This is a genomic window from Leucothrix arctica (assembly GCF_003172895.1).
GTDB lineage: Bacteria > Pseudomonadota > Gammaproteobacteria > Thiotrichales > Thiotrichaceae > Leucothrix > Leucothrix arctica.
The window spans coordinates 1-51,989 of the sequence record NZ_QGKL01000015.1; the positions used below are offsets into that span (position 1 = coordinate 1).

General features: G+C 45.2%; 29 protein-coding genes, 2 rRNA genes, 1 other RNA gene and 1 riboswitch. Of the genes, 18 read left to right on the forward strand and 14 right to left on the reverse strand.

The window, feature by feature from the left end:
* Nucleotides 1–322: ribosomal RNA gene (locus DKT75_RS05075) — 23S ribosomal RNA — on the forward strand; the annotation flags it as partial.
* Between the two features lie 144 nt (nucleotides 323–466).
* Nucleotides 467–582: ribosomal RNA gene (rrf, locus tag DKT75_RS05080) — 5S ribosomal RNA — on the forward strand.
* Nucleotides 583–1,022: 440 nt separating this feature from the next.
* Here rrf and DKT75_RS22475 read toward each other — a convergent pair.
* Nucleotides 1,023–1,223, reverse strand: a complete 201-nt coding sequence (locus DKT75_RS22475) for a YgaP-like transmembrane domain (RefSeq protein ID WP_211665181.1) — start codon at nucleotides 1,221–1,223, stop codon at nucleotides 1,023–1,025.
* A gap of 14 nt (nucleotides 1,224–1,237) precedes the next feature.
* Nucleotides 1,238–2,545 (reverse strand): citrate synthase, encoded by a 1,308-nt coding sequence (locus DKT75_RS05090; RefSeq protein WP_109822354.1) that lies wholly within the window; start codon nucleotides 2,543–2,545, stop codon nucleotides 1,238–1,240.
* Nucleotides 2,546–2,714: 169 nt separating this feature from the next.
* Here DKT75_RS05090 and DKT75_RS05095 point away from each other — a divergent pair, with 169 nt between their 5' ends.
* The 4 genes from DKT75_RS05095 (at nucleotide 2,715) to DKT75_RS05110 (ending at nucleotide 5,577) form a co-directional block, all read left to right on the forward strand.
* Nucleotides 2,715–3,392, forward strand: a complete 678-nt coding sequence (locus DKT75_RS05095) for a hypothetical protein (protein WP_109822355.1) — start codon at nucleotides 2,715–2,717, stop codon at nucleotides 3,390–3,392.
* Between the two features lie 2 nt (nucleotides 3,393–3,394).
* On the forward strand, nucleotides 3,395–3,850 hold the full coding sequence (locus tag DKT75_RS05100; RefSeq protein ID WP_109822356.1) for a YcgN family cysteine cluster protein: 456 nt from the start codon (nucleotides 3,395–3,397) through the stop codon (nucleotides 3,848–3,850).
* Complete coding sequence (locus DKT75_RS05105) at nucleotides 3,826–4,230, forward strand: RNA-binding S4 domain-containing protein (protein WP_109822357.1); 405 nt, start codon at nucleotides 3,826–3,828, stop codon at nucleotides 4,228–4,230. The genes DKT75_RS05100 and DKT75_RS05105 overlap by 25 nt, the downstream gene beginning before the upstream one ends.
* A 51-nt stretch (nucleotides 4,231–4,281) precedes the next feature.
* Nucleotides 4,282–4,357: riboswitch (SAM riboswitch) on the forward strand.
* Nucleotides 4,358–4,404: 47 nt separating this feature from the next.
* Nucleotides 4,405–5,577 (forward strand): O-succinylhomoserine sulfhydrylase, encoded by a 1,173-nt coding sequence (locus DKT75_RS05110; RefSeq protein ID WP_109822358.1) that lies wholly within the window; start codon nucleotides 4,405–4,407, stop codon nucleotides 5,575–5,577.
* On the opposite strand, the gene mnmC1 is transcribed toward DKT75_RS05110, so the two are convergent.
* Genes mnmC1 through DKT75_RS05125 form a run of 3 tightly spaced genes read right to left on the reverse strand, consistent with a single transcriptional unit; the run spans nucleotide 5,574 to nucleotide 8,526 of the window.
* Nucleotides 5,574–6,809: an FAD-dependent 5-carboxymethylaminomethyl-2-thiouridine(34) oxidoreductase MnmC1 gene (gene mnmC1, locus DKT75_RS05115; protein ID WP_109822359.1), complete on the reverse strand. Its 1,236-nt coding sequence runs from the start codon at nucleotides 6,807–6,809 to the stop codon at nucleotides 5,574–5,576. The two genes, DKT75_RS05110 and mnmC1, sit on opposite strands and share 4 nt — an antisense overlap.
* Complete coding sequence (locus tag DKT75_RS05120; RefSeq protein ID WP_109822360.1) at nucleotides 6,806–7,585, reverse strand: ABC transporter permease; 780 nt, start codon at nucleotides 7,583–7,585, stop codon at nucleotides 6,806–6,808. Before DKT75_RS05120 ends, mnmC1 begins: the two co-directional genes overlap by 4 nt.
* Nucleotides 7,582–8,526 (reverse strand): ABC transporter ATP-binding protein, encoded by a 945-nt coding sequence (locus DKT75_RS05125; RefSeq protein ID WP_109822361.1) that lies wholly within the window; start codon nucleotides 8,524–8,526, stop codon nucleotides 7,582–7,584. Before DKT75_RS05125 ends, DKT75_RS05120 begins: the two co-directional genes overlap by 4 nt.
* A gap of 72 nt (nucleotides 8,527–8,598) precedes the next feature.
* Here DKT75_RS05125 and DKT75_RS05130 point away from each other — a divergent pair, with 72 nt between their 5' ends.
* Complete coding sequence (locus tag DKT75_RS05130) at nucleotides 8,599–8,853, forward strand: GIY-YIG nuclease family protein (protein WP_109822362.1); 255 nt, start codon at nucleotides 8,599–8,601, stop codon at nucleotides 8,851–8,853.
* Between the two features lie 10 nt (nucleotides 8,854–8,863).
* Here DKT75_RS05130 and DKT75_RS05135 read toward each other — a convergent pair whose 3' ends face one another.
* The 4 genes from DKT75_RS05135 to DKT75_RS05150 form a co-directional block, all read right to left on the reverse strand.
* Nucleotides 8,864–9,742, reverse strand: a complete 879-nt coding sequence (locus DKT75_RS05135) for an AEC family transporter (protein WP_109822363.1) — start codon at nucleotides 9,740–9,742, stop codon at nucleotides 8,864–8,866.
* Between the two features lie 157 nt (nucleotides 9,743–9,899).
* Nucleotides 9,900–10,274 (reverse strand): LysM peptidoglycan-binding domain-containing protein, encoded by a 375-nt coding sequence (locus DKT75_RS05140; RefSeq protein ID WP_109822364.1) that lies wholly within the window; start codon nucleotides 10,272–10,274, stop codon nucleotides 9,900–9,902.
* A gap of 342 nt (nucleotides 10,275–10,616) precedes the next feature.
* Nucleotides 10,617–11,207, reverse strand: a complete 591-nt coding sequence (locus tag DKT75_RS05145) for a DUF938 domain-containing protein (protein ID WP_109822365.1) — start codon at nucleotides 11,205–11,207, stop codon at nucleotides 10,617–10,619.
* The gene (locus DKT75_RS05150) at nucleotides 11,204–12,418 is read right to left on the reverse strand and encodes a GNAT family N-acetyltransferase (protein WP_245923086.1); all 1,215 of its coding nucleotides are present in this window, start codon (nucleotides 12,416–12,418) and stop codon (nucleotides 11,204–11,206) included. Before DKT75_RS05150 ends, DKT75_RS05145 begins: the two co-directional genes overlap by 4 nt.
* A 9-nt stretch (nucleotides 12,419–12,427) precedes the next feature.
* Between DKT75_RS05150 and mtgA the strand changes: the two genes are divergently transcribed.
* A complete protein-coding gene (gene mtgA / locus DKT75_RS05155; protein WP_109822366.1) occupies nucleotides 12,428–13,138 on the forward strand; it encodes a monofunctional biosynthetic peptidoglycan transglycosylase in 711 nt (236 codons plus the stop codon).
* 153 nt (nucleotides 13,139–13,291) lie between these two features.
* Here the strand turns inward: mtgA and DKT75_RS05160 are convergent, their stop codons facing one another.
* On the reverse strand, nucleotides 13,292–13,957 hold the full coding sequence (locus DKT75_RS05160) for an HAD-IA family hydrolase (protein WP_109822367.1): 666 nt from the start codon (nucleotides 13,955–13,957) through the stop codon (nucleotides 13,292–13,294).
* Between the two features lie 119 nt (nucleotides 13,958–14,076).
* A complete protein-coding gene (locus DKT75_RS05165) occupies nucleotides 14,077–14,562 on the reverse strand; it encodes a TlpA family protein disulfide reductase (protein WP_158278796.1) in 486 nt (161 codons plus the stop codon).
* Nucleotides 14,563–14,623: 61 nt separating this feature from the next.
* On the opposite strand from DKT75_RS05165, the gene DKT75_RS05170 reads away from it, so the two are divergent.
* The 6 genes from DKT75_RS05170 to cmoB are packed head-to-tail and all read left to right on the forward strand — an operon-like array spanning nucleotide 14,624 to nucleotide 20,153.
* A complete protein-coding gene (locus tag DKT75_RS05170; RefSeq protein ID WP_109822369.1) occupies nucleotides 14,624–15,334 on the forward strand; it encodes an HAD family hydrolase in 711 nt (236 codons plus the stop codon).
* A 12-nt stretch (nucleotides 15,335–15,346) separates the two neighbouring features.
* Nucleotides 15,347–16,333, forward strand: coding sequence for a MotA/TolQ/ExbB proton channel family protein (locus DKT75_RS05175; protein WP_109822370.1), 987 nt, complete (start codon nucleotides 15,347–15,349; stop codon nucleotides 16,331–16,333).
* On the forward strand, nucleotides 16,330–17,619 hold the full coding sequence (locus tag DKT75_RS05180) for a coiled-coil domain-containing protein (RefSeq protein ID WP_109822371.1): 1,290 nt from the start codon (nucleotides 16,330–16,332) through the stop codon (nucleotides 17,617–17,619). Before DKT75_RS05175 ends, DKT75_RS05180 begins: the two co-directional genes overlap by 4 nt.
* A 17-nt stretch (nucleotides 17,620–17,636) precedes the next feature.
* Nucleotides 17,637–18,431 (forward strand): SDR family NAD(P)-dependent oxidoreductase, encoded by a 795-nt coding sequence (locus DKT75_RS05185; protein WP_109822372.1) that lies wholly within the window; start codon nucleotides 17,637–17,639, stop codon nucleotides 18,429–18,431.
* A complete protein-coding gene (gene cmoA, locus DKT75_RS05190; protein ID WP_109822373.1) occupies nucleotides 18,428–19,156 on the forward strand; it encodes a carboxy-S-adenosyl-L-methionine synthase CmoA in 729 nt (242 codons plus the stop codon). Before DKT75_RS05185 ends, cmoA begins: the two co-directional genes overlap by 4 nt.
* A 4-nt stretch (nucleotides 19,157–19,160) precedes the next feature.
* On the forward strand, nucleotides 19,161–20,153 hold the full coding sequence (gene cmoB, locus DKT75_RS05195; RefSeq protein WP_109822374.1) for a tRNA 5-methoxyuridine(34)/uridine 5-oxyacetic acid(34) synthase CmoB: 993 nt from the start codon (nucleotides 19,161–19,163) through the stop codon (nucleotides 20,151–20,153).
* A 25-nt stretch (nucleotides 20,154–20,178) separates the two neighbouring features.
* On the opposite strand, the gene DKT75_RS05200 is transcribed toward cmoB, so the two are convergent.
* Nucleotides 20,179–22,092: a DEAD/DEAH box helicase gene (locus tag DKT75_RS05200; RefSeq protein ID WP_109822375.1), complete on the reverse strand. Its 1,914-nt coding sequence runs from the start codon at nucleotides 22,090–22,092 to the stop codon at nucleotides 20,179–20,181.
* Nucleotides 22,093–22,629: 537 nt separating this feature from the next.
* Between DKT75_RS05200 and DKT75_RS05205 the strand changes: the two genes are divergently transcribed.
* Nucleotides 22,630–23,586, forward strand: a complete 957-nt coding sequence (locus tag DKT75_RS05205) for a helix-turn-helix domain-containing protein (protein WP_109822376.1) — start codon at nucleotides 22,630–22,632, stop codon at nucleotides 23,584–23,586.
* Between the two features lie 85 nt (nucleotides 23,587–23,671).
* Nucleotides 23,672–24,027, forward strand: a transfer-messenger RNA (tmRNA) gene (gene ssrA, locus DKT75_RS05210).
* Nucleotides 24,028–24,323: 296 nt separating this feature from the next.
* Here the strand turns inward: ssrA and DKT75_RS05215 are convergent.
* On the reverse strand, nucleotides 24,324–28,061 hold the full coding sequence (locus tag DKT75_RS05215; RefSeq protein WP_109822377.1) for a porin family protein: 3,738 nt from the start codon (nucleotides 28,059–28,061) through the stop codon (nucleotides 24,324–24,326).
* Nucleotides 28,062–28,236: 175 nt separating this feature from the next.
* A complete protein-coding gene (locus DKT75_RS05225) occupies nucleotides 28,237–49,092 on the reverse strand; it encodes a DUF7507 domain-containing protein (protein ID WP_109822379.1) in 20,856 nt (6,951 codons plus the stop codon).
* Between the two features lie 735 nt (nucleotides 49,093–49,827).
* On the opposite strand from DKT75_RS05225, the gene DKT75_RS05230 reads away from it, so the two are divergent.
* Both DKT75_RS05230 and DKT75_RS05235 read left to right on the forward strand, forming a co-directional pair.
* Nucleotides 49,828–50,694: a tyrosine-type recombinase/integrase gene (locus DKT75_RS05230; protein WP_109821551.1), complete on the forward strand. Its 867-nt coding sequence runs from the start codon at nucleotides 49,828–49,830 to the stop codon at nucleotides 50,692–50,694.
* Entirely contained in the window at nucleotides 50,682–51,800 is a 1,119-nt protein-coding gene (locus DKT75_RS05235) for an IS91 family transposase (protein ID WP_109821550.1), read from the forward strand. The genes DKT75_RS05230 and DKT75_RS05235 overlap by 13 nt, the downstream gene beginning before the upstream one ends.
* Nucleotides 51,801–51,989: the final 189 nt, after the last annotated feature.

Here is a 51,989-nt window from a genome sequence, read left to right on the forward strand (position 1 = left end):
GTTCAGAACGTCGTGAGACAGTTCGGTCCCTATCTGGTGTGGGCGTTAGAATATTGAGGAAAGCTGCTCCTAGTACGAGAGGACCGGAGTGGACGAACCTCTGGTGTACCGGTTGTCACGCCAGTGGCATAGCCGGGTAGCTAAGTTCGGAAAGGATAACCGCTGAAAGCATCTAAGCGGGAAGCCTCATCCAAGATGAGTATTCTCTGGGAACTAGATTCCCCTAAAGGGCCGTTGAAGACTACGACGTTGATAGGCACCATGTGGAAGTCCAGTAATGGATGTAGCTAAGGTGTACTAATTGCCCGTGAGGCTTGATTCTATAACCTTGAATGGTTTGTTGAGAGAAAATGTGACAAACAGACAATAGTGGGTCACTGCTACTAGATTATTACTTATTCGTGAGCCTGTTGTGGGCCGTTGACTGAGGTTAACGTATTGACAACAGGTATCACACACCGGTTTTCTTGGTAACCATAGAGACATTGAACCACCTGATCCCATCTCGAACTCAGCAGTGAAAAGTGTCATCGCCGATGATAGTGTGGGGTTTCCCCATGTGAAAGTAGGTCATTGCCAAGATTTAATAGGAAGCCCTGTTTACAGATAATACTGTGACAGGGCTTTTTTTATGCCTGAAAGAAAGTGAAATGGAATTAAACAAGGTATACACCGATCTTGAGGGCATCGAATGTAATGTTTCATAACCAAGTGTTGTGAAACAGATGCGCTTCCAAAACCTCATAGAAAAGGTGATGGCTTTATTACTGTGGGTAATGGTGATGTAGTCAGTTGGTGGATTAGGCATTTGTTAGAGCAGCCACAACCTGAAGGTCACCAAAGAAAATCTGAACTCTTTGCGTTCAAGGCTATCAATAGCTGGATATGTATGAGATTCACAAATTCAAAGACACTTACATAGGTCTTAACATATATGTCCAATTGCTAACTAAGAAATAAGATTTCACAGGCACAAAAAAGCGCCCATACAGGGCGCTTCCTTAGTAAAATAACAAAAATGATTACTTAACTAAATTGTACTTCTTTAACATCATACTAACTGGGCAGAAACCAGTAAATGCTGATTGAATAACAACTATTCCGATTAGAACTGGAAGAATAAGGAATCCATCACCAATTACACGAATCAAGATTACACTTAGTAAGACTAAGAGTCCTATCGTTGCTGTTACTGCGTTACTCATTGTCATATTATCGAACATATTGTATCTCCTTATTATCGGTTTTCAATATCAACATAATCTCTTGTATTAGCGCCGGTGTATAGCTGTCTCGGGCGTCCAATACGGAAGTCATCATCTGCAATCATTTCATTCCACTGGGAAATCCAACCGACTGTTCTAGCCATTGCAAAGATAACTGTAAACATATTCAATGGTATACCCATTGCTAGTAAAATTATACCAGAATAAAAATCAACGTTAGGGTACAAGTTACGTTTTACGAAGTAGTCATCAGCAAGGGCAATCTTTTCTAGCTCATGCGCAGTGTCGAATAGTGCTTGGTACTCATTGTCAGGTCCAAGTTTTGCAAGTAGATCCATACAAGTTTTGCGAATGATAACTGCGCGAGGATCGAAGTTCTTGTAAACACGGTGACCGAAGCCCATTAGGCGGAAACGGTCACTCTTATCTTTAGCGCGAGCAACATAGTGCGCAACATCGTTATCTGAATCAACGATATCTTGAAGCATTCTTATAACAGCTTCGTTTGCGCCACCGTGTGCAGGTCCCCAAAGAGAAGCAATACCTGCTGATAGTGCGGCAAATGGGTTAGCACCAGAACTACCTGCTAAACGTACTGTTGACGTTGAAGCATTTTGTTCATGGTCTGCATGAAGGATTAGTAGTAAATCTAATGCTTTCACGTATAGAGGATCAGGTGTGTACTCTTCTGTAGGCATTGAGAACATCATGTGCAGGAAGTTACTTGAATAGTCTAATGAGTTCTTTGGATAGACCATTGGCTGACCGTTTGCATAACGATAGCTCCAAGCAGCAATCGTAGGCATCTTAGCAATCAAGCGATGAGCTGTGATCTTACGGTGTTCTGGATCATGGATATCTTCGCCATGATGATAGAATGAAGATAAAGCACCAACGACACCAACCATTGTAGACATTGGGTGAGCATCACGACGGAAACCGCTATAAAAGCGCTTCATTGCTTCGTGAAGCATCGTGTGTGTAGTAATTGTGTGGTCGAATTTAGATAGGTCGTCTTTATTAGGCAGTTCACCGTGAAGTAGTAAGTAGCATACTTCCGTAAACGTACTACTCTCAGCGAGTTGCTCAATTGGATAACCACGGTATTCTAATATACCTTTGTCACCATCAAGGTAAGTTATGCTACTGCGGCAGCTAGCAGTTGCTACAAATCCAGGGTCAAAAGTGAAGTAGCCAAGTTCTTTATGTAGTTGGCTTATATCGATAGTCGGACTTCCATTGCTTGGGCGCAAGATTGGTAGTTCAACTTGTTTACCCGTTGCATTGTCTGTCACCGTTACGGTATCTTTCTTGCTCATTTAAACTCCTGGGTTATGATGAATCATTTGCTGAAGTTGGAATAAATAAAGGTATTGATATTACTACGCTTTAATATAACCAACAGACGCTATGATTTAAGATGCGACCTTATTATAAGTCAAAAATTCTACTGAAACTAAACTTAAGCTAAATTCATGATAATCATTAATGAAAACTAATATCCTAGTTATTATACTATGTTGTGTGCTAACTGCATGCACTGACAATTCATCTAAGCCAGAAAAACACGTATTACCATGGCAAGTTTCATTATTAGGAGATGGACAAACTGAAGTTTTTTCAGTGTCGCCAGGCGTAATTAACTTACGAGACTTTTCCAAGCGGTTTGCTGAGTTACCAGAGTTACGACTGTTTCAAAAGCCAACGGGCGACCTATTCTTAGAGGCCTATCTAGGAAAGGTGAAGGTTGGACGCTTCGATGCTCGAATTATCGCTGAAATTGATGCTTCTAATGAATTTATGGGATCTATCCTAGCTTTAAACCTCGGTCGCAAGCCGACACCTAATAATCTATGGCAATATAAATTAAGTGAAGAACAAACATTGGCGGCACTTGATTTGAAAGTCTGGCGCTTTATGTATATTTCTATTGCTGATTATGAAGAAAAGCAGATCGATTTTTTCGGTAAACCCGACTCAGTTGAACAGGTTTCAGATACCGCTGTATATCGCTTTTACCCTAAAAAAGGTGTGGTTATTTTGTGGGATCAGGCTGGAAAAGAGACTTTTTACTATACCTCACCAAGTAGTTATCCTCGTCTAATTAAGGCATTAGAAGATGATAAAAAAGAGATTAAGTTGGGTTCATTAGGTAAGGATAGTTAATCATGTTGGATAAATGGTGGGAAATCACACCGCTTCAAGAAATGACCCAAGATGAATGGGAAAAAATTTGCGATCGCTGTGGTAAGTGTTGCCTGATAAAGTTACAGGATGAAGAAGAGGACGGTGGAGAAGTCTATTACACTGATGTGGCTTGTCATTTATTTGATGGTGATGCCTGTCAGTGTGCTGACTATAAGAACCGTCAATTACGTGTTCCAGACTGTGTACAACTTGAACCGGGTAATTTAGAAGCATTATCATGGATGCCACCTAGTTGCAGCTATCGAAGACTACAACAGGGTTTGGGCTTAGCGAGTTGGCATCACCTTGTTTCAGGTGATATTAATAGTGTTCATAGTACGGGCAACTCAGCGATTGGGCGTGTTGTATTTGAGCGTGATATTGATGAAGACTTAGAGGATCGAATCGTAGAATGGCCAATAATAGTAAAGAATTAGTAGAGCTAAGGCTCGACAAATGGTTGTGGGCTTCACGTTTTTTTAAAACAAGAGCAATGGCAGTTGAAGCAATTTCAGGTGGAAAAGTTCACTTAAATGGAGTGAGAGTGAAGCCTGCACGCGTCGTTCGTTGTGATGATGAGCTTAATATTACTCGTGGTGTAGAGCGTTTTCATGTCACTGTTAAAGGTCTAAATGATAAGCGAAGACCTGCTAAAGAAGCGGTGTTGTTATATGAAGAGACGGAAGAAAGTATTAAAATTCGCGAGGATGCAAAAGAGTTAAATCGTTTGCAGTCAGCTAATATAAAACTTCCAACGCAAAAACCTAATAAACGTGATCGCCGTTTAATGGATCGTTTCAAAGGGCGCTCAGATTAACCCTCTTACTCAGTAAGTATTTGACCTTACGGCCTTGCCGATTTAAGCTCATACTCTTGATGCGCCGATTTGATTCAGCTTGCGGGCGCACTATAAATTCTGCTAAAGAGGCCTATGCCTGCTTTAGTTCTATGTGCGGGTTTTTTATGCCCGTGATGTTAACAGGACATAAAAATGAACGATGATTTTCAGTTTGATACGCTAGCCATTCGCAGTGGTCACGACCGCACTAACGAATGTGAGCATAGTGAAGCGATCTTCCCAACCTCTAGTTTTGTCTTCGAAAGTGCTGCTGATGCAGCCGCTAAATTTTCAGGTGATCAACCTGGTAATATTTATGGGCGAATGACTAACCCAACAGTTGGTTACTTCCAGAAACGATTGGCCGTTTTAGAAGGCGGCGAAGCGTGTGTTGCAACCTCTTCAGGTATGTCAGCCATCCTTGCAGTGATTTTAGCGTTATTAAAAGCTGGTGACCACATTGTCTGCTCTCGCTCTGTCTTTGGGACAAGTACAGTTCTGCTAAATAATTATGTTTTAAAGTTTGGGGTAGAAGTCGACTTTGTTGACCTTGTCGACCTTGAGCAATGGAAAAACGCAGTAAAGCCTAATACACGTCTTTTCTTCGCAGAGACACCATCCAACCCGCTTACAGAAATTGTTGATATTAGAGCGCTATCAGATATTGCCCACGAGGGTGGTGCATACTTAGCAATTGATAACTGTTTCTGCACTCCTGCGCTTCAAAAGCCGTTGAGCTTAGGTGCCGACTTAGTTATTCATTCAGCTACTAAATATTTAGACGGTCATGGCCGTTGTCTCGGTGGTGCCGTTGTTGGAAGTGAAGAGTTAGTCGGAAAAGAAGTCGGTGGTATTTTACGTTCAGGCGGGATGGTTTTAAGTCCATTCAATGCTTGGGTCTTTGTGAAAGGTTTAGAAACCTTAGGTCTTAGAATGAGGGCGCATTGTGAAAGTGCTTTGAAACTTGCGCTATGGTTATCCGAGCATCCGAAAGTTTCTAAAGTCTACTACCCAGGCTTAAAGGATCATCCTCAACATGAATTAGCGCTAACACAGCAGACTGGTTTTGGTGGGATTGTATCTTTTGAGGTTAAAGGAGTACGTGAAGATTGCTGGCGTGTGATTGATAGCACAAAAATGCTCTCAATCACGGCTAATCTCGGTGATTCGAAATCAACGATTACTCATCCTGCTTCGACTACTCATGGTCGTTTGACTGAGGAGCAGCGTGCGGAGTCAGGGATTAAAGATAATCTCGTGCGTGTTTCAGTGGGTTTAGAATCATTTGAAGATATTCGCGATGACTTAGCACGTGGCTTAGCTTAAGTAATAGAGCGCCCACGACGTAATTGACGAATTAGATAACGAGCAGGGTGCATTGTTGAAAGCATTGCATCCGGTTTTTCATTACTGATTAAGTCACTCAGTAACTGAGCACAATAGCCGCTCGTAGTCAGCCCTCTAGCACCTAATCCTCCCAACATAAAAAGACCTTGATGATAACTAGCATCAGGAAAAAACTCTTTAACACGCCCGTGTTTTAGTGACTCATACGACTTTTGATAAAACTCGCAATTCGGTAGCCCACCAACATAAGGAAACCTGTCTGGTGTTGTCGTCCGGATGGCTGCGTGCCCATTTTCAATATGTTTTAATGACTGTTGCCATTTAGAAAGATATTGTTTGAGCTGATTTTCATTTCTGGTCGTCGCCTCATCAGTTAATGAAATGGACTCAAAGTTTCGATCAAATGTCGCCCCAAATACATGTTTGTTGTCATATCTTGGTGTGAGGTAGCCCTCATGACAAATAACACAATTTAGTTTTTCACTTTCTTCCGTTACGGTCGCCAAGCTCGTTTGACCAAGCACCGGTGTATGTTGCAAGTGTTGGCTTTGTGGTAATGCGGCAAGCTCTTTTCCCGTGCACACTACAATAACTTCTGAAGATGTTAGTAACTGACCTTGTAGGTCTTTGACATGCCAAGTGGAGTCAGTAAAATAAACCTCACCAACTTCAGTATTATTCAATAACTCGTAATTACTATTTGCTAGCAGCGCATCACAAAAAGATTTTGGGTTAATGAAGCCCGCACTTGGAAAGTAACTCGAAGAATAATCGCAAGGGATGCCTGCTACATGTTCAGTGTCTGCTTGCTCTAGAAACTGAAGAAAGTTCTGTGGAAAGTCTCGTGCTTTTAACTCAGCCCAACGTTGTCTTTCCGAATCATTATGATTGAGTTGGAGCATTCCGCAGGGATACCAATCCAATGGTGTTTCGCTGCTAATAAGATTATCTAATTGCTTGAGGGTATACTCAAAAGCGTCACGATAAAAACCTTCACTAATGCTTGGCTGAGACGTCATTTTGGGTGAAATGACACCTGCTAAGTTGCCAGATGCGTGTTGGCTTATTTCTGATTCTTGCTCTATGAGTGTGACATGCCAGCCCTGATTAGAGAGCTGGTATGTCATCTGGCAACCCGCTATGCCGGCGCCTATAACGACAGCTTTGCGGGTTTTCCAATCAAAAGTGGGGTATTTGAACCAAGGGCTCAAGTGCGAATCCCAATACCCCTATCCAGTAGGAAGTAAGCGATTGAAAATAGAATGCCCCAGAATATTAAAATAACGGCGAAGCAGGCATAAATATTGATATCAGACACGCCAAGGAAGCCGTAACGGAAGCCATTTACCATATACAAAATTGGGTTAGCTAATGAAACTGTCTGCCAGAAATCAGAGAGAAGTTTGATTGAATAGAACACACCACCGAGGTAGGTCAGAGGTGTTAAAACAAATACAGGCACAATGCTTATATCATCAAACGACTTTGCGTAAACACCATTGATTAGTCCTGCGGTAGCAAACAAAACAGCCGTCAAAAATACGGTTAGTAATGTGATCACCGGATGAGCGATATTGAGGTCTGTAAAAAACATTGATACCACGGTTACAATCGCGCCAACCATCAAACCACGAATAACACCACCACCAATGAAACCAAGAATGATAATCATATTTGGCGTAGGTGAGACGAGCAACTCTTGGAGGTGGCCTTGGTATTTGGCACTGTAAAACGATGAAACAACGTTAGAGTAAGAGTTTGTGATAACCGACATCATGATCAAACCGGGTACGATGTAGTCGATATAGCTGTAACCATCCGTAGCGCTAGAGTCGATCGCGCTACCAATTAATTTTCCGAAGATGACAAAGTACAGCGCCATAGTAATGGCTGGTGGTAGAATTGTTTGTACCCAAATACGAGTGAAGCGCAGGACTTCTTTAACCAATATCGTATATAGCGCAGTCATTTGGTAAGAGAAATTCATGCTGTCTCCTCGCTTGTGTTTTCAGCGTTGTTTTGGTGAACCATCTCAAGAAATAATTCTTCAAGTCGGTTACTTTTATTACGCATACTATTTACGCGAATGTCGTGGTTGTTGAGTACTTCAAATATGCGGTTGATTGAGAAGTCTTTACTCAACTCAACTTCAAGCGTGCTTTCATCAATAAGAGTGATAGTAAACTCGTCAGTATGCGGTACTTGAGTGACGGGTGTTTTGAGATCAAGAATGAATGTTTCATGATTCAAACCAGACAATAGCGTCTTCATACTGGTGTTTTTAACAATTTCACCTTTATTGATAATAGCGATATTGCGACACATACTTTCTGCTTCTTCCAGATAGTGAGTGGTCAAAATAATCGTCATACCCGCTGTATTTAGTTTGGTTAGAAAGTCCCACATTGAGCGGCGAATTTCTATATCAACACCAGCAGTTGGCTCGTCCAAAATTAATAACTTTGGACGATGAATTAGAGCACGAGCAATCATCAAGCGACGCTTCATGCCGCCAGATAACTCACGAGCCATATTCTTTCGTTTATCCCATAGTTCTAGCTGTTCAAGTAACTGCCTTGCGCGAATGGTGGCTTCTTTGCGAGGTACGCCGTAGTAACCGGCTTGGTTTATAAGTATCTCGTCAACAGGCTCAAACATGTTTATGTTGAACTCTTGCGGTACTAAGCCAATCATTGACTTGGCTTGGCTACGCTGTGTTTCTAGATCAAATCCACAGACTTTTACGTCGCCGTCAGTCTTATTAACGAGCGATGAAATGATCCCAATCATGGTGGACTTACCCGCACCATTTCCCCCGAGAAGCGCAAAAAAGTCGCCTTGCTCGACGTCAAGGCTCACACCCTTAAGCGCAGTAAACCCATTAGCGTAGGTTTTGCGGAGATTGTTAATCTGTAATGCTTTGCTCATGATAGTATGGCCTTCCTGTCAATACTTGCAGAATCATGACTGCAAGTATTTATATTGTTTGGGCTTTCTTGTATGAAACACTGGTTTGTATATATGGTTCGCTGTGCCGATCGTAGCCTTTACACTGGCATTGCAACGGATGTCGATCGTCGCGTGGAGGAGCATAATAGCACGGGAAATTTAGGAGCTAAATATACCCGCGCAAGACAACCTGTAAACTTGGTTTATAGTGAAACAGCTGAGTCACGCTCTGAGGCCTCAAAGCGTGAGTATAAGATAAAAAAAATGACCAAATTAGCCAAAGAAAAGCTAATTACCTCGACATAAACCTAGTGCTTTAAGCGGCTTGCTTTAAATATAACAACATTAAAAATATTGTAATAAGCGAACTAGCATTTCCGATCACCACCATCGAAGCAACATTTCCAGGTTGCTGCTGATAACGTTCTGCAAGAATGTAATTCATCACTGCGGGTGGGAAGATTGAGAACAGTAGTAACTGTTGCTGTTGGATAAGGTCGAGTGGGAGTATCCAGATAAGAAATATGGCAGGAATGAGTCCTGATAATGGACACACAATCGCGCCCACAACACCAATCTTCCAAGCGTGAAAATCAATATCGATCATACGAATGCCAAGTGTAAATAGCATGACAGGTATGGCAACTTGTCCAAGCATTTGAATTGGTAAGGCGATCGTTTCGATGAGTTGAATGTTGGCGAAATTTAGACTTAGTCCGATAACCGTCGCAATATTGATGGGTAATGACAATAATTTTAGCCATGAAATTCGCCCACCCACGATATACGTTCCCAGCGTGAAGTGCAGGGTGTTACTGACAAGGAATAGCACCATTGCAGCCGGTAGTGCTGACTCGCTAAAAGCTAATACAGCAATAGGAAGCCCCATATTTCCAGAGTTGTTAAACATCATGGTTGGCACAAAAGCAGGGATTGAATATTTCAAGCGAAGCGCAACGAGCCACGCAACCACACCTGAAAGTAGGATAAGTATAAGGCCACCTAGTACCAACCATTTATAGGAAAACACATCAAAATCACCTTTTGCTAGTGCGTCAATGACTAGTGCGGGTAGGAATACGTCGATGTTGAGGCGGTTTATGGTGCTAATTTCACTCGTTTGCCATCGCCCATAAAGGTGACCGACAAGAATGATTAGGAAAACGGGTAATAGAACGCCAAGAACTTGTGTCACGTGCTCTTAATCTCATCAAAAATAGTGGGAATTAAGAGTATAGCGGAGTCTGCTTATTTTATTTTTATTAATAGTACTGGGCAGAGCAGTCCCCGGCAAATTGCGGATAGGCCGGGGATCTACAAGCGACTAAGCTTTCGTTAAGACCGCAGTGATCTTAACGTAGACGAAGGCGCTGACCTGCGTTAATACGATTCTTTTTAGAACCATACAAACGATTTAAGCGTACGAGTGTAGTAAAACGTACGCCAGTTTTAGCAGCGATTCTTGTTAAAGTATCGCCGCTTCTTACACGATAAAAACGTGCTTTTTTGCTCTTTGTCGCAGTACGCTTTACACGAGTAGTGCGTTCTGTGCGAGTTGATCGTTTTGCCTGCTTTACTGCGCGAGGCTTAGGTTTAGCCTTTGCTACTTCTTCAACGGTTAAAACTAAGAATCCGTCAGATGAAACTTTTGGCGCTGAAAATGCTGTTGTTGCTGTGAGTAGACCCACTGAGAGTATTGCTAATGTAGCTATTTTTATGCTTTTCATGATTGTGTAACCCCGTATTATAAAAAGCGTTTAAGTCGACTGAAATCAATAAAATGTTCAATCAAGCGACATAGTAAGTGTGCCCCAATACTGTGTAGGAAAGAGGGTAGCACTATGTAAATCTTTGTAAAGTGAGTAACAAGCCGTTACCCATGCTTAACTGTGACAATCATTGTGGGTATTCGTTTCTTAATTGATTCAATAATATGAATCAATGCACTTGTTACTAGTTTTTAATCTAGTTTATCAGAATGACAAGGTTATGAATAACGCACCGATAATTACATAAGTAGTTCTTATAGTGAGCTATGTTCATTTCAGCACTATAGACCAGAGGTGCCGCTATAGTTTTCTCCAAAGTAAAATACGATTATTAGCAGGCATTTCGTAGTCATTGACCAGTGTTAAACCGTTTTCAGTCGCCAGCTTTGCTAAGTCATCAAAGTCGCGAATACCGCTCAGTGGATCACCCGTCTTTAGGTGTTTGTCGAACTGCATGTTGCCTTGGCTCGTGTATTGGCCTGAGTAATTGAACGGCCCATAGAAAATAAATTGACCACCAGGCTTTAAGCATTTAGCACCTTGAGTAAACAGATCAACGACATTATCCCAGTGCATAATGTGTGTGACGTTAGCGGAGTACAGCACATCGTATTGCTTACTCGGCCATACATCTGTACTTACATTAAGCGCCAGAGGCGGTAATAAGTTAGACAGAGTTGTTTCGCCCAACCACAGTTTAATACCTTCATGATATTGAATCTGGTCGCTAGTTTGCCATATTAAGTGTGGCAGCTTTTCAGCAAAATACACTGCGTGTTGTCCCGTGCCCGTACCGATTTCCAGCACCTCAGCACTATCAGGTAAAACCGCTTCCAGCACGGTTAAAATAGTGCCTTTGTTTTGATCACATGAACTAGAATAAGGTTTCATGATTCGCTCTCTTGGTAGGGTGACTTAAGTTGTTTACGGTATTCATCAATAGCTTTGCGCTCGTGTTCAACATATTGAACGATTGATTCTTGGTATGGCGAGTTATTTAACCAGTGTGCAGAGCGTGTTTCGGTAGGAATAAAGCCGCGAGCTATTTTATGTTCACCTTGAGCGCCCGGTTCAAATACTTGCAAGTTATTGCGAATGCAGTACTCGATACCTTGGTAATAACAGGCTTCAAAGTGAAGCTTGTCTATTTGCTGAGTACAGCCCCAGTGACGGCCGTAGAGTCGTGTTTCACTGCGAAACATTAATGAGCCTGCGATACATTCACCCCGTTCTTCACCGCTACCTTCTTCAGCAGGTAAGTCAGCCAGTACCAAAAATACTTGATCAGGAAGCTTGGACGCTACTTCTTGAAAGAATCCGGCGTTGAGCGTTGGTGTGCTCCACTTTTCTTCAAACGTTACTTTGTAAAAGTGTGCGAAGTCTTCCCAGTCTTTTGCTGTAGCAGTGTGACCATCGAGTAAACGCAGTTGAACGCCTGACTGCTGCATACGTTTGCGTTCTTGGCGGACGTTTTTACGTTTCTTAGCAGTCAATGCATCCAGAAAGTCTTCAAATTCTGTGTAGTTATTATTATTCCAATGAAACTGCACATCGTGGCGAAGTAAAACATCAGAGCCATTTAGTGATAATTTGGCAAGCCAATCCAGCTGGTCCGCACGTGGGAATAAACAATGGTAACTGCTCATTTTATTATCGACAGATAACTGAGCTACGGTCTGCATCAATATTTGATAATGCTCTTCAGGCGAGTCAGGTGAATTACTGAGTAGTCGCTGACCTGTCGCAGGCGTGTAAGGCGTGGCTGAGACTAGCTTAGGAAAGTAATCTATCCTACTTTGTTTATAAGCATCTGCCCAAGCGTGATCAAATACAAACTCACCGTAGGAATTATATTTTTGATAAAGAGGCATTGCAGCGCTTAGTTTTCCGTCATCATAAATGCCGATGTGACAAGGAATCCAACCAAACTCTGGCCCAACACAGCCATGTGTTTCCAAGGCTTCGAGGAATTCATGCCGCATAAAAGGGTTGTTGTCCTCTACTAAAGCGTTCCATTCTTCAGCAGGAAGTTGTTTGATTTCACTATGTATTTTTATCTGCATGGTCAAAAAATGTTGCTTGAGGTTGGGTAATTCTTGCATTATAGGCACATGAAACCAATAACAAAAAGAATGGTGCAGCTGGGGAAATATTTACTTTGGTTTATATGCGGCACTATTTTAGTTTATTTATCTGTTTTACTGGTGTTTCGCTGGGTGCCTATACCAACATCAGCATTTATCCATCATCAAAATGCGCTGCATAATGGTGAGCCTAAAGTGTATGCTGCTGCAAATTATCAGTGGGTAGATTGGGAAGACATTCCACCAGCTTTAGCTCTTGCTGTCGTCACTGCAGAGGATCAGCGCTTTCCGACACATTGGGGTGTCGATACCATTGAGTTGCGAAATGCGATTAGTGATATGAAGGCAGGAAAGTCGGTGCGTGGCGCAAGTACTATCACTCAGCAAGTTGCTAAAAATTTATTTCTCTGGAATGGCCGAAGCTACGTACGTAAAGGTATGGAGATGTTTATTGGCTTTTCCTTAGAGTTAGTGTGGTCGAAGCGACGGATTCTTGAGGTGTATCTCAATATCGCCCAGTTTGCGCCGGTTACTTTCGGGGTGAAAGAGTCTAGTCGCGTGCTATTTGATAAAGACCCGATGGAGCTGACGAGAGATGAGTGTGCGATGCTCGCTGCAGTACTGCCAACACCTGCTAAGTCCAATGCTAATGAGCCGAGTGAAACGCTACAAAAGCGTCATACTTGGATTCTGTTTCACATGGATAAGTTGGGCGCGGATTATTTGAAGCGAATCTAGGATCTGCGGAAAATATCTGAAGTGTGGGTGTTTTAATGTCTAGAGTAGATCTATAGATGACATGTGCTCTAAGTAATGTATCACCTGCTAGATAAAAATGCTTGCTGCTTGCTGCTAGCAGGTGATATTTCGACTTTTTAGTGTGCTGCTAAATTAGATATTCAACCATTTCGCTAGGTCAAACTTTTCTAAAGAGCTAATCACTTCATCGGCATTAGTAAAGTGTTCAAGACTCATAGCAGGGTCTGGCACGGCTATAACAGACATACCCGCAGCACGTGCAGCTTCAATACCTGAAGGCGCATCTTCAAATACTAAGCAGTTTTCTGGTGCACAGCCAAGTGCTTTTGCTGCAGTCAGGAAAATATCAGGGGCAGGTTTAGCGCGCGTCACATTAGCATGGTCGCTGGTCACGATAGCATCGAACAGTTCAAACCATTCTTTATGCTTGCTCGTTTTGATTTTGAATTGATGATCTTTAGAGCTAGTTGCAACCGCGATGGGAATCTTGAGTTCAGACAATACCGCGATCAACTCACGTGCGCCAGGCTTAGGTTGTGCGAAAGCAAAACGCTCATTCAATAAGTCATTTCGTTCTTCTAAGTAATGCTCAGGGGTGAAGGGTAGGTCTAAGGCTTTGACAAGATAAGTAGCCGCGTCATAAGAGTCACGACCGATCATGTGTGACTTTACCGACCAATCAAATACTTTGCCGTAGCGACCCACAATCATCTGGGTGACTTCTGTGTAAATGCTTTCGGTTTCTAGTAGTAGTCCGTCCATGTCAAAAAGAACGGCTTGAATATTTGCTTGGCTCATTAGAGAGTGCCCTTTGAGTAAATCAGTAGATTAATTTACCCGCAAACATAACACATTTGTTTGATGTTTTAGAAAGTTGCTGTAGTCCATAAATGACTACAGCAACCCAATGCGACTAATTATGAATTAGCTTCTATGTACTTGACGAGAGATGTCGTTGGTAAAATACCCGGCTGAAGAGCGGTCAATTTACCTTCAGGGTTAAAGATCATAAAGGTTGGTGTACCAATTAGACCTTCCTCTGCATTCAACTCCATCCAAGCATTCATCTCAATAGGGTTACTTAAGATGTTTTTAAAAGGCATTTTGTACTCGTCAATCATGTCTTGAGCGGCTGCTTTTCCAGGCTGACCATCAAGCGCAATACCAAGCACTCGGACGTTATCTAGTTTGCCGTCAAACTTAACCATGTCAGGCATATGTGCGCGACAAGCACCGCAGTCTGACGCCCAGACTTCGACAATAGTCCATTTGCCATTACCAATTTCGTCTTCGATTGTGGTTTGTTTACTATCAAAGTCAGTAAAGGCATTAGCGGCTGTGCTTAATACAGTAGCTGTTATAATAGAAAGAAATAGCGTTTTGGCTAAAGAAAATAGTTTCACGAGCATGTTCCTCAATTTATGATGTAGATGCAGTTATTCGTAATTACAAAAGATATAAATAATGCCAACAAGTTCCATATATACGACCCGCGCCGTTTTTTTTGATCTAGATGGCACGCTCTTGGATACCGCTCCCGATATGGTCGGCGCACTCAACTTACTGCTAAAGGAAGAGGATGCACCTGCTATCGATTACGATATTGCCCGCAAAGTTGTCTCTGACGGCACGCAAGCATTAGTCAATTTAGGGTTTGGCGAGTCGCAATCGGACGACGATTTTACACGTCGTTGTCAGCGATACTTGGCTATATACGCAGAAAATGTGTGTGTGGATACAGTATTGTTTGATGGAATGGCGGAAACCTTAGAATTTTTAGAAGCCCACAACATCGTTTGGGGTGTAGTAACGAATAAACCTGAGTTCTTGACGACACCTTTACTTAAAGCGTTAGGCTTAGACGTGAGAGCGGGTTCTGTTGTTAGCGGGGATAGTTTGCCTGTGCGTAAACCAAACCCTGAGCCACTTTTTCATGCTGCTAATGAATGCAACGTACTAAGTACTGAAAGTATTTATGTAGGTGATGCTTCACGTGATGTTGAAGCAGGTAATCGTGCAGGTATGATTACACTATTAGCGAGCTACGGTTATATTGATAACGACCATCAGCCTGAAACTTGGGGTGCAAATGGTATCATTGAGCAAGCATCAGAAATTATAGATTGGTTAAGCGAAGTTCCAGAGCTTGAGCTAGACATTCAACGCGCCAATTAACGGAGAAAGATTTTGAATATTAGTACGAATACCGCCCGTTCCACGTTATTTCAGATTATATTATTTTTGGTGTTGCTGGCTGCTGCATTGTTTTGGCAAAAGGACAATATCGCCAGTTTATATCTCTCTGGTGAAATCAACCCGATTGGTTGGTTGTTAAATGGCGTTATCATTTTGCTATTTTTGCTTGGTATGGGTCGTATAACGTCATTATTGCTTTCGTATAGTCGAGAGCATGCCGTCCTAGAGCGTTTGATTAATGCGATTACTGATGGTGCGAATGACCCTATTGGTCGTTTACCTGAAGGTGCATTGGCGGTTCATCGTTATCAATATGTACAAGCGATGGCACGTAAAAATACTCCTGTAAACCATGGGGCGTTGGCATCCAATCTGAGTACTTCAGAGCAGAGTCGATTTACCTTGGTTCGTTACGTTAACAGTATTTTGATTTTGTTGGGTGTGTTTGGAACGGTTGTTTCGTTGTCGATTGCATTGATTGGTGCATCGAGTTTATTGGACTCGCCGGAAGGCGCAAACAAGATGGGCATGATCATAGGTGGCATGTCATCAGCGTTAAGTACCACGATGACGGCTATTGTCTGTTTTGTTATTTACGCTTATTTCTACCTACGCTTGAATAATGCACGCGCTCAGTTATTAAATGGCATCGAGAGTATGACAAGTACTCACTTGCTGCCAAGTATCACGCACAGTGAAGAGTCTATGATTCGTCACGTGGCAGAGTTAACCATCGCACTAAATGCATCTGCAGAGCGACTCAATGAAATGCAGCAGCATATGATGGACGCAGCCACTCAGCTCACGAATGCAGTGAGTATGCAAACCAATGGCGGTGGTGTAACAGAAGAAAGCATGCAGGAAATGAAAGACCTTTTGCGTGAAGGTTTCCGTTTACCAAAAGCGCCATTAAAACCAAATACACCACCTGCACTCGGTGATAGTTCGATGCCTAACAGCACAGGCTTCCAGCGATGAGTAGGAACTTTCCTGATTATCATAGCTTTCCTGATAGGGATACGGGAGATGAAAGCTTTTGGCCGTCATTCACCGATATTATGATGGTGATCACCATGGTGTTCCTGTTGGTCACGGTGATGGCGATTACTAATAATTGGAAGTTGGTTACCGACTTGCAAAAGAGTATTGAAGCTCAGCGTTTAGCCGCTGAACATGCTCTGGATACTGACGCGGCAAATAGCACGTTAGAAGATCGTATGAAACTGGTTGAGCAGCGATTAGCGGGTGCAAAGTTAGAGTCTGCGAATAAGCAGCTAGTGAATGAAAAGCTACAAGCAGAGTTAGATAAAGTTCGCGAAAATATCGCAGATATTGAAAGACAACTAAATGCCAGTATTGAGTTGCTCCAGAAGCGTGATGTAACCATCAGTCAGCGTGAAGAACAGTTAGCAAATATTACGGCGGACCGTGATAAGCAGTTAACGACATTAGCATCACGAGCAGCGGCATTGGCTGCGCTACAGCAAACACAGGTTTCTAGTCAGCAACAAGTGGCTCGCTTACAAGAGGCGTTACAGCTAAAACAAGGTGAGTTGCAAGATGCTCGAGTGTTGTTAAAGCAGTCGCAGGTGTTAGTGAGTGAGGGTGACGACTCAAAGATTCAGTTAAACCAGGCCCTGCAGAAGTTGGCAGATACTGAAAAGCTTTTAGCAAGCACTCAAGATGGGCAAAAACGTAGTGAAGAAGCATTAGCTGCGAGCTTGGACCGTCAGGCTAAAAATGATCAGCAGCTTCAAGCAACACTTGTCAGTCAAAAGCTTAGCGAACAGCAGTTAAACGCTATGCGTGACGAGCTTACTGCTTTACAGGAAAGCAAGCAGAGCGAGGTTGAGAACTTGGCGAGCTTGCAGCAGGAAATAGCGCGATTAAACACGCTTAGAAATGAAGATGAAACTAAGCTGCTAAGCATGAAGGGTGAGTTTGATAGTTTGGATACAAAGTACCAAAAGCTGCTACGTCCAGCGCGCTCTAGTGCTGGCAAGGTTGTAGTGTCGGTATGGTTTAGCAAGCAAGGTGGTCGTGATATATACAAAATACGTGAGCAAGCGAATGGTGAGTTCCGTACGTTGACACGTAAAGAGATGGCTACTTCGCTGGCTAGGTTGAAAGATAAGCACGGTAAAGAGCTGTACGTGAAAGTTATAATTCCAGAGAATAGCGGCCTTTCGTATAATGATGCATGGACTTTTACCACTGAAATGCAGCGTGCTTATGACTACTATTACCAAGATAATGAAGAATAAAACCGATAGGATTAACTATGTCTGATTTACATTTAAATTATATTCCAAAAGCGGGCTCGCTTGATGGCCGTGTGATCTTGGTGACAGGCTCGGGTGATGGTATCGGTCGGGCAGTCGCTAAAGCTTATGCGAGTTTTGGTGCAACGATTGTTTTGCTAGATAAGACGATTGATAAACTTGAGAAAGTTTATGATGAGATTACCGAAGCAGGGCACCCAGAGCCTGCTATCTATCCATTGGATATGGCTGGCGCAACGGTTCATGATTATTTAGAAATGTCGCGTATTTTGAAAGAACAGCTTAATGGTCTAGATGGTTTAGTGCTAAACGCAGCTTGGATGCCGGGTTTTGTGCCTTTTGAACAGTATGATTTAGAAATGTGGCAGAAGACTATGACTGTCAACCTAACGGCCAATTACTTAATTACACAAGCATGTTTGCCATTGCTGCTTGACTCTAAAATGGGCTCAATCATTCATTCTGCACATGAAGTGACACGTGCTTACAGTGGTGCATTTGGCATCGCTAAAGCAGGAATGGTTGCGATGATGGATATAGTTGGCGATGAATATGGCAATCCTGATCGTTTTATTCGTGTAAATAGTATTGACTCAGGGCCACTACGTACTGAGATGCGTCGTAGTAGTTACCCTGGTGAAAATAGGGATACTTTGGCATCACCGGAGTCAGTACTAGGTCCGTACTTATACTTCATGAGTGATGATGCGGGTAGGGTTACGGGTGAGAAAGTCTCATTAGGTAAGCTTGATGCTGACTTCCAGTGGCCAGGTTTAACAACAGAACAAGCATGATGAAAGATGATCTATTTGCTACACCACAAGATGAAGTTCCAGACTTTGTCTTTGATGAGCGTGTAGTCGACGTATTTCCAGACATGATCAAACGCTCGGTGCCGGGTTATGAGTCTATGTTGGCAATGATGGGCGTCGTTGCACGTCAGTATGCAGAGCCTCAAGGTCGAGTATATGACCTTGGAAGTTCTCTTGGTGCATCGACACTCGCTATTCACCGCCAAACACGTGACCTCGATCTAAAGCATATCTGTATTGATAACTCAGCTGCGATGATTAAGCGTAGTCAGGCAATATTATCTCGCCACATGCCGCAAGCAGACTTAGAGTTAGTGTGTGATGATATTCAATCACAAGAAATTACTGATGCTTCAGTCGCGGTGATGAGCTTTACGCTACAGTTTATTGAAGCTGATGACCGCCTCGCTACTATCAAGAAAGTTTATGAAGGCTTGAAGCCGGGTGGCGCGTTGATTCTTTCTGAGAAAATTGCGTTTGATGATAGTCGGCAGCAAAGTCTGCAAACAGATTGGCACCATGCCTTTAAAGGCGCTAATGGTTACAGCGAATTAGAGATTAGTCAGAAACGAACGTCCATCGAAAATGTCATGGTGCCTGATACGCTAAGTCAGCATCAATCCCGACTAACTGCAGCAGGATTTGACGAATCTTACTGTTGGTATCAAGCGTTTAACTTCGCCTCCATCGTCGCACTAAAGCACTAAAACTATGTTTAATTTTGACACCCTTTACAGTGATTTAAAAGACACTGAGCTAGAGCCGTGGCTCGAGCATTTACCTGCACAAATTGACGCAGTCTTCGCTGAGAAAACACATGGTTTTGTGGGTGATTGGATAAAACTGTTGGCAGAGATGCCGAAGGCGCAAGCCAGTGATGTTGATTTAACGGCTGATCGAGTTCGTATCGGCCAAGCGCATGATATGTCACCAGGGCAGGTGGAGCAGTTAGAGCAGCAGCTACGGACTATTATCCCATGGCGTAAAGGACCTTATGAGTTGTTTGGTATCCACGTGAATACCGAGTGGCGTTCTGACTTTAAGTGGCAGCGAATTCAACCTCATTTATCACCACTTAAAGGTCGTACAGTGTTAGATGTAGGCTGTGGTAACGGTTATCACATGTGGCGTATGTTGGGTGAGGGAGCAGATTTAGTGATCGGTGCAGACCCTAGTCAGTTTTTTGTTGCACAGTTTCGAGCGATTAAACAATATGCAGGCGAGAAATTGCCTATTCATTTGTTGCCGATGAAAAGTGAACAATTACCGGCATTCACGCGTGAATATAAGGGTGTTGGTTTTGATACTGTCTTTTCTATGGGTGTGTTGTATCACCGTGCATCTCCGGTGGAGCACTTCAAAGAGCTACGTAGCTTTTTAAGACGTGGCGGTGAGCTGGTGCTAGAGACGTTAGTGATAGAGGGCGATGTACAGACTACGCTAATACCAAAAGATCGCTATGCGAAAATGCGTAACGTATGGTTTGTAGCGTCAACTGCATTTTTAATAAGACTATTGGAACGAGTAGGTTTTGTGAATTGTCGTGTGGTAGATGAGTGTGTGACATCGCTAGAAGAGCAACGTGCTACTGACTGGATGAACTTTGAGTCGCTTGAGGATTTTTTGGATCCTGATGATCATAGTAAAACCATCGAGGGGTACCCGGCTCCTCGTCGTGCGACGATTATTTGCCAGGCCCCCTAGAAGGGTATCGTTTTACGAGTAAGTATTACTCTTCGTCAGACTTTTTCTTTTTCTTCTTACGTGGTGCTGCAGGTGCTTCGCCATCACTTGGAGGAGTACTTGGCTTGCGAGGTGCAGGCGCTGCGTCACTAGTATCAGCAGAACTTTCAAGGCTGCTACTGTCATTATTAGAAGAACGATCCTTAGGTGTTAGCTGGCGTAATTTAAGCTGCTGGCCTTGTACCCAAGTTTTGTGAAGATGCTTAGCAATCGCTTTAGGCATTCCATCAGGTAACTCAACGGTGCTGTAGTCACCTTCAATCTTAAGATTGCGGATGAATGCGCTTTCAACACCAGCTTCATTGGCGATAGCGCCAACAATGTGCTTTGCTTCAACACCGTGATCTTTACCAACCTCTAAGCGGAAAGTAACCATGTCTGGTAACGGCTCGCCTGAGTTAGTATTTTCACGAGGTGCACGAGGCTTACGCTCTGCTCGGTCGCCGCGATCACTACGGTCGTTACGAGAATCACGATCGCCACGAGAGTTGCGGTCGTTTCTATCGCTACGCTCACGACGAGGTGGTCTGTCAGATGTATCACGATCACGACGGTCGCTACGATCATTTGTAACTGTTGGAATATCAAGCATCTTCGCTGAAAGCGGACGATCTTTTTGTACAATGTACGCAAGGCTCGCTGCAATTTGTTCAATGCTTAAGTCACCTTCACTTGCAAAGTCAGTAACAACTTTTTCCATGAAGTCCAAGTTTTCTTGAAGCATCACTTGCTTGATCTGCTCTTTAAACTTAGTCACACGAGTCGTACTAATCGTTTCAGCCGTTGGTAATTCAAACGGTAAAATCTTTTGATTAGTTGCGCGCTCAATCGTTTGAAGCATGCGCTGACCGCGTGGTGGAATGAACAGAATCGCTGTTCCTTTACGTCCAGCACGTCCAGTACGACCGATACGGTGCACATAAGATTCAGTATCATGAGGCATGTCATAGTTAATTACATGACTGATACGCTCAACGTCCAAACCACGTGCTACAACATCCGTTGCAACCATGATATCAATCTGGCCTTTACGGAACTGATTGATTGTCTTTTCACGCAGCTCTTGCTTAATGTCACCATTTAGCGCGACAGTCGAATAACCACGTGCTTCTAGTTTGTCAGAAAGCTCATGTGTCATAGACTTGGTACGAACAAAGATAATTGTTCCGTCACAAGGCTCTGCTTCAAAGATACGTGTTAACGCATCTAGCTTATGGATAGTTTTACCCTGCCAGTAGCGCTGAGTGATCGTTGTAACTGTACTTGTTTTAGTCTTGATGCGAACGTCTACAGGATCTTTAAGGTAACGTTGAGTTAGCTTTTTGATCTGTGCAGGCATTGTTGCAGAGAATAATACAACCTGCTTTTCAGCAGGGGTCGACTTAAGGATTGTTTCAACATCATCAACAAAGCCCATACGAAGCATTTCGTCAGCTTCGTCCATCACAACTGTTTTCAGTTGATCAAGTTTAAGAGTCTTACGATTGATGTGATCAATTACACGACCAGGTGTTCCAACAATTACATGGACATTACGCTTCAGCTGCTTCAGCTGGATACCAATGCTCTGTCCACCGTAAATAGGTAGGATATGGAAGCCTGGTAAGTTTTTAGCGTATGCCTGCATTGCTTCAGCAACTTGGATAGCTAGCTCACGCGTCGGTGTTAGAACTAGAATCTGTGGCTTAGATTGGTTTAAATCAATCTTGGACAATAAAGGGAGTGAGAATGCTGCCGTTTTACCTGTACCAGTCTGAGCTTGACCTAGTAGGTCTCTGCCTTCTAAAAGCGGAGGAATACTCTCTGCTTGTATTGGTGATGGGTATTCGTAATCGATAGCGGACAGAATTTGCTCAGATAAGCCTAATTCCGAAAAAGGGGGGGTGTTTTGCTCTGACATGCGGCAGGGTATCACTGATATATTAAGGGCACAGATTCTACTCTATTTTTAGTACAAATGTTGGGAATATTTGTTATTGTGATTTTTGATTTTTTATCAACTTTTGATTAAGTGCTAGCTTACTAAGCAGTCTGTCTTTATTCTGATTGTTATGTAGTATTCATATATTACAGTTGTTGATTTAATGCTGTACCATGCATCCTGTTTTTGTCTCATCCGTTACGTTCTTACTTACCGAGTGAACTAAATTGATTGGGCATCATACTAGAAGTAGATAGTAGAGCTAATTTAAATTGGGGGCATAAGGTCTAGTTATTGACTAAACTAAACCTATTATCTATTTATTAAATACGTGAGGGCTTTTGGCCGATAAGCTACCTGTTATAGTGAGCGTTAAGTTTCCATTCAGCGTGTGCATTGTAACTTAGGATAAATAGCATTAATAAGTCGCCAACACACGTATTAAATGGCTCTGAAGGGACATAGCCACGGGCTGATGTTCAATGATTAATGATCGAATCGAAGAACTAATTATTTATGAATAAATTTACTGCCTCGCCTAGAGTGGCGATTTTAGCCTACGAAAACCTTGACGCATTCGAATTTGGATGTGCTGTTGAGTTGTTCGTTACTCCTCGTCCAGAACTAGAAGCTTGGTATCAATCAGATATTCTTGGTCTAACGGATGCGCCTGTTAAAGCAGCTGGTGGTATCACTGTTCAAACAGATAAAGTCGTTGATGACTTAGCTGAATACGACATGATGGTTATTCCTGGTTGGACTGGCATCGACGTAAAGCCACCAGAGCATCTAATTGATGCATTATTAGAAATGCACCAGCGTGGCGGACGTATCGTTGCTCTAGGTCTTGGTGTATTTGCACTAGCAGCTACTGGTTTGCTAGATGGCAAAAAAGCGACGACTCATTGGTCTCAAGCTAAGTCATTCACTGAAATGTTCCCTAAAGTAAACTTCGTTGATAACGTTCTTTACACTGGCGAAGATAGAATGCATACATCTTCTGGGCAAACAGGTGCGATTGACTTAGGTCTGCACATGATCAGACAAGACTACGGTGCTCATCGCACAAACGTTGTATCTAAGGATTTGGTTGTTTCTTCTCATCGTGATGCAACGCAATCACAGTTTGTTGAGCGTACACTTCGCCAGCAGCACGGTCGTTTGCATGAGACAATTAACTGGGTGCTTGAAAACCTAGATAAGCCTTTGAATGTGACTGAAATGGCTGAGCAGGCGTGTCTTTCTCGTCGTAGCTTTGATCGCCAGTTCCGTTCGACAGTAGGTAAGAGTCCTAAAGAGTGGTTGATCCATCAGCGTATCAACTTGGCTCAAGACTTTTTGGAAACGACAAATTACAGTGTTGAAGAAATCGCTTCTTCTACAGGTTTCCAGACAGGCATGAACCTGCGTCATCACTTTACTCGTTTATTAGGTTTGTCACCTACACGTTACCGCGCTAAGTTTTCTCAATAATAGAACGGTAATAAGTGAGTGCAGTCATATACAATATCTTAAAGATGGCGTAGACTGCACAGACTACCAGTTATGGTATTTACATGGGGGCGACTTGGCTTCGACGTGGATAACAAACCCTGGGGAGCATGCAGTGAGGTATAGTGATCACTTAAATCCACGCTATAATTTATAGTTGCTAACGATAACAACTACTCTTTAGCGGCGTAAAAGCCTGCTAAATTCCCTTAAGTGTTCGCCCGCAGGCGCTAACTGGGAATCATTAATGCGGTATCGCGTGGAGGACTGTACAGGGCCGAAACGTTAAAACCTAACTGTAATCGCGGATACCTTCTCTGCCCGTCGAGGTTGTATTTGCTAAATTAATGACGGATTCTAAGCATGTAGCGCCTTCAGGCAGCGTGTTTGCGGACGCGGGTTCGATTCCCGCCGTCTCCACCACTATACTGTCTAACTGATATAAGAAAATCTAAAAACCCTTACGGCCTAACGCTTTAAGGGTTTTTTTATGTCTGTAGTAATCTAATATAATTCAGTAGTATTTACCCCTCAATGGGGTAAATTGGGGGGCTTCGATTTTTAGAGTAGAGATACTCCAAAATGAAGCGAAGCCTTACAGATAAGATGGCTAAGCCAGCCGAAGGTGGAAAAACCAAAGAAATATGATGGTGCTAACGAAGAAAGCCCCTCATGTGTATGAAGGCCTTCTTTAGTCAACGGTTGATGATAGGTAAGTCTTAGAACTTACCCACAAAGTTCAAGAACCAACCTTCCGCATCACCATCAAGTTCACTCAAGTCATCATTAAACGTTGTGAAGTTATACCCCACACCAACTTTGAAGTTTTTACCAAGGTGACGATCAAGTGAAACCACCGCGCCATGCTGACTATCTTCAGAGGCCTCAGAGTTTAGCCAGTGATAGCCCGCCATCGCGTCCCAGTTATGCGTCATGTGGTAAGTAACTCTTGCGCCAACCAGTGAAGCATCATTATCAGTCCATATGCCTGTATCTCTATCCGCTCGAATTTCACTTTCTTTATGCGCAAGCTTTCCGCCTACCTGCCAGCGTTGATTGACTTGGTAAGTGCTTTCTAAGCTAGCGATCAGTGACTTCTCATCCGCCACATCACTTTGTGATAACGGCTGTAAATCATACTCGTAGTTTAAGCGGCCAAGCACATTAAGACGGTCATGGTTCACAGGACGGTAAGCAAATCCAACGCCTATTTCTGTGAAGGTAGCATCGTTAGTGTCGTTCTCTTTATCCGTTGTTACTGAGTGGTTGAGCTTAGCCTGATAACGAAGCGAAGGCGTTGCACGGTAGTTCAGTGTATTGGTCGTAACCCATTGATCAGTACTTTCTGGTTCAGTCGCTGAGTTGTTCTCATCACGACGATACTCTATGCGTGAACTCGCTTTGGTTTTACCTTGGCTATAGGTAAACCCAGCCGTAACAGCATCCCGTTTTGTGACGCCAGTGCCATCATCGTTATCCAAGTCGATGGTTTGTAGCGAGCCGCTCAACGTGGTGTATTTGTTGTAATCGTAGTCAACACCAAAAGTATGACCAAGGCCTGAGGCGTCTGACTCATGTGTGAACTGGTGCTCAGTATAAACGTCTAGTCGATTACTCACGCTGCGTCGTTGGCCCACTGTAAACACATTACGTTTATCAAACGTGGAGTCGGTTGACAGCGTGTAGTTACTGTAGAGAGAGTGGATGTCATTGAGCTTGTAATCCACACCTGCAATAGCGCCATCACCACGGTCACCGCTGCTGACTTCAGCATTGAGCGTGAGACGATCATTAAATTTAGTCTTAGCACCCAGCGTCATTAAGTCATTGGACTCATACGAGCCGCTGTCGCTTAGCGTCTTTTGACCAACCGCATAAAGGTTGGTGTCGTCACTGACGTCATAACCAACTTTAAGCGCGGCTAGAGTGCCTTCGCCATCGGTGCTAGTGGTGTTGTTTGTTAGGTCTTCTTCTTTCTCTTTACGAAGTTCAGCACCTACTGTTAGCTTTTTATTGAGTGTGTATTCACCCTGTATGCTGGCAGTTTGGACTTTGCTGGTGTCTTCTTTTTTCAGCTGCGTTAGCGTGGTTGAGAGCGCAAAGTTCTTAGTCGCTTGTAGCGTTGCTTGTAAGCCTAGGTTTATCTCAGCGATGAGTTGATCGACCTTATTGCCGCTAGAGAAACCCGCATCGGTGTTTTTATACCAAGCAGCTGCCGTGCCTTTCTTGTTGCCGTAGTCTTCTAAATTAACGCGTGCTTCAACACTGTATGCCACTGCTTTTTTCGGTATTATTGTGCTGTTAGGTGTTAGCTCGCTAAAGTTTAAACCACCATCGTTAGAGCTGAAGCTACCCGTCGTTTGTACTGACTTAGACTCTGCGTACTCTGCAACGAGGTAAGTGCCTTTAGACTTTTTAACCGTGACATCAATGCCTTTTAAGTCGTAGTCATTATCGCCATCACGTTTTTCATGCGCATAGCTACCACCAATCGCAACGTGGTCACCTAGCCATGCTTTACCTCGCGCACCATAGCTGGCTTTATCGCTGTCAAAGTCATCGGGCACATACTCATAATCCACCATCAGATACACTTGGTTATCGGCGAGTGGGTTATTTTTGATAATGGATAAGTCGCCTTGTTCTGCAATTTGAAGCAGCGGACGATTTAGTATAATACGGCCTTGGAAATCATCGACTTGGTAGTCGCGGCCTTCTTCCATCGTGATTGTTTCAAGCACGAGGTCAGTATCATTGTCGCGAACTTCGACCCAAATCTTCTCTGAGCCAACGACAATATCCGAATCTTTTAAGTAGTAAAGACTGCCACCAGTACCCAAAAATTCAACGTGTCGCGCAGCGCTTTGTGATTCAGAAGCAAACACAGTGACGTCCGTTTTATGATCACCTAATTCAGTGACTCGGGTACTCTTACGATTGATTTTAGCGCCATACAAACTGCGGTTAAACGAGCTTAGCTCAGTGCCCGTCATGTCGGTATTGAAGTTACCCCATAGGCCACGAGACTTGTCCCAATCAACGCGCACGTAGATTTTACCTTGGCTATTGGTGTCATCGACAATCGTCGAGTCATCACCATAAACAGGGTAGTACTTGTCTGGGTCTAAGCGTCTAAAGACACTTTCTGGGTCTTTTTTATGAATGTCGTCAAATAGCTCATCAATCTCAGCTGTACCCGTATCCATTTGAGCGGTGACTAGGTAGCGGCCTTTGATTTTACCTTTTAGGTAGAACGCGAGACGGCCATCAACAAAGATATCGCCATCAAGGTATTTGTCACCATCGCTTAGGCTTTCTAAGTTATCGGAAACGTTACCTTCACCAATAGTCACATCGGCCAATCCCACCATAAATAAATAGCGGTCATCGACACTGGTTACTAGCTGCTTTTGATAGCTAAGATTATTGGCTTGGGTGATTTGGACGTTAAAGACATGATCACCTTGAGGCAGCAGTCGCTCGACGACAAAGCGTTCTTTAGCAACTGTGACTTTCTCACCATCGATAGTGATGGTGTTGCCGTCTTCGATGTCATTTCCGTGAATGCGCACGCGTGAGCCGTACAACGGAATGGTTTGTTTTGCTAAGTTGCTCTGTGGCAGTTTTTCACTCTGAACGACGGGTGCAATGTAACTGCTTGGTTCGCGCAAAGTGAGTTGACGAGGATGTGTCTCATCGACTCGGTTGGCTTTATCTTTAACCGTTAAAACGTATTTAAGCTCATCACCTATGTCTAATGCTTCTCCATCGGCGGTGCTGCCATCCCATTTTACTTGGTGACCATTGATAAGGTCTGTGCCGTTGAAGGTTTGTAGTGGTTTCAGCAGGTCTTCGTCTGTGCTGCTATAAATGGCGAGTTCCCAAGTATTAATGAACGCGCTGTAGTTTGTATTTAGTGTAAATGAAATAGGGGAGTCGAAGCGTTTGTTGTCTTCTAGTTCTATATTTTTAACCGTGGTGACTTCTAGTAATGGCGTTAATGCCACTGGGTCACTGGTGGTCCAGATCACACCGCCGTCATCTAGTCGAAGCGTGCGAGTCTGACTGGTATGTTGATGTTGTAGCTCATGAACTCGGGGTTGAGCGCTTGCCACAGTTGCTGGTTTGGCATTGCTCGTTTCTACGCTGCTCGTATTTACAATTGTAGGATCGACATCGCCTTCCGCATCTTCGTCCGCAACAGATCGTGTAGTGACCAGAGGCATGACGCTAGATTTTATTTGGGCGGATGCTTTTAACGTTTCAGTGACAGGGCTGACGGCTGGCTGTTTTTCTACGATTCTAATCGTGAACGAGTCATTGTCAGCGGCATTCGCCATCGCAAAAAAACTACCGATCGCTAGACTTAATAAAGATTTATTAAGCACAGACGTGAGGGTGTCTGTCTTGCGACCTGCTGTTACTACGGACTTATGGTCTGTTTGAATTGTTTTCATGGGGTAACCATTCGTTATTATTATTTATTAGCGTGGCGCGCTTTATTTAATTTTAATAGTAATCTAGTTGCGCCTAAGTTGTTAAAAACACTGGACAAGTGGGGTATTACTCGTGTTTTTACCGTTGCTTTGAACGACCAGACGTCCTTGTCTGGTGCATTCTTAGCAAGTCATGCTATTGCGTACTTTCCACTTTAACGTGGCCCATCATGTTGCCTAGCTTGCCATGCAGTGCTCTTCGAACACTGTTAGCACGAAGCTTAGCAAGACCCGCATTACCGTTAGACAAAATCTTGATATGTCCACTGCCATGCTGCTTGATGCTGTTGGCAATTCTATCCAGTACAGCATTATTACGTGCTTGTATCTGGACGCTGTTAGGCTCGAAGAAGTCATCTTTTAAATCTACTTCTACTGTCATTGCTTTGGCTTGAGGCTTTGCCTGAGTCTTGGCTGGTACCTTGGTAGGAGCAGCTTGTTTAACCACGTCTTTATGCTCATGGGTATGAGGCACTTTCTGTAGTTCTACCGGAAGCTCCACACCGAAGTTGATCTTATTCAACTTCGTGCCAGTGATACGTAGGACTCTTGGGTTCTCAGTCGTAAAGCGTGAACCTCTTGGCAACGTAGACATGTCTACTTTCAGAATGATATTTCTACCGATTCCTAAGCGTCCACCGTCAAGGTCTGGCAAGTGATAACGACCATATGCATCAGTCTCTATTAGTAAGCCTTCAACACTTGCAAGACGTACACCAGGAATACCTTCTTCAAGAATACCGTGGTTAGTCACTGTGATTTCTAGTACATCGGTTTCAACCGCAGGTACTCGTTTAGCCGCTAGTGGTGTTTGCGTTGGAACACCGCGAATACGACGAGTCGTTACACGAAGGTCTTGACCCGTTAAGCCTTTACGCTTCATCCCTGTATGTGCCGTTTCGATTTGGCCGTTATGACCCACCTTGATAACCGTTCCCTGTCGAGTCGTGACGATGAAGTCATTCTTCTTGGTGTAGGGCATACGTACCACTTTGCGGTAATTACTTGGCTTATCCAAGATGCTTAAACGACCATCAAGTGCGTTCAACTGCAAGCTGTTCCAACCGAAGTAATCACTTTTGAGGGTGATGCCAGTGGCTGTCGCAGAGTCTTGGAAACCATCGCCATCACGGTCATGGAAGACCTTACCAATAACCGTTGCTTGGTCGAGCCCGCTGTCTTGCGTAACAGAGATACAAGCCGTTGCGATGTTACTGGTTGCACTCGCCGTTGCTTGAGCCGTATTACATTGCTTGCCAGTTTGAGCTGTTGCACCAATCTTCACAACGTAAGTGATCTTGATATAACCGTTGGCTTCAACAGGAACAGTAAAGTCTGCAATCGTCACAGGGTCATTACCTGAGGTGTTTGCATCACTGGTTGTCAGCAAGGCGTGATCTGCATCATAGGTTTTCACTTTGATGGTTTCTTTGCTGATCTTGAAGCCGATCGGCAAGTCATCAACTACGCTGACACCTTCAGCGATGAAGCTGCTCTTGTTCTTCACCAAAATGGTGTAAGGCACAAGGTCACCCACAGAGGCTTCAGATTTCGCAGCGACTTTACTAATCAATAGCTCAGCATCTGGAATCATAAATGCAGACAGTGTAAGCAGTGTCGCAACATCCGTATTTGCTGACGGATCAGGCGATGCGTTATCACTACCGTCATTGTTTCTAGCATCTGACAGATCAGATCGACGAGAGCCACTTGGAGCCGTCGCGCCAGTAATTGACTGATTGCGAAGCTCTGACGGTGCGCCGTCTACAAAAGGATCAACCCTTGCCACGAAGCTGACGGTGTACTCGTCTTGTGGGCCGAGCAAACCATCTGTTCCAGTCAATAGTTTAGGGTCACTCGCTGTCCCATCGAAGCTGCTATTCGCTGTTGGAGCGATGGCTGTACCGCTGTCGTTTAGGTTAATAGTTACCGTCGGTGCGGTCACGATGTTAAGGAATGCCGTACCAAATTGATCACTCGACGTCATATTGTCTTCAAGGCTCAATGTGGTCAGATTCACATTACCTGTATTCTTAACAATGATCGTAAACGGTACGTTGAATGTGCGATCAGCATTGAGTACAGGCGTGCCTGCAATCTTGGTTGATCTCACTTCTGGTTGCTGCTCTGGCGGCGTAAATGGTGTTGGCGCATCTGTGTTATCAGCACCTGGGTTACTACCACTATCCGTTAGGTCACCAATCGTTAAGCTGCCTGTTGTACCACTCACCGATGCCTGATTTGTATACTCGCTTGGAGCATTTTCAGCATTCGGGTTGATACGTACAGTGAAGGTTAACTGGTAGCTATCGTTAGGCATCAACTGGCCATCAGCGCCACTGGTTAGCTGTGTCTCAGGCGTAACACCTGTGAATGCAGCGTTTGCAGTCGGTAGCTGAGAGTTACCAGAAGCGTTGCTTACAAAGCTAATGCTCGGCGTTGTGACAACAGAGACTAGAGATGTACCCAGTTGAGTCGCAAGGTCATCAACCACTGTCAGGTTATTGAGTCCCACCGTGCCAGTGTTTTTGACGATGATGGTGTAATCAATATCGAAGCTACCATTCGTATTAATGCGTGGTTCGCTCGCCGACTTGCTGGCTCTGATTTCAGGGTTAGCGGTGTTAGTTGTGACGCTATCGCTGAGTGGTTCTAGTTGTGAAGCGTCACCACTTGCAGTATTCACAATCTCACCTGCAACCACGTCAGACTCAGCAACTACTTTGGTACCCACTAATATGCAGCTAGCTTCTGGTGCCAATGTCGCACAGCTTAATGTGTTTGGCGTAATCATCGGATCACTCACTACGACATTACTAAGCGTTGCGGTTCCTGTGTTAGTCATTGTGATGGTATACGTCAACGTATCGCCTTCACTGACCACACCATTGCCATCTTCATCAGCATTTGTCGGTGAAGATTTTTCTAGTGTTGCAGCAGGGGAGAGAATCGCGCTGGTGTTGCTAGCGGTAGACTCAGCCGTTTGGTCACTATTGGCCGTAGCGTTATTAACGATTTCACCAGCGGTAACATCTGCTGCTGTTACAACATATTCTCCTGAAAGAACACACGTCGCTAAAGGTGCAACCGTTGCACAAGTCATCGTGTCGTTTGGCGCGGCTAATAAGCTATCAACAAGCTTTAGGTTCGTTAGTGTTACAGAGCCTGTATTGGTTGCTGTCACTGTGTACTGCAACGTATCGCCTGCACTGATTTCACCATTGTCATCTTCATCAAGATTTATAGGCGCTGGTTTAACGACTGATAATGTCGGCGTAGTGATTACTTCAATGCTATGGCTTGCTGGTGCAGTCGGTAATGTTCCACCTGCTGGCGTACCCGTAGCCGACGCTGAGTTATCAACACTTCCTGCATCTATTTCTGCTTGAGTCACAGTGTGGTTACAGCTGTAAACCCATGTTTCATCAGTGTCCAAGATACCTGCGTTTGCAGTGTCACCACTGTCAGGAGTCGTCGGAGCAACATCACACTTAGCATCAGTAAATGTCACATCTGAGATGCTGACGTTACCTGTGTTTTCTAGACTAAAGCTATAAACCGCGATGTCATCTTTGGCTGTTGGTGTAGAGTTTGATGTCTTTTCAAGTGTCCATGAAGGCGCTTGTTCAGCATCTATCGTTAGGTCAACAACCGGTGAAGTGACGCTACTACCGAGGTAGTTTGTTTCAGCGATCGCTTCATTGGTCACAGAGCCGCCATCTAAGTCAGCTTGTGTGACTTGGTAAGTAGCTTCACAGCTGACTGTTTCACCAGCGGTTAGGTCTGGATTAGCCGTCGTTGATGACCAACATACAAACGGCGCGCCATCATTGATCTTGTTGTCAGATACTGTGACATCAGCAACCAATGATGCATTGCCAGTGTTTTCAATCGTATAGGTATACGTCAACGTTTGATTTAGAGTATTAAAGACCGTATCCACAGAGCTCTTAGTCAGCGTGATTGCTGAAGTCGAGTTGCTTGGAACCGTTGCAGAATCAGTTGGTGATGTTGTTGTGCCATCGGTTGCTGTTGCAATATTGGTCGTGCTACCACGTGCAACATCATCCACTGTAATGGTGTAAGTACCCACACAACTATAGGTTGCTGCTGGCGCTACGCCCGTTGCTGGCCACGCATCACACGTGATGCCGCTAGCAGGGATCAGGTTGTCATCAATAGTTATTGGCGAAGTGATCGTGACATTACCCGTGTTAGTCACCTGGTAGTCATAAGTCGCAATCGCGCCAACCACATAGTCCTGAGCGTCTAGCGTATGGGCTGTTTTAACCAGTTCCAAGCTTGGCGCAGGTGTTACCGTAATGCTATGAGTCGCAGGTGCAGCTGGTAATATTCCACCTGCTGGTGTGCCGCTTGCAGACGCTGAGTTATCAACGCTTCCCGCATCAATTTCTGCTTGAGTGACGGTGTGTCCACAGCTGTAAACCCACGTTTCATCCGCATCTAGAATACTGTCAGCATTTAGGTCGCCACTGTCTGGTGCGGTAGGTGCTATATCACACTTAGCATCCGTTAGTGTTACCCCAGAAATACTCACATTACCCGTGTTTTCAAGGTTGAAGCTGTAGGCCGCAATATCGCCTTGTTGAGTCGGAGTAGAGCTAGATGTTTTGCTCAATGCCCAGCTTGGTGCCTGGTTCGCATTGATCGTGAGTTCAACCGCAGGTGCAGAAATCGTCGTACCGAGGTAGTTCGTTTCAGCGCTCGCGATATTCGTCACAAAGCCGTTATCTAGATCTGCTTGTGTCACTAAGTAAGTCGCTTCACAGCTCACCGTTTCACCTGCCGTAAGGTCAGGGTTTGCCGAGCTAGACGTCCAGCATACAAATGGCGTTCCATTATTGATCTTGTCATCAGTTACTGTGACGTCAGAGACCAATGCCGCATTACCTGTATTTTCAATCGTGTAGCTATAGGTCAAAGCTTGACCAAGCGTATTGAAGGTCGTATCAACAGAGCTCTTTGTAATCGTTAGAGCTGATGTCGAACCACTTGGAATCGTCGCAGAGTCAGTAGGAGAGGTTGTCGTACCATCTGTTGCTGTTGCAAGGTTGGTTGTACTACCAATCGCTACATCATCGACCGTGATCGTATAGGTTCCGATACAGCTATAAGTGGCTGCTGGCGCAACACCTGCCGCTGGCCATGCATCACAGCTGATGTCATTTGCAGGAATCAGGTTGTCGTTTATCGTGATTGGCGATGTGATCGTCACGTTACCTGTATTAGTTACAAGGTAGTCATAGATCGCAACTGCACCGACAACGAAGTCTTCAGCGGCCAATGCTTGCGCTGTTTTAACCAGTGCTAAGCTCGGCGTTGCTGCTACAGGAATGCTGTTAGTTGCAGGCGCAGTAGGTAGGTTTCCACCCGATGGTGTGCCGCTTGCAGACGCTGAGTTATCAACGCTTCCAGCATCAATTTCGGCTAGGGTTACAGTGTGGTTGCAGCTGTAAGCCCAAGTTTCGCCTGTATCTAGCACAGCGTTAGTATTTAGGTCGCCGCTGTCAGGAGAGCTTGGTGCTACATCACACTTCGCATCTGTCAGGGTAACACCTGAAATACTTACGTTACCTGTGTTTTCAAGGCTGAAGCTGTAAGCCGCAATATCACCTGCTTGTGTTGGCATAGAGCTAGATGTTTTGATCAATACCCAGCTTGGTGTCTGATCAGCATCAATCGTCAAATCAACAACAGGTGCAGAGATGATAGTACCTAAGTACTCGGTCTCAGCGCTTGCATCATTGGTGACAAAACCGTTATCTAGGTCAGTTTGAGTGACCGAGTAGTTCGCATCACAACTAATGGTTTCACCTGCTGTAAAGTCAGGATCAGCAGCTGTTGAAGTCCAGCAAACAAAGGCTGCACCACCGTCGATTTTGTTATCAGATACTGTGATATCAGAAACCAGCGAAGCATTACCTGTATTCTCCACTTCATAGGTGTACGTCAAGATTTGACCAACCGTATTAAAGGTCGAATCTGCCGAGCTTTTCGTAATCGTCAGTGCTGACGTTGAACCGCTTGGAATAGTCGCAGAGTCAGTAGGGGAGGTGGTTGTACCATCCGTTGCTGTTGCAAGGTTGGTTGTACTACCAATTGCTACATCACTCACTGTAATGGTGTAAGTACCCACGCAGTTATACGTTGCTGCTGGCGCTACACCCGTAGTCGGCCATGCGTCACACGAAATATCATTCGCAGGAATCAGATTGTCGTTCACTGTAATTGGCGATGTGATTGTTACGTTACCTGTATTTGTGATCAGGTAGTCGTAAGTCGCAACCGCGCCAACAATGAAGTCTTCAGCCGCCATCGCTTGAGCTGTTTTAACCAGTGCTAGGCTAGGCGTTGCCGCTACAGGAATGCTGTTGCTTGCAGGCGCAGTCGGTAGTGTGCCACCTGCTGGTGTACCGCTTGCAGATGCAGAGTTATCAACGCTTCCAGCATCAATTTCAGCTTGAGTCACTCTATGGCTACAGCTGTAAACCCAAGTTTCGCCAGTATCTAGTACTGAGTTAGCATTTTGGTCACCAGCATCAGGAGCAGTAGGCGCAACATCACACTGAGCGTCATTTAACGTAACACCAGAGATGCTGACGTTACCTGTGTTCTCAAGGTTGAAGCTATAAACCGCTAGATCACCTGCTTGTGTTGGTGCAGAGCTGGATGTCTTACCCAGTGTCCAAGACGGAGTAGGTGCTACTGGAATACTGTTGGTCGCTGGTGCAGCTGGCAATGTTCCGCCCGCTGGCGTACCGCTTGCAGACGCAGAGTTATCAACGCTTCCCGCGTCAATTTCAGCTTGTGTAACCGTATGGCTACAGCTGTAAATCCACGTCTCATCAGTATCTAGTGTCGAGTTATCATTGAGATCACCGCTATCAGGCGTTGTCGGTGCTACATCACACTGAAGATCTACTAGTGTGACACCAGAAATAGTGACGTTACCTGTGTTTTCAAGACTAAAGTTATAGACCGCTACATCACCTGCTTGTGTTGGCGTAGAGCTAGATGTTTTATCTAGCGTCCAAGACGGTGTAGGCGCGACTTGAATACTGTTGCTAGCAGGTGCCGCTGGCAATGTTCCACCCGTTGGTGTGCCACTTGCAGAGGCAGAGTTATCTACGCTTCCAGCATCGATTTCAGCTTGAGTAACGGTATGGTTACAGCTGTAAACCCAAGCCTCATCGGTATCTAATACTAAGTTAGCATTAAGATCGCCACTGTCAGGAGCCGTCGGTGCTGCATCACATTTTGCATCTGTTAGCGTTACAGTCGAAATGCTTACGTTACCCATGTTTTCAAGGCTAAAGCTGTAAACCGCAATATCACCTTGTTGTGTCGGTGTAGAGCTAGATGTTTTATCTAGCGTCCAGGACGGTGTTGGTGCGACAGGAATGCTGTTGCTAGCAGGTGCCGCTGGCAATGTTCCACCCGCTGGCGTACCGATTGCAGACGCAGAGTTATCAACGCTTCCAGCATCAATTTCCGCTTGAGTAACCGTATGGCTACAGCTGTAAACCCAAGTCTCACCGGTATCTAGTACCGAATTAGCATTTAGGTCGCCACTGTCAGGCGTTGTCGGTGCTACATCACACTGAGCATCCGTTAATGTCACACCAGTGATGCTGACATTACCTGTGTTTTCAAGACTAAAGCTATAAACAGCCACATCACCTGCTTGCGTTGGTGTAGAGCTAGATGTTTTGTCCAGCGTCCATGAAGGCGTCTGGTCAGCATTAATTGTTAGATCAACCGCTGGCGAGTAGATGCTTGTACCTAGGTATGCTGCTTCGGCACTCGCTTCATTCGTTACAAAACCATCATCTAAGTCCGCTTGTGTGACTAAGTAAGTCGCTTCACAGCTAATCGTTTCACCCGCAGTGAAGTCAGGGTTTGCCGTTGTTGAAGTCCAGCAAACAAACAGCGCGCCATCATTGATTTTATTGTCAGAAACCGAGATGTCTTCTACTAGTGAAGCATTACCCGTGTTCTGAACCGTGTAGGTGTACGTCAATGTTTGACCAAGTGTAGCGAAGGTCGTATCCACTGAGGTTTTTGTCAGCGTGATTGCTGATGTCGCACCATTTGGAATAGTCGCTGAGTCAGTAGGGGATGTGGTTGTACCATCCGTTGCTGTTGCAAGGTTAGTGGTACTACCAATCGCTACATCATTAAGTGTGATCGTGTAAGTACCGACACAGCTATAAGTAGCTGCTGGTGCAACACCTGTCGCAGGCCATGCATCACAGCTGATGTCATTCGCGGGAATCAGGTTGTCATTTACCGTAATTGGCGAAGTGATTGTGACATTACCTGTGTTGGTAACGAGGTAATCGTAGGTCGCCACAGCACCAACAATAAAGTCTTCTGGAGCCATTGTTTGTGCAGTTTTAACCATCACTAGGCTAGGTTCAGCTGTTACAGGGATGTTGTAAGTAGCTGGTGCCGTAGGCAATGTTCCACCCGCTGGCGTACCGCTTGCAGAAGCAGAATTATCAACACTTCCAGCATCGATTTCAGCCTGTGTAACCGAGTGGCTACAGCTGTAAACCCAAGTTTCATTTGTGTCTAGAACACCTGTATTAGTAGCATCACCACTGTCAGGGCTTGTTGGTGCTACATCACACTGTGCATCCGCTAGTGTCACACCTGAGATGCTTACGTTACCGGTGTTTTCTAGGCTAAAGCTATAAGCCGCAATATCACCCGCTTGTGTTGGTGTTGAGCTAGATGTTTTATCCAGTGTCCAAGATGGAGTAGGTGTTACTGCAATGCTGTTCGTGGCAGGCGCAGCAGGGAGTGTTCCACCCGCTGGTGTACCGCTTGCAGACGCTGTGTTATCAACACTTCCTGTATCAACTTCAGCTTGAGTAACCGTATGGCTACAGCTGTAAATCCAAGTTTCAGTTGTGTCTAATACAGAGTTAGCATTTAGGTCACCACTGTTAGGTGAGCCTGGTGCTGTATCACATTGCGCATCAGCCAGTGAAACGCCTGTAATGCTGACGTTACCTGTGTTTTCAAGACGGAAACTGTATACAGCGATATCACCTGCTTTTGTTGGCGTAGAGCTAGATGTTTTATCTAGCGTCCAAGATGGAATAGGTGTTACCGGAATGCTGTTCGTCGCAGGTGCTACAGGGAGCGTTCCACCTGCTGGCGTACCGCTTGTAGACGCAGAGTTATCAACACTTCCAGCATCAATTTCAGCTTGAGTAACCGTGTGGCTACAGCTGTAAATCCAATTTTCAGTTGTGTCTAGTACTGAGTTAGCATTTAGATCACCGCTGTTCGGCGTCGTAGGTGCAACATCACACTGAGCATCAGATAGTGCGACGCCAGAAATACTGACGTTACCTGTGTTTGCAAGGTTAAAGCTATAAACCGCTATGTCGCCTGCTTGTATTGGAGTAGAGCTAGAAGTTTTGTCTAGCGTCCAAGATGGTGTTGGTGCGACAGGAATACTATTAGTCGCCGGTGCAGCTGGTAGTGATCCACCTGCTGGTGTGCCACTTGCAGAAGCTGTGTTATCTACACTTCCCGCATCAACTTCTGCTTGAGTAACTGTATGGTTGCAGCTATAAATCCAAGTTTCAGTTGTGTCTAATACCGAGTCAGTATTGAGATCACCACTGTTCGGGCTTGAAGGTGTTGCATCACACTGTGCATCTGTAAACGTCACAGTCGAAATGCTGACGTTACCTGTGTTTTTAAGGCTAAAGCTATAAACCGCAATGTCACCTGCTTGTGTTGGAGTAGAACTAGATGTTTTGTCTAGCGCCCATGATGGCGTTTGATCTGCATCAATCGTCAGGTCAACTGCTGGTGAAGAGATGCTAGAACCTAAATATTCCGCTTCAGCATTCGCTTCATTCATCACAAAGCCATTATCTAAGTCCGCTTGGGTGACTAGGTAAGTCGCTTCACAGCTAACCGTTTCACCTGCTGTAAAGTCAGGGTTGGCTGTTGTAGAAGTCCAGCAAACAAACGGTGTGCCACCATTGATTTTATTGTCTGACACGGTCACGTCAGTAACGAGTGAAGCATTACCTGTATTTTCAACGTTATAGGTATACGTCAGTGTTTGACCAAGCGTATTAAAGACAATATCTACAGAACTTTTAGTCAGAGTAATTGCTGATGTCGCACCATTTGGAATCGTTGCAGAATCCATTGGTGAAGTCGTCGTCCCATCGCTCGCTGTTGCAAGGTTAGTCGTACTACCAATCGCGACATCATTAACCGTAATTGTGTAAGTACCCACACAACTGTAGGTTGCTGCTGGAGCAATGCCTGCTGCTGGCCATACATCACACGTAATATCATTCGCAGGAATGAGGTTATCACTTACCGTAATAGGGGAGGTGATCGTGATGTTACCGGTATTAGTAATAAGGTAATCGTAGTTCGCAACCGCGCCAACAATGAAGTCTTGAGGCGCCATGTTTTGTGCCGTTTTAACGAGTTCCAGGCTTGGTTCTGCAGTGACAGGAATACTGTTACTTGCAGGCGCTACATGCAGTGTTCCACCCGCTGGAGTACCACTAGCCGAAGCTGAGTTATCAACACTTCCAGCATCAATCTCAGCTTGAGTAACCGTATGGCTACAGCTATAAACCCAAACCTCACCTGTGTCCAAAATACCTACATTTGCCACGTCACCACTCTCAGGAGTAGTCGGTGCAATATCACACTGAGCATCAGTTAACGCAACACCAGAGATGCTAACGTTACCTGTGTTCTCAAGATTGAAGCTATAAACCGCTACATCACCTGCTTGTGTTGGTGTAGAGCTAGATGTTTTATCCAGTGTCCAAGAGGGCGTAGGTGTAACTGGAATGCTGTTAGTTGCCGGTGCTGCAGGCAGTGTTCCACCCGCTGGCGTACCACTAGCCGAAGCCGTGTTATCAACACTTCCAGCATCAACTTCCGCTTGAGTTACCGTATGATTACAGCTGTAAACCCAAGTTTCACCCGTATCTAATACCGAGTCAGCATTAAGATCACCACTGTTAGGCGTTGTTGGTACGACATCACACTGAGCATCTGCCAAAGCAACACCTGTGATGCTGACATTACCTGTGTTTTCAAGGCTAAAGCTGTAGACCGCAATGTCATCGGCTTGTCTTGGTGTAGAGCTTGAAGTTTTCCCTAAAGCCCAAGATGGTGTCGGTATAACAGGAATGCTGTTAGTCGCAGGTGCTGGAGGCAGTGCTCCACCGGCTGGCGTACCACTAGCTGAAGCCGTATTATCGACGGATCCCGCATCAATTTCAGCTTGAGTCACTGTATGGTTACAGCTATAAACCCAAGTCTCATCGGTATCCAAAGTACCAATGTTCGCTACGTCACCACTATCTGGCGTCGTAGGTGCTTCATCACACTGAGCATCCGCTAACGCCACGCCAGTAATGCTGACATTACCTGTGTTCTCAAGACTAAAGCTATAAACCGCAATATCGTCTTTCTGAGTAGGCGTCGAGCTAGATGTCTTATCTAATGTCCAAGATGGAGTAGGCGTTACAGGAATACTGTTGGTCGCTGGAGCCGCTGGCAGTATGCCACCCGCTGGCGTACCACTCGCAGAAGCAGAGTTATCAACACTTCCAGCATCAACTTCAGCTTGAGTAACCGTATGATTACAGCTGTAAATCCACGTCTCATCTGTGTCCAAAATACCTATATTCGCTACATCACCGCTATCAGGAGTCGTAGGCGCTACATCACACTGCGCATCCGCTAAGGTCACCGCTGAAATGCTCACATTACCCGTGTTCGCAAGACTAAAACTATAAACCGCAATATCGTCTTTCTGGGTAGGTGCTGAGCTAGATGTTTTATCCAGCGTCCATGAAGGAGTTGGAGTAACAGGGATACTATTAGTCGCAGGTGCAGCTGGCAGTGTTCCACCCGCTGGTGTACCGCTCACAGATGCCGAGTTATCAACACTTCCGGCATCAACCTCAGCTTGAGTCACTGTATGGTCACAGCTATAAACCCAAGTCTCATCGGTATCCAAAGTACCGATATTCGCCACATCACCACTGTCTGGTGTTGTCGGAGTCACATCACACTGAGCATCAGTAAATACAACACTAGAAATACTCACATTTCCGGTGTTTTCCAGGCTAAAGCTATACGTTGCAATATCGCCTTGTTGAGTCGGTGCCGAGCTAGACGTTTTATCTAATGTCCATGATGGCGTTTGATCCGCATCAATCGTCAAATCAACAGCAGGTGCCGAGATAACAGAGCCAAGGTATTCAGTATCAGCACTGGCTTCATTCGTTACAGAGCCATTATCCAAGTCTGCTTGAGTAACCAAATAAGTTGCTTCACAGCTCACGATCTCGCCTGCTGTAAAGTCAGGGTTTGCTGCTATTGAAGCCCAGCACACAAACGGAGTCCCACTATTGATCTTATTATCAGACACCATCACATCTGCGACTAATGACGCATTACCCGTGTTTTCAACATCATAGGTATAAGTCAGCGTTTGACCAAGCGTAGCAAAGACCGTATCCACAGAGCTTTTAGTCAGAGTAATTGCTGACATCGAACCACTTGGGATCGTTGCAGAGTCTGTTGGTGAAGTCGTTGTGCCATCGCTTGCCGTAGCAAGGTTAGTGGTACTACCAATCGCCACATCATTGATCGTAATCGTGTAAGTACCGACACAGCTATACGTTGCTGACGGTGCAACACCCGCTGCTGGCCATGCATCACAGGTGATATTGCTAGCAGGAATCAGGTTATCGCTCACCGTAATAGGGGAGGTGATTGTAACGTTACCCGTATTAGTCACTAGGTAATCATAGGTCGCAACTGCACCGACAACGAAGTCTTCTGGTGCCAAGTTTTGAGCCGTTTTAACCATTGCTAAGCTTGGCTCGGCAATCACAGGAATGCTGTGAGTGGCAGGTGCTACAGGCAGTGTTCCACCCGCTGGTGTACCGCTTGCAGACGCAGCGTTATCAACACTTCCAGCATCAATTTCAGCTTGAGTAGTGTTATGGTTACAGCTGTAAACCCAAGTTTCGCCTGTGTCCAAAATACCTGTATTTGCTACGTCACCACTGTCAGGTGCCGTCGGTGCAACATCACACTGAGCATCAGTTAACGCAACACCAGAGATGCTGACATTACCTGTGTTCTCAAGGCTGAAGCTATAAGCAGCTACATCACCGGCTTGTGTTGGAGTAGAGCTAGATGTTTTATCCAGTGTCCAAGATGGCGTCGGCGTAACAGGAATGCTGTTAGTTGCAGGTGCAACAGGGAGCGTTCCACCCGCTGGCGTACCACTTGCAGAAGCCGTGTTATCAACCGAACCCGCATCAACCTCAACTTGAGTAACCGTATGATTACAGCTATAAACCCAAGCTTCATCCGTATCTAATACAACGTTAGCATTAAGATCACCACTGTTAGGCGTCGTTGGTGCTACATCACACTGAGCATCAGCTAACGCAACGCCAGTAATGCTAACGTTACCCGTGTTTTCAAGGTTAAAACTATAAACCGCTACATCACCGGCTTGTGTTGGCGTAGAGCTAGATGTCTTATCCAATGTCCAAGATGGCGTAGGTGTTACAGGAATACTGTTGCTCGCTGGAGCCGCTGGCAACGTTCCACCCGCTGGTGTTCCACTTGCCGAAGCTGTGTTATCAACCGAGCCAGCATCAATTTCAGCTTGAGTAGCCGTATGGGTACAGCTATAAACCCAAACCTCATCTGTTTCTAGAATAGAATTAGTATTCGCATCACCACTATTTGGTGCTGTTGGTAAAGCATCACATTGCGCATCCGCGAAAGTGATCGCAGATATAGTGACGTTACCCGTATTGGTTAGAGCAAAGCTATACAACACAACATCATCTTTTTGAGTTGGGGTTGAGCTAGATGTTTTATCCAATGTCCAAGATGGCGTAGGCGTTACAGGAATGCTGTTAGTCGCAGGAGCAGCTGGCAACGTTCCACCTGCTGGCGTACCACTTGCCGAAGCCGTGTTATCAATCGAACCCGCATCAACCTCAGCTTGAGTCACCGTATGATCACAGCTGTAAACCCAAACCTCATCCGTTTCTAAAACAGAGTTCGCATTCGCATCACCATTGTCTGGCGCTGTTGGTAAAGCATCACACTGAGCATCCGCGAATGTAATCGCAGAGACTGTGACATTACCTGTATTAGTTAGAGCAAAGCTATATGTTACGACATCGTCTTTTTGAGTCGGTGCAGAGCTAGATGTCTTATCCAATGTCCAAGCCGGAGCAGGGACCACAGGAATACTATGAGTCGCACTAACATTCGCTAGTCCGCCTTCTTGAGTAGTACCGCTTGCAGTCGCCGTGTTATCAACCGAGCCCGCATCAACTTCCGCTTGAGTCGTTGTGTGGTCACAGCTAAACACCCAAGTTTCATCATGGTCTAAAACATTGAACGGTGCATTGTCACCACTATCTGGAGTCGTTGGCGCAACGTCACATTGTGTATCCGCTAAAACAACGGATGTAATAGACACATTACCCGTATTCTCAAGTGTAAATGAGTAAGTAGCGATGTCATCTTTTTGGGTGATCGTTGAAGTAGACGTTTTATCCAGCGTCCAACTCTGATCTCTCGGAATAGCGATGCTCAGATCTGCAGGTGCATCTGATAACGTTCCACCAGCCGGTGTACCCGTTGCAGAAGCAAAGTTTTCTACCGAACCCGCATCTACCTCTGCTTGAGTAACGCTATGGTCACAGCTGTAGTTCCAAATTTCATCAACATCCAGCGAGCCCATCGTTGCCGCATCGCCGCTATCTAAAGCCAGTGTTGCAATATCACACTGAGCATCAGTTAATGTCACACCGCTAACCGTCACATTACCCGTGTTTTCTAGGGCAAAGGTATAACTAACGATTTGACCAACTGCTGTTGGTGTCGAGCTAGACGTTTTGCTTAGTGTCCACTTAGGGTCAGCAACGACTGAAATCGTATTGTCGTCAGTTGCATTTGCCAGTGTGCCACCAGCAGGTGTACCTGCCGCAGTCGCTGTATTTTCAACGCTACCCGCATCAATTTCTGCCTGGGTAACGGTATAATCACAGCTATAAATCCATGTTTCATCAACTTCTAAAGTGCCTAGTGGCGCGTTATCACCACTATCTAAACTAAGTGTTCCCGCGTCACATTTAGGATCGCTCAAGTTAACCGCGCTAACAGTCACATTACCCGTATTTTCAAGGCTAAAGCTGTAGCTAACCAGTTGGCCCGCTGCCGTTGGCATAGACGAGGATGATTTATCCAACGACCAACTCGGTGTTTGTGCTGCATTGATCGTTAGGTCAACAGCAGGCGCATAAACATTCGTAGTGAGTGCATAAGTTGTTTCCGCACTAGCTTCATTCGTTACAAAACCAGCATCTAAGTCAGCTTGCGTAACAGTATAAGTAGCGTCACAGCTGATCTCTTCGTTAGGCGTAAAGTCCGGATCAGTAGTCGGTACCGACGTCCAGCATACAAACGGAGTCCCGCCATTGATTTTATTGTCCGACACTAATACATCGGCTACAAACGAGGCATTACCGCTATTAGTGACCTTATAGGTGTAAGTCACTGTCTGGTTTAGTGTCGCAAACGTGGTATCAACAGAGCTTTTCACTAAGGTAATTGCTGGAGTTGCACCCGCTGGAATAGTCGCCGATCCTGTTGGTGACGTTGTTGTGCCATCGGTTGCCGATGCTAGGTTAGTGGTACTACCCAATTCAACATCGTTAATAGTGATGGTGTAAGTACCGACACAGCTATACGTTTCTGTTGGTGCAACACCTGCTGCTGGCCATGGATCACAGGTGATATTAGCAGCAGGAATCAAGTTGTCATTGACGGTAATAGGGCTAGTGATGGTCACGTTACCCGTATTCGTCACTAAGTAATCATAAGTCGCCGTCGCACCAACAATATAATCAGCGGGTGCCATTGATTGCGCTGTTTTAATAAAGTCTAGTGCAGGCGCAGCAGCCACAGGAATGCTGTTAGTGGCAGTCACCGGTACCAGCGTTCCGCCAGCCGAAGTACCCGTTGCCGTTGCGGTGTTATCAACCGTTCCCGCATCGATTTCTGCTTGTGTCACTGTGTGATTACAGCTGTAAACCCAAACTTCATCAGTCTCTAAAACACTATTAGTATTGCTGTCGCCACTATCAGGCGTAGTAGGTGCTGCATCACATTGAGCATCAGAAATCGCAATGCCTGAAACAGTCACGTTACCCGTGTTAGTTAGGGTAAAGCTGTAAGCAACGATATCGTTTTCAGCGCTAGGCACTGAGCTTGATGTCTTATCGAGTGTCCATGATGGAGCCGCTGTCACAGGAATATTTAGCGTGTCTGTCACAGGGGCTAATGTGCCACCTGCTGGCGTACCAGTCATCGTCGCCGTGTTATCAACCGTTCCCGCGTCAACTTCCGCTTGAGTCACTGTGTGGTCACAGCTGTAAACCCAAACTTCATCCGTTTCTAACACATTATTAGTATTTGTATCGCCACTGTCAGCAGCGATAGGTGTTGCATCACACTGAGCATCCGCTAAAGCAATGCCTGAAACCGTCACGTTACCCGTGTTAGTTAGTGTGAAGCTGTAAGTAACAATGTCATCTTTCGCCGTTGGTGTAGAGCTAGAAGCTTTGTCTAACGTCCATGACGGAGTCGCAGTTACAGGAATGTTAAGTGTGTCTGTCACAGGTGCTAATGTACCGCCAGCGGCAGTACCCGTAGCCGTCGCCGTGTTATCAACCGAACCTGCATCAACTTCAGTTTGAGTCACGGTATGATCACAGTTATAGACCCAGATCTCGTCTGTTTCTAAAACACTGTTTGTATTTAGGTCACCACTATTAGGTGCTGTTGGTGTTACATCACACTGAGCATCGGCTAAACCAATGCCAGACACTGTTACGTTGCCTGTGTTAGTTAGTGTAAAGCTGTAAGCAACTACATCATCTTTTGCAGTGGGTGTTGAGCTAGATGTTTTATCTAACGTCCAAGACGGAGTAGGGGTGACAGGAATATTAAGTGTATCCGTAACAGGCGCTAATGTGCCGCCCGCCGCAGCGCCTGTTGCAGTCGCCGTGTTATCAACCGAACCTGCATCAACTTCAGCTTGTGTAACCGTATGATCACAGCCGTAAACCCAAACCTCGTCCGTCTCTAAAATACTATTTGTATTTAGATCGCCACTCGTTGGAGCCGTAGGTGCGACATCACACTGAGCATCGGCTAACGCAATGCCAGATAACGTGACGTTACCCGTATTAGTCAGGCTAAAGCTGTAAGTAACAACGTCGTCTTTAGCTGTCGGTGTTGAGCTAGATGTTTTGTCCAGCGTCCAAGACGGAGTAGGTGTAACAGGAATATTAAGGGTATCCGTAACAGGCGCTAATGTGCCACCCGCCGGTGTACCTGTTGCAGTCGCCGTATTATCAACCGTACCCGCATCAACTTCCGCTTGGGTCACCGTATGATCACAGTTGTAGACCCAAATCTCATCCGTTTCTAAAACACTGTTTGTATTTAGGTCGCCACTCGCTGGAGCAGTAGGCGCGACATCACACTGTGCATCCACCAACGCAATACCAGAAACAGTGACGTTACCGGTGTTCGTTAGTGTGAAGCTATAAGTAACAATCTCATCTTTTGCAGTCGGTGTAGAAGTAGATGCCTTTTCCAATGTCCAAGATGGAGTGGCTGTAACAGGAATACTATTCGTTGCTGTCACTGGCGCTAATGTTCCACCTGAAGGTGTACCTGCCGCAGTGGCGGTATTATCAACCGAACCCGCATCAACTTCCGCTTGCGTCACCGTATGATCACAGCTGTAAACCCAAGTCTCATCAACTTCTAGCGTGCCAGTAGGGGAGTTATCACCACTGTCTAGCGTTAGTGTGCTCGCATTACAGTTCGCATCGCTTAAGGTAATCGTACTAACAGAGACGTTACCTGTGTTTTCAAGGCTAAAGCTGTAGCTAGCAATTTGGCCAGCTTCGGTTGGTGTTGAGCTAGATGTTTTATCCAGTGTCCAGCTTGGTGTTTGCACCGCTGGAATCGTTAGGTCAGCAACCTGTGAAGATAATGGAGAGCCAGTATGAGATGTTTCCGCGCTCGCTTCATTCGTGACAAAACCAGCATCCAAGTCTGCTTGAGTGACATTATAAGTAGCGGTACAGCTAATGATTTCACCAGGCGTGAAGTCTGGGTCTGAAGCAGGGACTGATGTCCAGCATACGAATGGCGTGCCACCGTTAATTTTATTATCTGACACCGTTACGTCTGCCACTAATGACGCATTACCCGTGTTTTCAACGTTGTAGGTATAAGTCAGTGCTTGGTTTAGCGTCGCAAAGCTAGTATCAACTGAGCTTTTAGTAATCGTAATTGCAGGTGTTGCGCCACTTGGAACCGTAGCCGAATCCGTTGGAGAGGTAGTTGTACCATCTGTTGCTGTTGCTAAGTTAGTGGTACTGCCCAAAGCAACATCCGCCACTGTCACTGTGTAAGTACCGACACAGTTATAAGTGCCAGTAGGTGCTACGCCAGCAGCAGGCCATGGGTCACAGGTAATACCTGTTGGGATCAAGTTATCATCGATGGTAATAGGCGTGGTAATCGTGACATTACCTGAGTTAGTGACTAGATAGTCATACGTCACGGTTGCGCCAACAACAAATTGTGCTGAGCTAATCGCTTGAGCCGTTTTAACGAGTTCAAGACTTGGCGTTGCTGTCACAGGAATATTAAAACTTGCTGACTCGGGTGCTAGTGAGCCACCTGCTGGAGTACCTGAAGCCGTCGCTGTGTTATCAACTGTTCCCGCGTCAATTTCTGCTTGAGTCACCGTATGATCACAGCTGTAAACCCAGATCTCATCCGTTTCTAAAATACTATTGGCGTTACTGTCGCCGCTAGCAGGTGAGGTCGGTGCAGCATCACACTGGGCATCCGCTAAGCTAATGCCTGAAACAGTAACGTTACCAGTGTTGGTTAGGGTGAAGCTGTAAGAGACGGTATCGTTTGCAGCCGTTGGCGTTGAGCTAGATGTCTTGTCTAGCGTCCAAGAAGGTGTTGCTGTAATCGGTGTCTGTAGGTCATCCGTTGCAGGCGCAAGCGTGCCGCCTGCTGGCGTACCTGAAACGCTAACATTGTTATCAACCGTTCCTGCATCTACTTCTGCTTGAGTCACGGCAATAGAAGTACAGCTATAAACATGTGTCTCAGTGACATCTAATGCGGTGTCAGAGTCAGTATCGCCACTAACCAAAGTTGGTGCAGTCGCGCACTTTGCATCAGTAACTACAATACTATTGATCGATACATTACCTGTGTTTTCAACGGCAAATGTATATACCAGCGTGTCGTTTTTCTTAGCCGGTGTGCTAGCCGTTGCCTTTTCTATCGTCAGGCTTGGCACTGGCTGCGTCATCGCCACAGCTGCATTGGCAGTAGGGTCAACTAATGTGCCACGCTTTGGCGTACCTGTTGCGGTTGCAATGTTTGTTACATCAACACCCGCATCGATATCATCCTGAGTGATAGTGTAAGTTGCAGTAAAAGTCGCAGAACCACCCGGAGAAAGAGAGTCAATACTGCCATCAGCGCTAGCGTCAGTACTTAGGCCGTTAGGGTTAGCAATAATTGAATCGCCAGCGATGGCAGATAACGTGCCAGAGCCTGAGTGTGCGTCAGAGACCGTGACATCTTCTATCGTTAACTCACCGATATTATTGACGGTATAGGTGTAAGTAATGACATCACCCAAAACCGCATCAACTGTTTTAGACGCAACCTTTGAAACGGTTAGCGTAGGCTCAATAGTAGGCCCTGACACTGTTAGTGTGCCCGAGACATTACCGATTGTTCCCTCTGTTGGGTCAGCGGTTACGTTCGCTGTGTTAACAAAGACAACATCGTCATCTAAGTTTTGTTGCGAGACCGTGTGTGCGCCAGAGCAGGTCATAGTCTCGCCACTGGTTAGTGTGGTCTTAGGGCAGCTCACTGTGCCTGTAATAAATGAGTCGACGACGGCAACGTTGTTTAGTATGACCGAGCCAATGTTTGTGACGACAAAATCATAGTTTAAGACTTCACCAACCACAGAATAATTTGTTTTGTCAGCAAACTTTTCAATAGTAATACCCGGTGCAACTTCCGGTGTACCCGTTGCATCGTCACCATCGGTGAAGTACCAAAAGTTATCGCCTCGCGTTGCACTACCGTCTAAATCAAGTACTTCAGGCGTTGTGCTACCCGTTGTTAAAATATCGTCTAGTAGGCCTGTGACAGGTGCTAGATCAAACCAAGCGGTACTCGTTTCGGTAGCGCCTTGGTTTCTAAAGCAGTTTTCAAAACCGTTAGAGACTGTACCCGTTGTATTTGTACGTTCAGTCAATGGGCCAGTAAAGCTAGAAACGGTATACCCGTTTAGAAGAAAAAAAACGTCGTCTTCATCGAAGTTACCGACACAAGCATCACCATCTCGTGCGGTTAGACGAACATAACCTTCAACAATTGAGCCACCAAAATACGTTGAGCAAGTCACTGTTCCACAGTTAAGTACTTGGGTTGGGCCAAGTTGAAAAGGACTACCTTGAAAGGCAGCTGGGGAACCTGTTTGCTCAAAGCCAATGAACTGAGTTGATGGGTTTACAAACTGATAATAAATATTTCCGTTGGCACCGATTAGCACCACCATGGTTCCACCAACCGCAGGGTAGGTCACTGGAATCGCACCATTGTTGTTTGGCACCGTTTCGGTAAATGTAGTGGCCTGAACAGTAGACACAGTCAGTACATACAATGAGAAGAATGCAATTAGTAGCGGTTTCATAGAGCGCCATGGGATGCACGCCAAAGGATCAGTGATCCATTTGGTGTGAAAACTTGGAATCAGTGAAATTAAAGTGCTGCTTAATAGCTTACTTAGATTCATTTCTTACTCATCTTTATTGTTTTTTTATCTTGTGGTTGCACCTGTACTAGATCAGGTAACCACATGATTTGTATGTATTCAGATACTTATTTTTATAATTTGCTAAGCGTTAAATCTGAATTATCCCCTAACCTGCCATTATACCGTTCGGCAGTTAACCTAAAGTTAATGAGATTTGGGTAAAGAGGTGTCTATGGAAAGCTCAGGTATGTGCTGCATCGTGGTATTTGGTGGCCAACGAATAAGTCGTTGAATATTCTTTATTTCCATTACTGCCGCTTCAAAGATAATCAATACCTTGCTCTTCGCCGACGCGCTTTGCGCGTAAGGACTGCGTTTAAGGTATTGATTACCTATGGCGCTACTTGAGGTTACGATGGATGTTTTTATATCACTTCTTGATATTGCACTGTTTTGGCTGAATAATGACCTGAAGTTCGCAAGTAGTGTGTCAAAATATAGGCTGAAACAAGTGCTCAAGCCCTGATAACAGTGTTGGGAGTGTTTTTAGAGACATTAAAACTACTTTGACTTTAGTGGTTTAGGGGCTATTTCTAGTTTTTGTTTGCGAAAAAACAAAGGTTTAAGTCCTGATAATATATTAAAAGGTCTTAGACCTTCTTAATGGACTGTTGAACTAAACCGCTTCGCGGTAGCTTACTGGTTTTCAAGTAATTTTCTATAAATGAGCCAAACTTTAATTGTTATTAAACAGACAATTAAAGGCGGTTTATCATGAAAGTCAGTCCTCTACGCCAACGGATGCTTGATACGTTGGTCCTTCGTGGCTGTTCAGCCAGTACCATCAAGTCGTATGTTTATGCAGTTGAACAGCTGTGTCGATATTATCATCGCTCACCTGAGTTAATCACCCCTGAAGACATTCAGGCTTGGTTATTATGGCTGTTGAAGGCACGCGGCGTGTCAGCGTCTACTTGTCGCCAGTATTTTAATGGTGTGCGCTTTCTCTATGCTTTCGTGCTTGAGGATGTTGCGTTTTCAGACTATCGTTTCACACTCCCCAAAGGGCAACAGCGCTTGCCTGACCTGTTAACGCGTCAGGACGTGCAACGATTAACCCGTCAACCTTCCCACCCGAAGTATCGTTTACTGCTGCTAAGTGCCTATGGCTGCGGCCTTCGCGTCAGTGAGCTAGTGCATATTCGACTCTCTGAGATTGATGGCGAACGTCAATTGCTGCATGTGGTTCAGGGCAAAGGGGGTAAAGACCGCTATGTTCCTATTCCTGAGTCCTTATTGCAGCAATGGAGAGAATATTGGCAACAGTACCGACCCAACCTCTGGCTATTTCCAGGGCAAGAAGGGAATGCATTGAGCATTACCACGGTGCAAAAGTGCTATCGTGCCAGTAAGAAAACAGCAGACATTGGCAAGCAGGGTGGTGTTCACAGTTTGCGGCATGCCTTTGCCACGCATTCGTTGCAGGCAGGTATGCCCATTCATCAGTTGCAACGTATTTTAGGGCATAGCCATCTCAGTACCACGAGTCGTTATACACACTGGTTAGCGGATAGTCCGGGTGACAGCCCAGTGGTTGATTTGGTGAAGGGCCTACATTTTAATCAGTCATGCAGCGACTAGCCCAGGTCGTTAGCCAATTTCAGCCGCAACTACCCACTCTCTCACCGCAGCAGTATAAGGTCTGCCATCAAATACAGCGTTGCCGTACGGCAGCATTGGGCGGTTTTCAATTACATTGCCATGATTGCGGTCAAGCGCAGCGCTTGTATCATGCCTGTCGTAATCGACATTGCCCGCGTTGTCAGCAAGGCGCTAGCGAACAGTGGTTAGAAAGAGAGTTGAGTAATGTCGTTAATGCCCCGTATTTCCATTTAGTGTTTACGTTGCCGCACGACCTAAACGGCTGGGTGCGCCTGCACCCGCGCGTTATTTATAGCGCCCTATTTGCCAGTGTTTGGGAGACGCTTAATACGCTCGGGCACGACTCAAAGCGCCTGAATGGACAATTAGCGGCCACCGCAGTTTTGCATACCTGGGGGCAGAACCTCAGTCAGCATGTACATCTACATTGCTTGATCCCTGGTGGCGCACTCGGAGACGATGGCCATTGGCACGCTGCGAAAAACAACTACCTGTTTCCTGTCAGAGCCTTGTCCCATTTGTTTCGAGGCAAGATGGTCAGCGCCTTACGAGCAGCCAGCTACAAAGGAGAATTGAGCCGTATTACAAATGCTGGTGAGGTCAACAAACGGCTCCGTGAGCTGATGCAAAAGGAGTGGGTTGTTTATGGAAAGCCTTGCCTGCATAAAGCAGAAACCGTTGTACGCTATCTATCGCGCTACACTCGTAAAATAGCCATCAGCGAATCGCGTCTTATCGCCATCGATGAGCACAACGTTACCTTCCGCTATCAGGACTACCGGGACGCCCACTCTAAAGTCATGAGGTTGACGGGTGCGGAGTTCTTGCGGCGTTTCTTACAGCATGTGTTACCGCATGGCTTCATGCGCATTCGCCATTATGGTTGGCTAGCCAATGCCTGTCGTAAGAGGAAGTTGCAGGCAGTCCGTCAGGCCATTGCTAACGCTCAGAATGCGCCATTGAGGCCAAGCAAACCATCAAAAATAGCCCATCCCCACGCCTTTGAAGGCATTCCCTGTCGTTGTGGCCAAGGGATGTTGCGAGTCAGTTATCGACTCGTCCCTTGGCAGCTAGAGTATGGCTGACGACTAAAGGGTTAGGCGTTAAGCAGTCGACTCACTATCCATAAGGATGGGTGATAAGCCGCTGTTGTCTGACGGTTCAAACGGGAAGAAAGTCAGCAGATGTTGTGATATATTTAAACGAATAGGCTTACTATGAGACTGAATTGGACGACGAGTCTGGTCGTTTAATGGGCCAAAATAGATAAGTCA

Coding starts and splice junctions, on each gene's coding strand:
- DKT75_RS05185 (WP_109822372.1), top strand. CDS start 17,637: ATGTCTGATTTACATTTAAATTATATTCCAAAAGCGGGCTCGCTTGAT.
- cmoA (WP_109822373.1), top strand. CDS start 18,428: ATGATGAAAGATGATCTATTTGCTACACCACAAGATGAAGTTCCAGAC.
- DKT75_RS05120 (WP_109822360.1), bottom strand. CDS start 7,585: ATGAATTTCTCTTACCAAATGACTGCGCTATATACGATATTGGTTAAA.
- DKT75_RS05215 (WP_109822377.1), bottom strand. CDS start 28,061: ATGAAAACAATTCAAACAGACCATAAGTCCGTAGTAACAGCAGGTCGC.
- DKT75_RS05090 (WP_109822354.1), bottom strand. CDS start 2,545: ATGAGCAAGAAAGATACCGTAACGGTGACAGACAATGCAACGGGTAAA.
- DKT75_RS05130 (WP_109822362.1), top strand. CDS start 8,599: ATGAAACACTGGTTTGTATATATGGTTCGCTGTGCCGATCGTAGCCTT.
- DKT75_RS05180 (WP_109822371.1), top strand. CDS start 16,330: ATGAGTAGGAACTTTCCTGATTATCATAGCTTTCCTGATAGGGATACG.
- DKT75_RS05205 (WP_109822376.1), top strand. CDS start 22,630: ATGAATAAATTTACTGCCTCGCCTAGAGTGGCGATTTTAGCCTACGAA.
- DKT75_RS05150 (WP_245923086.1), bottom strand. CDS start 12,418: ATGCAAGAATTACCCAACCTCAAGCAACATTTTTTGACCATGCAGATA.
- DKT75_RS05200 (WP_109822375.1), bottom strand. CDS start 22,092: ATGTCAGAGCAAAACACCCCCCCTTTTTCGGAATTAGGCTTATCTGAG.
- DKT75_RS05100 (WP_109822356.1), top strand. CDS start 3,395: ATGTTGGATAAATGGTGGGAAATCACACCGCTTCAAGAAATGACCCAA.
- DKT75_RS05095 (WP_109822355.1), top strand. CDS start 2,715: ATGAAAACTAATATCCTAGTTATTATACTATGTTGTGTGCTAACTGCA.
- DKT75_RS05235 (WP_109821550.1), top strand. CDS start 50,682: ATGCAGCGACTAGCCCAGGTCGTTAGCCAATTTCAGCCGCAACTACCC.
- DKT75_RS05160 (WP_109822367.1), bottom strand. CDS start 13,957: ATGAGCCAAGCAAATATTCAAGCCGTTCTTTTTGACATGGACGGACTA.
- DKT75_RS05105 (WP_109822357.1), top strand. CDS start 3,826: ATGGCCAATAATAGTAAAGAATTAGTAGAGCTAAGGCTCGACAAATGG.
- mtgA (WP_109822366.1), top strand. CDS start 12,428: ATGAAACCAATAACAAAAAGAATGGTGCAGCTGGGGAAATATTTACTT.
- cmoB (WP_109822374.1), top strand. CDS start 19,161: ATGTTTAATTTTGACACCCTTTACAGTGATTTAAAAGACACTGAGCTA.
- DKT75_RS22475 (WP_211665181.1), bottom strand. CDS start 1,223: ATGTTCGATAATATGACAATGAGTAACGCAGTAACAGCAACGATAGGA.
- DKT75_RS05110 (WP_109822358.1), top strand. CDS start 4,405: ATGAACGATGATTTTCAGTTTGATACGCTAGCCATTCGCAGTGGTCAC.
- DKT75_RS05225 (WP_109822379.1), bottom strand. CDS start 49,092: ATGAATCTAAGTAAGCTATTAAGCAGCACTTTAATTTCACTGATTCCA.
- DKT75_RS05230 (WP_109821551.1), top strand. CDS start 49,828: ATGAAAGTCAGTCCTCTACGCCAACGGATGCTTGATACGTTGGTCCTT.
- DKT75_RS05145 (WP_109822365.1), bottom strand. CDS start 11,207: ATGAAACCTTATTCTAGTTCATGTGATCAAAACAAAGGCACTATTTTA.
- DKT75_RS05170 (WP_109822369.1), top strand. CDS start 14,624: ATGCCAACAAGTTCCATATATACGACCCGCGCCGTTTTTTTTGATCTA.
- DKT75_RS05140 (WP_109822364.1), bottom strand. CDS start 10,274: ATGAAAAGCATAAAAATAGCTACATTAGCAATACTCTCAGTGGGTCTA.
- DKT75_RS05125 (WP_109822361.1), bottom strand. CDS start 8,526: ATGAGCAAAGCATTACAGATTAACAATCTCCGCAAAACCTACGCTAAT.